Source organism: Nocardiopsis listeri NBRC 13360 (assembly GCF_001570765.1).
GTDB lineage: Bacteria > Actinomycetota > Actinomycetes > Streptosporangiales > Streptosporangiaceae > Nocardiopsis > Nocardiopsis listeri.
On record NZ_BCSH01000047.1, the window covers coordinates 1 to 55,706 of the forward strand.

The 55,706-nt window shown below is 69.8% G+C and carries 53 protein-coding genes and 3 tRNA genes (1 of these 56 running past the window's edge); 22 read left to right on the forward strand and 34 right to left on the reverse strand.

Features of this window, described 5'->3' with window-relative positions:
- Window positions 1-147: 147 nt before the first annotated feature.
- A complete protein-coding gene (locus NLI01S_RS15390) occupies window positions 148-1,092 on the reverse strand; it encodes an alpha/beta hydrolase (protein WP_067604979.1) in 945 nt (314 codons plus the stop codon).
- A gap of 52 nt (window positions 1,093-1,144) precedes the next feature.
- A complete protein-coding gene (locus NLI01S_RS15395; RefSeq protein WP_067604981.1) occupies window positions 1,145-1,750 on the reverse strand; it encodes a TetR/AcrR family transcriptional regulator in 606 nt (201 codons plus the stop codon).
- Window positions 1,751-1,942: 192 nt separating this feature from the next.
- On the opposite strand from NLI01S_RS15395, the gene NLI01S_RS15400 reads away from it, so the two are divergent.
- Complete coding sequence (locus NLI01S_RS15400) at window positions 1,943-2,701, forward strand: SDR family NAD(P)-dependent oxidoreductase (RefSeq protein WP_067604983.1); 759 nt, start codon at window positions 1,943-1,945, stop codon at window positions 2,699-2,701.
- A 7-nt stretch (window positions 2,702-2,708) separates the two neighbouring features.
- On the opposite strand, the gene NLI01S_RS15405 is transcribed toward NLI01S_RS15400, so the two are convergent.
- Window positions 2,709-5,183, reverse strand: coding sequence for a PEP/pyruvate-binding domain-containing protein (locus tag NLI01S_RS15405; protein WP_067604985.1), 2,475 nt, complete (start codon window positions 5,181-5,183; stop codon window positions 2,709-2,711).
- A gap of 105 nt (window positions 5,184-5,288) precedes the next feature.
- On the reverse strand, window positions 5,289-6,392 hold the full coding sequence (locus NLI01S_RS15410; protein WP_067604987.1) for an NADH:flavin oxidoreductase/NADH oxidase: 1,104 nt from the start codon (window positions 6,390-6,392) through the stop codon (window positions 5,289-5,291).
- Window positions 6,393-6,525: 133 nt separating this feature from the next.
- Here NLI01S_RS15410 and NLI01S_RS15415 point away from each other — a divergent pair, with 133 nt between their 5' ends.
- Window positions 6,526-6,894, forward strand: coding sequence for an ArsR/SmtB family transcription factor (locus NLI01S_RS15415; protein ID WP_067604989.1), 369 nt, complete (start codon window positions 6,526-6,528; stop codon window positions 6,892-6,894).
- Between the two features lie 9 nt (window positions 6,895-6,903).
- Here NLI01S_RS15415 and NLI01S_RS15420 read toward each other — a convergent pair whose 3' ends face one another.
- The 9 genes from NLI01S_RS15420 to NLI01S_RS15460 form a co-directional block, all read right to left on the reverse strand.
- The gene (locus tag NLI01S_RS15420; protein WP_067604991.1) at window positions 6,904-8,709 is read right to left on the reverse strand and encodes an IucA/IucC family protein; all 1,806 of its coding nucleotides are present in this window, start codon (window positions 8,707-8,709) and stop codon (window positions 6,904-6,906) included.
- Window positions 8,706-9,272, reverse strand: coding sequence for a GNAT family N-acetyltransferase (locus tag NLI01S_RS15425; protein WP_067604993.1), 567 nt, complete (start codon window positions 9,270-9,272; stop codon window positions 8,706-8,708). Before NLI01S_RS15425 ends, NLI01S_RS15420 begins: the two co-directional genes overlap by 4 nt.
- Window positions 9,269-10,636, reverse strand: a complete 1,368-nt coding sequence (locus NLI01S_RS15430; RefSeq protein ID WP_067604995.1) for a lysine N(6)-hydroxylase/L-ornithine N(5)-oxygenase family protein — start codon at window positions 10,634-10,636, stop codon at window positions 9,269-9,271. The genes NLI01S_RS15425 and NLI01S_RS15430 overlap by 4 nt, the downstream gene beginning before the upstream one ends.
- A complete protein-coding gene (locus NLI01S_RS15435; RefSeq protein WP_067604997.1) occupies window positions 10,633-12,147 on the reverse strand; it encodes a pyridoxal phosphate-dependent decarboxylase family protein in 1,515 nt (504 codons plus the stop codon). Before NLI01S_RS15435 ends, NLI01S_RS15430 begins: the two co-directional genes overlap by 4 nt.
- Before the next feature lie 290 nt (window positions 12,148-12,437).
- On the reverse strand, window positions 12,438-13,352 hold the full coding sequence (locus tag NLI01S_RS15440) for a universal stress protein (RefSeq protein WP_067604999.1): 915 nt from the start codon (window positions 13,350-13,352) through the stop codon (window positions 12,438-12,440).
- A gap of 348 nt (window positions 13,353-13,700) precedes the next feature.
- On the reverse strand, window positions 13,701-13,970 hold the full coding sequence (locus NLI01S_RS15445) for a type II toxin-antitoxin system RelE family toxin (RefSeq protein WP_223809259.1): 270 nt from the start codon (window positions 13,968-13,970) through the stop codon (window positions 13,701-13,703).
- Window positions 13,967-14,176, reverse strand: coding sequence for a hypothetical protein (locus NLI01S_RS25315; RefSeq protein WP_084392627.1), 210 nt, complete (start codon window positions 14,174-14,176; stop codon window positions 13,967-13,969). The genes NLI01S_RS15445 and NLI01S_RS25315 overlap by 4 nt, the downstream gene beginning before the upstream one ends.
- A gap of 218 nt (window positions 14,177-14,394) precedes the next feature.
- Window positions 14,395-14,850, reverse strand: a complete 456-nt coding sequence (locus NLI01S_RS15455; RefSeq protein WP_223809260.1) for a hypothetical protein — start codon at window positions 14,848-14,850, stop codon at window positions 14,395-14,397.
- Window positions 14,851-14,980: 130 nt separating this feature from the next.
- Window positions 14,981-15,547: an ATP-binding protein gene (locus NLI01S_RS15460; protein ID WP_067605006.1), complete on the reverse strand. Its 567-nt coding sequence runs from the start codon at window positions 15,545-15,547 to the stop codon at window positions 14,981-14,983.
- A 236-nt stretch (window positions 15,548-15,783) separates the two neighbouring features.
- Between NLI01S_RS15460 and NLI01S_RS15465 the strand changes: the two genes are divergently transcribed.
- Both NLI01S_RS15465 and NLI01S_RS15470 read left to right on the forward strand, forming a co-directional pair.
- On the forward strand, window positions 15,784-16,635 hold the full coding sequence (locus NLI01S_RS15465) for a helix-turn-helix domain-containing protein (protein ID WP_067605008.1): 852 nt from the start codon (window positions 15,784-15,786) through the stop codon (window positions 16,633-16,635).
- Between the two features lie 17 nt (window positions 16,636-16,652).
- A complete protein-coding gene (locus NLI01S_RS15470) occupies window positions 16,653-16,946 on the forward strand; it encodes a DUF397 domain-containing protein (RefSeq protein WP_084392632.1) in 294 nt (97 codons plus the stop codon).
- 51 nt (window positions 16,947-16,997) lie between these two features.
- Here the strand turns inward: NLI01S_RS15470 and dnaE are convergent, their stop codons facing one another.
- Window positions 16,998-20,171, reverse strand: coding sequence for a DNA polymerase III subunit alpha (gene dnaE / locus NLI01S_RS15475; RefSeq protein ID WP_067605010.1), 3,174 nt, complete (start codon window positions 20,169-20,171; stop codon window positions 16,998-17,000).
- Window positions 20,172-20,224: 53 nt separating this feature from the next.
- Between dnaE and NLI01S_RS15480 the strand changes: the two genes are divergently transcribed.
- Window positions 20,225-20,476, forward strand: a complete 252-nt coding sequence (locus tag NLI01S_RS15480) for a hypothetical protein (RefSeq protein WP_067605011.1) — start codon at window positions 20,225-20,227, stop codon at window positions 20,474-20,476.
- Window positions 20,477-20,582: 106 nt separating this feature from the next.
- Here NLI01S_RS15480 and NLI01S_RS15485 read toward each other — a convergent pair whose 3' ends face one another.
- Window positions 20,583-21,530 carry an MBL fold metallo-hydrolase gene (locus tag NLI01S_RS15485; RefSeq protein WP_084392629.1) on the reverse strand — a complete coding sequence of 316 codons (948 nt, stop codon included), beginning with the start codon at window positions 21,528-21,530 and terminating at the stop codon, window positions 20,583-20,585.
- Between the two features lie 236 nt (window positions 21,531-21,766).
- On the opposite strand from NLI01S_RS15485, the gene NLI01S_RS25760 reads away from it, so the two are divergent.
- Window positions 21,767-22,066 (forward strand): hypothetical protein, encoded by a 300-nt coding sequence (locus NLI01S_RS25760; protein WP_157091042.1) that lies wholly within the window; start codon window positions 21,767-21,769, stop codon window positions 22,064-22,066.
- A gap of 58 nt (window positions 22,067-22,124) precedes the next feature.
- Here NLI01S_RS25760 and NLI01S_RS15495 read toward each other — a convergent pair whose 3' ends face one another.
- Together NLI01S_RS15495 and NLI01S_RS26605 are read right to left on the reverse strand one after the other, a co-directional pair.
- Window positions 22,125-23,372, reverse strand: coding sequence for a PucR family transcriptional regulator (locus NLI01S_RS15495; RefSeq protein ID WP_067605015.1), 1,248 nt, complete (start codon window positions 23,370-23,372; stop codon window positions 22,125-22,127).
- 269 nt (window positions 23,373-23,641) lie between these two features.
- Window positions 23,642-23,776 (reverse strand): hypothetical protein, encoded by a 135-nt coding sequence (locus NLI01S_RS26605; RefSeq protein WP_263363327.1) that lies wholly within the window; start codon window positions 23,774-23,776, stop codon window positions 23,642-23,644.
- A gap of 135 nt (window positions 23,777-23,911) precedes the next feature.
- Between NLI01S_RS26605 and NLI01S_RS15500 the strand changes: the two genes are divergently transcribed.
- Window positions 23,912-24,850, forward strand: coding sequence for a 1,4-dihydroxy-2-naphthoyl-CoA synthase (locus tag NLI01S_RS15500; protein ID WP_067605017.1), 939 nt, complete (start codon window positions 23,912-23,914; stop codon window positions 24,848-24,850).
- A 494-nt stretch (window positions 24,851-25,344) separates the two neighbouring features.
- On the opposite strand, the gene NLI01S_RS15510 is transcribed toward NLI01S_RS15500, so the two are convergent.
- The 3 genes from NLI01S_RS15510 to NLI01S_RS15520 form a co-directional block, all read right to left on the reverse strand.
- Complete coding sequence (locus NLI01S_RS15510; RefSeq protein ID WP_067605021.1) at window positions 25,345-25,881, reverse strand: DUF488 domain-containing protein; 537 nt, start codon at window positions 25,879-25,881, stop codon at window positions 25,345-25,347.
- Window positions 25,874-26,089, reverse strand: a complete 216-nt coding sequence (locus NLI01S_RS15515; RefSeq protein WP_067605023.1) for a hypervirulence associated TUDOR domain-containing protein — start codon at window positions 26,087-26,089, stop codon at window positions 25,874-25,876. The genes NLI01S_RS15510 and NLI01S_RS15515 overlap by 8 nt, the downstream gene beginning before the upstream one ends.
- Before the next feature lie 141 nt (window positions 26,090-26,230).
- On the reverse strand, window positions 26,231-27,022 hold the full coding sequence (locus NLI01S_RS15520) for an SAM-dependent methyltransferase (RefSeq protein WP_067605025.1): 792 nt from the start codon (window positions 27,020-27,022) through the stop codon (window positions 26,231-26,233).
- A 572-nt stretch (window positions 27,023-27,594) separates the two neighbouring features.
- Here NLI01S_RS15520 and NLI01S_RS15525 point away from each other — a divergent pair.
- Window positions 27,595-28,362 carry a hypothetical protein gene (locus tag NLI01S_RS15525; protein WP_067605026.1) on the forward strand — a complete coding sequence of 256 codons (768 nt, stop codon included), beginning with the start codon at window positions 27,595-27,597 and terminating at the stop codon, window positions 28,360-28,362.
- Between the two features lie 310 nt (window positions 28,363-28,672).
- Here NLI01S_RS15525 and NLI01S_RS15530 read toward each other — a convergent pair.
- From NLI01S_RS15530 to NLI01S_RS15540, 3 genes are all read right to left on the reverse strand, one after another.
- Window positions 28,673-28,746, reverse strand: a tRNA-Val gene (locus NLI01S_RS15530).
- 14 nt (window positions 28,747-28,760) lie between these two features.
- Window positions 28,761-28,831 (reverse strand) — tRNA-Cys (locus NLI01S_RS15535).
- 42 nt (window positions 28,832-28,873) lie between these two features.
- A tRNA-Gly gene (locus tag NLI01S_RS15540) sits at window positions 28,874-28,946 on the reverse strand.
- A gap of 182 nt (window positions 28,947-29,128) precedes the next feature.
- Here NLI01S_RS15540 and NLI01S_RS15545 point away from each other — a divergent pair.
- Complete coding sequence (locus tag NLI01S_RS15545; RefSeq protein ID WP_223809261.1) at window positions 29,129-30,337, forward strand: molybdopterin molybdotransferase MoeA; 1,209 nt, start codon at window positions 29,129-29,131, stop codon at window positions 30,335-30,337.
- A 120-nt stretch (window positions 30,338-30,457) separates the two neighbouring features.
- Here the strand turns inward: NLI01S_RS15545 and NLI01S_RS15550 are convergent, their stop codons facing one another.
- Complete coding sequence (locus NLI01S_RS15550; RefSeq protein ID WP_067605096.1) at window positions 30,458-32,164, reverse strand: MFS transporter; 1,707 nt, start codon at window positions 32,162-32,164, stop codon at window positions 30,458-30,460.
- A 189-nt stretch (window positions 32,165-32,353) separates the two neighbouring features.
- On the opposite strand from NLI01S_RS15550, the gene NLI01S_RS15555 reads away from it, so the two are divergent.
- The 3 genes from NLI01S_RS15555 (at window position 32,354) to NLI01S_RS15565 (ending at window position 34,979) form a co-directional block, all read left to right on the forward strand.
- Window positions 32,354-32,905, forward strand: coding sequence for a TetR/AcrR family transcriptional regulator (locus NLI01S_RS15555; protein ID WP_067605028.1), 552 nt, complete (start codon window positions 32,354-32,356; stop codon window positions 32,903-32,905).
- 420 nt (window positions 32,906-33,325) lie between these two features.
- Window positions 33,326-34,510, forward strand: coding sequence for a mannose-6-phosphate isomerase, class I (gene manA / locus NLI01S_RS15560; protein WP_067605030.1), 1,185 nt, complete (start codon window positions 33,326-33,328; stop codon window positions 34,508-34,510).
- Window positions 34,511-34,604: 94 nt separating this feature from the next.
- Window positions 34,605-34,979 (forward strand): FKBP-type peptidyl-prolyl cis-trans isomerase, encoded by a 375-nt coding sequence (locus NLI01S_RS15565; protein ID WP_067605032.1) that lies wholly within the window; start codon window positions 34,605-34,607, stop codon window positions 34,977-34,979.
- Window positions 34,980-35,065: 86 nt separating this feature from the next.
- Here NLI01S_RS15565 and NLI01S_RS15570 read toward each other — a convergent pair whose 3' ends face one another.
- Window positions 35,066-36,241: an acyl-CoA dehydrogenase family protein gene (locus tag NLI01S_RS15570; protein WP_067605034.1), complete on the reverse strand. Its 1,176-nt coding sequence runs from the start codon at window positions 36,239-36,241 to the stop codon at window positions 35,066-35,068.
- 193 nt (window positions 36,242-36,434) lie between these two features.
- On the opposite strand from NLI01S_RS15570, the gene NLI01S_RS15575 reads away from it, so the two are divergent.
- The gene (locus NLI01S_RS15575; protein WP_067605035.1) at window positions 36,435-37,088 is read left to right on the forward strand and encodes a TetR/AcrR family transcriptional regulator; all 654 of its coding nucleotides are present in this window, start codon (window positions 36,435-36,437) and stop codon (window positions 37,086-37,088) included.
- 25 nt (window positions 37,089-37,113) lie between these two features.
- Here NLI01S_RS15575 and NLI01S_RS15580 read toward each other — a convergent pair whose 3' ends face one another.
- Complete coding sequence (locus NLI01S_RS15580) at window positions 37,114-38,772, reverse strand: hypothetical protein (RefSeq protein WP_067605037.1); 1,659 nt, start codon at window positions 38,770-38,772, stop codon at window positions 37,114-37,116.
- Window positions 38,757-39,548, reverse strand: coding sequence for an ABC transporter ATP-binding protein (locus tag NLI01S_RS15585; RefSeq protein ID WP_067605039.1), 792 nt, complete (start codon window positions 39,546-39,548; stop codon window positions 38,757-38,759). Before NLI01S_RS15585 ends, NLI01S_RS15580 begins: the two co-directional genes overlap by 16 nt.
- 185 nt (window positions 39,549-39,733) lie before the next feature.
- Between NLI01S_RS15585 and NLI01S_RS26420 the strand changes: the two genes are divergently transcribed.
- Both NLI01S_RS26420 and NLI01S_RS15595 read left to right on the forward strand, forming a co-directional pair.
- Entirely contained in the window at window positions 39,734-40,387 is a 654-nt protein-coding gene (locus NLI01S_RS26420) for a helix-turn-helix transcriptional regulator (protein WP_067605041.1), read from the forward strand.
- A 123-nt stretch (window positions 40,388-40,510) separates the two neighbouring features.
- Complete coding sequence (locus tag NLI01S_RS15595; RefSeq protein ID WP_067605043.1) at window positions 40,511-40,957, forward strand: carboxymuconolactone decarboxylase family protein; 447 nt, start codon at window positions 40,511-40,513, stop codon at window positions 40,955-40,957.
- A 33-nt stretch (window positions 40,958-40,990) separates the two neighbouring features.
- On the opposite strand, the gene NLI01S_RS15600 is transcribed toward NLI01S_RS15595, so the two are convergent.
- Together NLI01S_RS15600 and NLI01S_RS15605 are read right to left on the reverse strand one after the other, a co-directional pair.
- The gene (locus NLI01S_RS15600; protein WP_067605045.1) at window positions 40,991-42,106 is read right to left on the reverse strand and encodes a hypothetical protein; all 1,116 of its coding nucleotides are present in this window, start codon (window positions 42,104-42,106) and stop codon (window positions 40,991-40,993) included.
- A 184-nt stretch (window positions 42,107-42,290) separates the two neighbouring features.
- Window positions 42,291-42,788, reverse strand: a complete 498-nt coding sequence (locus NLI01S_RS15605; RefSeq protein WP_067605047.1) for a DUF7144 family membrane protein — start codon at window positions 42,786-42,788, stop codon at window positions 42,291-42,293.
- A gap of 224 nt (window positions 42,789-43,012) precedes the next feature.
- Here NLI01S_RS15605 and NLI01S_RS15610 point away from each other — a divergent pair, with 224 nt between their 5' ends.
- The 6 genes from NLI01S_RS15610 to NLI01S_RS15635 all read left to right on the forward strand — a co-directional run bounded on the left by NLI01S_RS15610 (window position 43,013) and on the right by NLI01S_RS15635 (window position 48,634).
- Window positions 43,013-43,528, forward strand: a complete 516-nt coding sequence (locus NLI01S_RS15610) for an ArsR/SmtB family transcription factor (RefSeq protein ID WP_067605049.1) — start codon at window positions 43,013-43,015, stop codon at window positions 43,526-43,528.
- A 461-nt stretch (window positions 43,529-43,989) separates the two neighbouring features.
- Complete coding sequence (locus NLI01S_RS15615) at window positions 43,990-45,873, forward strand: sensor histidine kinase (RefSeq protein ID WP_067605051.1); 1,884 nt, start codon at window positions 43,990-43,992, stop codon at window positions 45,871-45,873.
- Window positions 45,874-45,974: 101 nt separating this feature from the next.
- Window positions 45,975-46,394 (forward strand): roadblock/LC7 domain-containing protein, encoded by a 420-nt coding sequence (locus NLI01S_RS15620; RefSeq protein WP_067605053.1) that lies wholly within the window; start codon window positions 45,975-45,977, stop codon window positions 46,392-46,394.
- Complete coding sequence (locus tag NLI01S_RS15625; protein WP_067605055.1) at window positions 46,391-46,753, forward strand: DUF742 domain-containing protein; 363 nt, start codon at window positions 46,391-46,393, stop codon at window positions 46,751-46,753. Before NLI01S_RS15620 ends, NLI01S_RS15625 begins: the two co-directional genes overlap by 4 nt.
- Window positions 46,734-47,360, forward strand: a complete 627-nt coding sequence (locus NLI01S_RS15630; protein ID WP_067605057.1) for a GTP-binding protein — start codon at window positions 46,734-46,736, stop codon at window positions 47,358-47,360. Before NLI01S_RS15625 ends, NLI01S_RS15630 begins: the two co-directional genes overlap by 20 nt.
- Entirely contained in the window at window positions 47,357-48,634 is a 1,278-nt protein-coding gene (locus NLI01S_RS15635) for a cytochrome P450 (RefSeq protein ID WP_067605058.1), read from the forward strand. Before NLI01S_RS15630 ends, NLI01S_RS15635 begins: the two co-directional genes overlap by 4 nt.
- Window positions 48,635-48,680: 46 nt before the next feature.
- Here NLI01S_RS15635 and NLI01S_RS15640 read toward each other — a convergent pair whose 3' ends face one another.
- On the reverse strand, window positions 48,681-49,922 hold the full coding sequence (locus NLI01S_RS15640) for a cytochrome P450 (protein ID WP_067605060.1): 1,242 nt from the start codon (window positions 49,920-49,922) through the stop codon (window positions 48,681-48,683).
- Window positions 49,923-50,093: 171 nt separating this feature from the next.
- Window positions 50,094-50,501 carry a nuclear transport factor 2 family protein gene (locus NLI01S_RS15645; RefSeq protein ID WP_067605062.1) on the reverse strand — a complete coding sequence of 136 codons (408 nt, stop codon included), beginning with the start codon at window positions 50,499-50,501 and terminating at the stop codon, window positions 50,094-50,096.
- Between the two features lie 132 nt (window positions 50,502-50,633).
- Here NLI01S_RS15645 and NLI01S_RS15650 point away from each other — a divergent pair, with 132 nt between their 5' ends.
- Window positions 50,634-51,398 carry an enoyl-CoA hydratase/isomerase family protein gene (locus tag NLI01S_RS15650; RefSeq protein WP_067605064.1) on the forward strand — a complete coding sequence of 255 codons (765 nt, stop codon included), beginning with the start codon at window positions 50,634-50,636 and terminating at the stop codon, window positions 51,396-51,398.
- Window positions 51,399-51,407: 9 nt separating this feature from the next.
- On the opposite strand, the gene NLI01S_RS15655 is transcribed toward NLI01S_RS15650, so the two are convergent.
- From NLI01S_RS15655 to NLI01S_RS15665, 3 genes are all read right to left on the reverse strand, one after another.
- Window positions 51,408-52,832 carry an acyl-CoA synthetase gene (locus NLI01S_RS15655; protein WP_067605066.1) on the reverse strand — a complete coding sequence of 475 codons (1,425 nt, stop codon included), beginning with the start codon at window positions 52,830-52,832 and terminating at the stop codon, window positions 51,408-51,410.
- A 121-nt stretch (window positions 52,833-52,953) separates the two neighbouring features.
- Window positions 52,954-54,897: an ABC transporter permease/substrate-binding protein gene (locus tag NLI01S_RS15660; RefSeq protein WP_067605068.1), complete on the reverse strand. Its 1,944-nt coding sequence runs from the start codon at window positions 54,895-54,897 to the stop codon at window positions 52,954-52,956.
- Window positions 54,887-55,706, reverse strand: the 3' portion of a protein-coding gene (locus tag NLI01S_RS15665) for a sugar ABC transporter ATP-binding protein (RefSeq protein ID WP_067605070.1). Its footprint extends 719 nt past the window's final position; only the last 820 of its 1,539 coding nucleotides appear in the window; its start codon lies off the right edge, out of view — the gene reads right to left on this strand; it ends in the stop codon at window positions 54,887-54,889. Before NLI01S_RS15665 ends, NLI01S_RS15660 begins: the two co-directional genes overlap by 11 nt.

Consider the following 55,706-nt stretch of genomic DNA (forward strand, 5'->3'; position numbering starts at 1 on the left):
CGGAAGAGCCCCCACCCGAGGCGCCCCACCCGCACACCCCCCAGTCGCCCAACAACCCCAAGGCTCCCGGCCTCAGTCGCCCCACCACCCACCAGCCCCAGCCCCCGGCCGTCCCCACACCCACACCCACCCCTTGGAATTACTCATCTAGGGGAACCGCTCCGTGAAGGCCGCGCGCAGGGCCTCGGTCTGGGTGCGACGGAACTCGCGCACCACCTCCGCCCGGGAGAAGAGCGCGTCGAACCCGTGGAAGGCGCCCGGAACGATCGTGAGCGCGCAGGGCACCCCGGCCTCGCGCAGCCGCTCGGCGTAGGTCACGTCCTCGTCGTGGAAGAGGTCCAGCGTGCCCACCCCGATCCAGGCCGGGGGCAGCCCGGACAGGTCCTCGCTCCGGGCCGGAGCGGCGTAGGGGGAGACACCCGCGCCGCCCGGGAACCGGTTCAGGTAGGCCCGCCAGGCGAACCGGTTGTCGGCCACCGACCACATACGGGTCTGGAGCGCGTCCAGGTCGGAGCGCAAAGTGGTGCGGTCGTCCAGCATCGGGTAGACGAGCAGCTGGAACAGGGGTTCGGTCGGGCCACCCCGATCGCGACACATCAGTGCCAGGGCCGCGGTGATGCCGCCGCCCGCGCTGGCCCCGCCGATCGCGATCCGGCCGGGGTCCACGCCCATCCGGTCGGCGCCCGACACCAACCAGGACAGGGCGGCGTAGACGTCCTCGACCGGGGCGGGATGTGTGCTCTGAGGCGCCTTGCGGTAGCGCGGAGCGACCACGGTGATCCCGAGGTCGAGCGCGAACCCGATGCTGCGGTTCTCGTCCTGGACGGGGCTGCCGAACAGGTACCCGCCGCCGTGGGACCACAGCAGCGCGGGGGCCGGGCCGGTCAGGAGGCGGGGACGGTAGAGGCGCACGGAGACCGGGGGCGCCCCCTGCGGTCCGGGGACGGTGTGCTCCTCGATCCGGACGTCCTCGGGTGCGCGGGGCGGACGCATGCGTTCGCTGGCCCGCTGGGCCATGCGCGCCGTACGCGTACCGATGGGGAAGGGCGGAAGGAAGCGTGCGTGGGTCAGGTCGGGGTGGAAGGGGGACATCGGGTTCCTTGGATGTCGGGCCGGTCGGGCGGGACTGGCACCGTGTCGGTGGTCAGCGGGTGAACGGTCCCAGCCCGTCTTCGACCACCTCCAGGGCCGCGCGGATCAGGTCCGCCATGTCCTTGTCGTCCTCGTCGCCGGCCTCATGGTCGGCATGGTCGGCGAACCGTTCCGCGGCCACCCGCAGGGCCACGTTGATCATGGCGGCGCCGACCCGGACGGAGAGCGTGTCGGGTGTCAGGCCCGCGCGGTCGGCGATGGCCTCGGCGAAGACCTCCTCCGCGCAGTGGTGCACGTCCAGCCACACCGCCCGGAGACCGGGTTCGGTGCGGGTCATGCGGATGAGGTCGATCATCGACGCCATCGATGGCACTCCGGCGTCCTCGGCCAGGGCGCCAGACCGTTCCAGGTGTTCGGTCAGGGACAGCTCCGGGGGCCAGGTCCGCAGTCGCTCCGTCATGAGGTCGAGGCCGCCGGTGAGCAGCGGGCGCACGCAGCTTTCCTTGCTCGGGAAGTAGCGCCACAGGGTGCGGGTGGAGATACCGAGCTCGTGCGCGATGTCGTCGCCGGTGGTCGCGGAGACGCCCTTGGCGGTGAACAGATCCACGGCCGCGCGGGCGATCTGGGTGCGCATGATGTGTTTGCGCCGGTCGCTCATGGGCGGGCGACCCCGGTTCGACGTTTCCGGGGAGGGTGACTCGGCGCGCGGCAAGGGTCCCTCCTCGGTGTGTTCTCGCGGGCTGCCCACTCTATCGAGACGGATAGCACTCGAAGAATATTTGTCGCTAAGCGACAAAAAGTCGTAGTGTGACAATATCGCAGGCCATTCACACGAAAGAGGTGCACCCCCATGACGGGTCTGGACGGAAAGAACGCCATCGTCACCGGAGGCGGATCCGGTATCGGCCGCGCCACCGCGCTGCAACTGGCCGATGCCGGTGCCCGGGTCCTGGTGGCCGACCTCAACGCCGACGGAACCCGCGAGACCGTGGAGAAGGTCCGCGCCGCCGGTGGAACCGCCGAGAGCGTCGTCGGCGACCTCGGTGACCCGAAGGTGGTGATGGAGGTCGTGACCACCGCCCTGGAACGCCTCGGCGGGATCGACGTCCTGGTCAACAACGCGGGCATCATGGACGACATGTCCGCCACCGCCGACGTTTCCGACCAGGTGTGGGAGCGGGTCATGCGGGTCAACGTCACCGCGCCCTTCCAGCTCACCCGCTCGGTCCTGCCGCACATGACCGAGCGGAAGAAGGGTTCCATCGTCTTCACCGCCTCCGAGGCGTCCCTGCGCGGTGGAGCCTCGGGCACCGCCTACACCGCGTCCAAGCACGCCGTGGTCGGTCTGGTGAAGTCCACCGCGATCATGTACCGGGACCAGGGCGTGCGGGTCAACGCGGTCGCCCCGGGCGGCGTCGCCACCGGGATCAGCGTCCAGGCCGACCCCGAGGCCATGGGCCCGGCCGTGCTGGGACGCTACATGGGCAACATGGGTGCGATCGCCGAGTCCGACCAGCTCGCCTCCGCCATCGTCTTCCTGGCCTCCGACGCGGCGAGCAACGTCAACGGCGTGGTCCTGCCGGTCGACGGCGGCTGGTCCGCCGTCTGACCGGTCTCTATCCGTCGTCCTTGGGGGCGTGCTCCAGGACGGTGACGGTGCCCTCCACGCCGTCGACCCGCAGCAGGTCGCCGGTGCGGATGACGGTGGTGGCGTCCGGGACACAGATCACCGCCGGGATCCCGTACTCCCGGGCCACCGTCGGACCGTGGGCGATCGCCGAACCCGTGTCGCTGACCAGACCGGCGGCGGTCATGAACAGCGGTGTCCAGCCCGGGTCGGTGGTGGGCGCGACCAGGATCTCTCCGGGCTCCACACGGGCGCCCGCCGGATCCAGCACGACCCGGGCCCGCCCCTCGACCCGTCCCGGGGCGGCGGGCACGCCCAGGAACCCGCCCTCCACCATGGGTGGGCGCGGCAGGGTCGTCGTCACGTCGGTCCCGTCGGTCAGAAGGGTCGCCGGAACCGACCGTCTGCGCAGTTCGCGTCGGTGGAAACGGCGTCGTTCGGCCACCGTCTCCCGATGGTCGACGTCCTCGCGCGCGGCCGCCCGGAGTTCGTCCGGCTCCAGGAAGAAGAGGTCCTCGGCCCGATCCAACAGCCCGCGCGAGGCCAGCTCCTCACCGGCCATCGACAGCTGACGTCGCATCTCGGCGAACGGCACCAACCACGCGAACTTGGCGTACTCCCGCATGCCCGACAGCTCGCGTGAGCGTCGCATCAGGAACGCCGCGAGCAGCCCGCGTACCGGGCGGGCCCGCACGGCCCGCCGCTCCAGTTCCGCCAGCATGGACTCCGCGACGGTCGCGGCCCGGGCGTGGCGCCGGTCCGGGGCCTGTTCCCCGCCCGGTGAACGCAGGTGTTCGGCGATGACGCCGAAAACCTGGGTGGGGTCCTCGCGCCAACGTGGCACCCCGATGTCCACCTCGGCCGCCGTGCGGTGCCCGTAACGGTCCAGGAACCGCGCCATCCCCACGTCCGGAAGCTCCCCGTGCAGGTACCGTTCGGCCAGTTCACCCGGTGGGGTGGCGGTGAACAGGTCGTGGTGCGCGCGGGCCCGTTCGGCCATCCGCCACAGCTCCAGGTTCATTCGCATGGTGACGTTGTGCGGTGCTCCACCGAGGACGGTGTCGGTCTCCTGCCTCGACGCGACCCCGCGTAGCAGGGCGGCCGGGGCCATGATGGTCAGCAATCCCGCACCCACCGGACCGATCACCTCCACCAGGTCCGGGCCGAGCATCGCGTCGAAGGCGTCATCCAGGACCCACTCCACCCGTTCGGCGGCGTCGGCCTCGGACCCCGGTCCACGCAGGGAACGCCACCGCTCCACGGCCTCGTACGCCCGGGCCCGTGCGGCGGGCGGGTCGATCAGGGCACGGCCCGACCCGATCATGATCGGGGGCAGCAGGGCGGCGGTCATCGCGAGCACGGTGCCCACGGGGACCGACGGCCCGGGGCGTGGCGCGAACCGGGGGTCGTCGTACAGGTGCTCCACCGCCGCGCGTACCCGGGGCCCGTACACCTCCATGCTCCGCGCCAACCCGGAGCGCGACCATGGGTTGCGCAGCGGCGAGGTGATGTCCACGTAGAGTCGCCGACCGATGTCGACCATGAACGGTGTCGACCCCGCAGTCTCGCCGGGCGCCCCGAACGCCCGCCACCCGTGGGTCCACACGTTTTCGAGCAGGGAGATCCCCATGGGGGTGAAGGGACGCAGCATGCCCTGCATGTTCCCGACCTCCATGTACAGCCGGGGTGGGTCGGGCACGTCCTGTGGCGGCAACGGGAAGAGGGTGGTGACGGGGCGGGACTGCAACAGCCACAGGCCGCCGTCGCGGTCGTGCGCCCACTCCACGTCCTGGGGCGAGCTGAAGAGTCGTTGTAGCCGCCGCCCCGCCGATGCCAGCGCGCGCACCTGTTCCCCGGACAGGCATCCGCCCGAACCCTCGGCGATCCGGTCCTCGTCGAGGACGTAGTGGTCCGGTTCGGCCGTGCCGTCCACGACACCCGTCCCGAGCCCGGGTACGGCGTCCACCACGGTGCGCGACCGCGACCCGGTGACCGGATCGGCGGTGAACATGACCCCGGCGGTCGCGGCGTCCACCATCGACTGCACCACCACCGCGATGCGCGCGTCGGCCTCCTCGACCTCGTTCGCCTCCCGGTAGGCGACGGCGCGCGCGTTGTCCAGGGAGTCCCGGCAGCGGCGGACCGCGTCCACGACCGCGTCGGCGCCGTCGACGTCGAGGTAGGTGTCCTGCTGCCCGGCGAAGCTCGCTTCGGGCAGGTCTTCGGTCGTGGCGCTGGATCGCACCGCCACGGGTCCGCCGCCCAGTCGCCCGTAGGCCTCGGCGATCTCCCGGGCGGGTACGTCACCGCGGGACAGGGCCGTGGTGGTCACGCAGAACCCCGGTGGTACCCGCTCCCCGGCGGCGATCATCTCTCCGAGTCCGGCGGCCTTGCCGCCCACCAGGGCGCCCATGTCCCGCCGCACCTCGTCGAGGCCGATCACGGTCGCGTCCGGTTCCCGCATGATCGCTCCCTCTCGTGCCTCGCCTTCGTGGAGAGTGTTCCCGGAGCAGGACCCCTTGCACCTCCGTCGAGGTCGGGCACGTCTGGGAGCGATGGGGTCGGGGGCTCAGCGGCGACCGACCGCGTAGCCGTACTGCACCGGCCAGTTCGCGCGCGCGTCCAGCTCGTGGGCGGCGCGGTGCGTCCAGTACGGGTCCCGCAGCAGCTCTCGGCCGAGCATGGTGGCGTCGGCGGCGCCGGAGGCGATGATCCGCTCCGCCTGGCGGGGTTCGGTGATGAGCCCGACCGCGGCCGTGGGCAGCCCGGTCTCCTCGCGCACCCGCGTGGCGTAGGGCACCTGGTAGTCGGGGCCGACCGGGATCCGCGCGTCGTGCACCATGCCGCCGGTGGACACGTCCAACAGGTCCACCCCGCGGGCCTGGAGTTCCTTGGCCAGGAGCACGGTGTCGGCCCCGGTCCAGCCGGTACGCGTGTCCTCGGGGTTCTCCTCGATCCAGTCGGTGGCCGAGACCCGGAAGAACACCGGCAGGTCCTCGGGCCACACCGCGCGCACGGCCTCGACCACGCGCAATGGGAAGCGCATGCGCCCGGCGAGGTCGCCGCCGTAGGAGTCGGTGCGTCGGTTGCCCGCCGGGGACAGGAACGAGTTGAGCAGGTACCCGTGGGCGCCGTGGACCTCCACGACCTGGAAACCGGCGGCGAGGGCGCGCTCGGCCGAAGCGGCGAAGTCGGAGACCAACTCGTCGATCTCGGCGACGGTGAGCTCGTGCGGCGTCGGCAGACCCTCGAACGCCCAGGCGCTGGGCGCCACCGGCTCCCAACCGCCCTCGGCCTCGGTCAGACCGCGACCGCCCAGCCAAGCCCGATCGGTGGCGGCCTTGCGTCCGGCGTGCGCGAGCTGGATCGCGGGGACGGCGCCGTGTGAACGGATGGCGGCGGTGACGCGGGCGAAGGCCTCCTGCTGCCGGTCGTTCCACAGTCCCAGGTCCCAGGGGCTGATCCGGCCGTCGGCGCGTACCCCGGTGGCCTCGACCGTCACCAGCCCGGCGCCCCCGGCCGCCCGGGAGGCCAGGTGGGTGAGGTGGAAGTCGGTGGGCGCACCGGTGTCGGGTCCCTCCGCGGCGGCGGAGTACATGCACATCGGGGCCATCCACACACGGTTGGGGATGGTGAGCGAACGCAGGGTCAGTGGGGTGAACAACGAGCTCACGGAAGGTTCCTTCGGGGTCGACTTCGGCCATGGAGATCACGGCGGCCAAAGTACGATAACCATCGTAGTACGACTATTGTCAAACTATGAGGACTCTCGTACTTTGAGGGAGGCAACCACGGGAGGTCGAAGCATGTCCGAGTCCGCAACCGTCACCGTGTCCGGGCGCCGGGTGAAGCACCCCGAGACCGCACGGCTCCGTCTGGAGACCGTGCTCGGTGCCCTCGCCGACCCGGTCCGGCTGAGCATCGTGTGCGCGCTGGCCGACGGGCACGAGGACATGGCCTGCGTCGCCTTCGAGCTGCCGGTGAGCAAGTCGACCTCCACCCACCACTTCCGCGTGCTGCGCGAGGCCGGGATCATCCGCCAGTACTACGTGGGCACCGCCCGAAAGAGCGGTCTGCGCGTCGACGACCTGGAGGAACGCTTCCCCGGTCTGCTCGCCTCGGTCCTGAACGCCGAGCGGGGTCGTCGGGAGGAACACCCCGACGACCCCGCCTGACCCCCGGAACTACCCCGGCACGGTCGCCGGACGGTACGCCGCGATCGGGTTCTCCAGGGTTCCGACCAGCCGCAACGCCCCCGACGGGTCGTCCAGGTCCACCATCTGCCGGTTGTCGCGCAGCTGAAGCCGATTCAGGCACGACAGCGCGAACCGGTCGGTGAACAGGTCGTAGCGCTCGAACCGCTCCGCCAGGTGCGGAACCGAAGCCTGGTAGTCGGCCGCGCACTCGGCCACCGTCCGCCAGAAGTCGTCCTCGGCCAGCACGCCCCGGTCGGCGAGGATCCCGTTGAGGAACCGCAGGAAGCAGTCGAAGACGTCGGTGAACAGGGACAGCGACCGCATGTCCTCGGGCACCTGGGCCCGAATCCGCTCCACCTCGCCGGGTAGCTCGACCTCGGCGTCCAGCACCGCGATCTCCTCGGCGATGTCCTTCATCAGCACCCGCTCCGGCACCCCCTCGCGCAGCACCAGGATGACGTTCTCGCCGTGTGGCATGAACACCAGGTCGTGCGCGTAGAACGAGTGCAGCAGCGGCACCAGGTACGCGTCCAGGTAGCGGCGCAACCACTCCGTGGGCGCCAGCCCGGACTCGACGATGAGCGCCTCCGCGAACGAACCGCCCTCGGCGTCGGTGTGCAGCAACGACGCCATGGTCGCCGGGCGCTCACCCGCGCGCAGCCTGGGCACCGGGCTCTCCCGCCACAGCCCGGCGATCATCTTCCGGTACGGCGACCGCTTCGGCGCGGCCTCGGCGTAGTGCGTGGCGCGGTAGCCCACCGCGGCCCGCTCGCGCAGCACCTCCACCCCGGTGTCGCGAAGCACCGGGTCGCCCTCGACGAGGTCGACCAACCAGTCGTTGATCGCGGGGGTGGCCTCCATGTACTCCGCCGACAGACCGCGAAGGAAGCCCATGTTCAGCACCGACAGCGCCGTCTTGACGTAGTGCCGCTCCGGGTGCGAGGTGTTGAAGAAGGTACGGATGGACTGCTGGGCCCGGTACTCGTCCGGCCCCTGCCCCAGGCACACCAGGTCACGGCGGGCCACGTCGGCGGCGAAGGTGACGGCGAGCCGGTTCCACCACTGCCATGGGTGCACCGGCACGAGGTGGTAGTCGGCCGGGTCCAGTCCCAGGTCGATCAGCTGTGCCCGGAAGGCCTCGAACAGGTCGGGGCCAAGCTCGGAACGTAGGAAGGTGTCGGGGTCGGTGTCCGTGGAGTGGGAGAAAGTGGTGCGCGAACGTCGCGCCGCCACCCACACCAGTCGCACCGGTTCACCGGCCTCGGGGGCGTAGGCCCGGTACTCGGCGGCGTCGAACCCGAGCCGCCCGTTGTTGGCCACGAAGCAGGGGTGCCCCTCGGTCATCCCGGTCTCGATGTCCTGGAAGCCGGAGCGCGCCAGTTCGGCGGCGGTGGGCTGCCCCTTGGTGATCCGGAACGCGCTGCTCGCCAGGGTGCTGGAGATCTCCTCCAGGTAGACCGGCAGGACCTCCTCGCTCAGCCCGAGCGTCTCGCGCAGGTCCATGACCAGGTCCAACGCATCGATCTGGGTGATCTCGCCCTCGGGGGAGCGGCGCACGACGCTGTCGGCGTCGATCCGCCAGTGGTCCAGCGCCATGACGTGGGCGGTGAAGCGGTACTCGGCGCCGTTGTCCGCGAGGACCCTGTAGGCGTTCTCGCCCTCGGGTTCGGGGAAGAGCAGTCGTTCGTGGCTGAACTCGGCCAGGGCCTTGCGCACCAGCAGTCGGTTGGCGCGGGCCCACGGCTCGGGGGCCAGGTGGTCGACGATCGCGCGCGGGTCGTGGTCGATGGTCATCGGGCGACTCCTCTCGTGGCCGTCCGGAAGTCCTGGCGGGTGCAGGTGCTCAGGTGGGCGTCCTTGTCGCTCTCGGCCAGGTGCACGGTGGACTCGATCCGAAAGCCCACCGCCGCGTTGAGCCTGTGCACGGCGTGGTTGCGCACGTCGGGTTCGACGACGACGCGTTCGGTGGCGGGGTCGGCGAAGGCCAGCTCCATCACCGTGGTGATCACGGCGAGGGTGAAACCGCGCACCGGGGCGTCGGTGGGCGCCACCAGGAAGTGCATCCCTACGTCACCCGGGAGCGTGTCGTGGTACGGGGCCACCTCGCCGTGCGCGGGGGAGTAGAGCTCGGCGAGGAAGCACGGCCGACCCTCCCACGCGCCCACGTAGGCGTTCTCGTGCTCGGACTCGTGCACCGACCGGAAGTAGCGTGCGGTGTCCTCCTTCGAGAAGTCGGTCATCAGCCAGAACGCCGACTTGGGATGGGTCAGCCATCCGTGGAGGAGATCGATGTCGGCGTCGGGGTCCACGGGGGCGACCCGGAAGGTCCCCACATCGGTGGAAAAGGTGCGACTCATCGCTCGCTCGCCTCCAACTCGGCCTCGACGGGCGCCCCGAACTCCTGGAAGGCGATGGAGCGCTCCACCGAGTAGGGTTCGCGGCCCAGCAGCGCCCGCAGGATGTAGGAGTTGCGGTAGGCGCCCATGCCCAGGTCCGGGGAGACGAAGCCGTGCGTGTGCAGTTCCGCGTTCTGCACGAACACCGCGCCAGCCGGCGCCGGAACCCCGACGCCCCCGTGGCCGTTGGCGTCGTGCGCGGCCCGGTCGACGCGATAGTCGCGTCGCACCCGGAAACGGTCCTCGCCCTCCCAGGCCAAACGGTCGGAGATCGCCTCCAGGAACGCCGGGGCCCGGTACCGGTAGCCGGTGGCCAGGACCAGCCCCTGGGTGTCCAGGGCGAAGTCGCGTTCCTGGTCGGAGTTGCGCAGCTCCAGGCGGTACCCGGCCGCCGTCTCGTCCCGGGTCACACCGATGACCTCGGTGTTGGTCATCAGCCGCACCGGCAGCGGTCCGCGTCGGCTCTTGGCGTACAACAGGTCGTAGATCGCGTTGATGACGTCGGTGTCGATGCCCTTGTACAGGTTCTTCTGCGAGGCGACCAGGCGGTCCCGGGTCGCACCGGGCAGCGCGAAGAAGTGGTCGGCGTACTCCGGGGAGGTCATCTCCAGGGTGAGCTTGGTGTACTCCAGCGGGAAGAACCTGGGCGAGCGGGTGACCCAGTTCAGTTCGTAGCCGTGGGTGTCCACGTCCTGGAGCAGGTCGTGGAAGATCTCCGCCGCGCTCTGCCCGCTGCCCACCACCGTGACGCCGCGTTTGCCCTGGAGCCCTTCCTTGGCGAACAGGTAGTCCCCGCTGTGCACGGCGTCTCCGGGCAGGTCCCGGCAGGAGTCGGGAACGTAGGGCGGGGTGCCGGTGCCCAGCACCAGGCGCCGGGCCCGGAACAACCCGCTCTCACCGGTGGCCGTGTCGGTGCTGTGCAGCAGGTAGACGCCCTGTTCGTCGTCGTACTCGACCCCGTCCACCCGCTGCCCGAAGCGGACCGTCTCGCCCAGCTTCGCGGCGGCCCACCGGCAGTAGTCGTTGTACTCGGCGCGCAAGGGGTAGAAGCGCTCGCGGATGTAGAACGGATAGAGCCGCCCGGTCTCCTTCAGGTAGTTGAGGAAGGAGTACGGGGAGGTGGGGTCGGCCAGGGTGACCAGGTCCGACATGAACGGTGTCTGGAGTTCGGCGTCCTCCAACAGCATGCCGCTGTGCCAGTCGAACTCCGGCTTCTGGTCCAGGAAGATCCCGTCGAGTTCGGTGATCGGCTCGCTCAGGCAGGCCAGCCCCAGGTTGAACGGACCGACGCCGATGGCGGCGAAGTCGTGGATTCGGCTGCTCAAAGGGTCCCCCCGGTCTGGGCGACGTAGCGTTCGGCGTGCGCGGCGAGCAGGTCCAGGACCTCGGCGATGTCCTGGCGGGTGCTGCGCGGGTTGAGCAGTGTGAGCTTCAGGTACGGGCGCTCGTCCACGGTCGTGCGGGCCACCACGGCCAGGCCCGAGGCCAGCAGGGCCTCACGCGCGTACCGGTTGGCGCCGTCGGCGATCTCGGGGGCGACCCCCGGCAGCGCGCAACGGAACACCAGGGTGCTCAGGGTGGGCCGGGTGACCACGGTGAAGCGCGGATCGGCGTCCAGGAGCGCCCACCCCTCCACGGCCAGGTCCAGCACCTGGTCGAAGAGTTCGCCCACCCCGTCGGCGCCCATGATCCGGAGGGTCATCCAGAGCTTGAGCGCGTCGAAGCGGCGCGTGGTCTGCAGGCTCTTGTCGACCTGGTTGGGGGAGAGCAGCGGGGTGCTGCCATCGGAGCGGGAGTTCAGGTAGTCGGCGTGGTAGGTGACGTGACCCAGTGAACGGGAGTCGCGCACCAGCACGGCGCTGGAGCTGACCGGTTGGAAGTAGGACTTGTGGAAGTCCACGGTGACCGAGTCGGCGTGTTCGATGCCGGTGAGCAGGTGGCGGTGGCGCGAGACCAGCAGCCCGCACCCGTAGGCGGCGTCCACGTGCATCCACAGGCCGTGGCGGGCGCACTGGTCGGAGATCTGCGGGAGCGGGTCGATGCTGCCGAAGTCGGTGGTGCCGGCGGTCGCCACGACCGCGATGGGCAACAGGCCCTCGCTGCGGCAGCGGCGCAGTTCGGCGGCGAGCGCGTCCGGTCGCATGCGACGGCGGTCGTCGCAGGCCACGGAGATGACGGACTCGTAGCCCATACCCAACAGCGCGGCCGACTTCGCGACGCTGAAGTGACCGACCCGTGAGGTCAGCACCCGCATGCGCGGCAGCAGGTCGGCCAGGCGGCCTCCCTCACGGCGGTGGGTCTCGTCGCGGGCCATCGACAACGCCTGAAGGTTGGACTGGCTGCCGCCGCTGGTGAAGACGCCGTCGGCCCGGTCGCCCAGGCCGATGCGGTCGGTGGTCCAGCGGATCAACCGCTGTTCGATGAGGGTGCCGCCGGCGCTCTGGTCCCAGGTGTCCAGGGAGGAGTTGATCGCCGAGAGCACGGATTCGCCGAGCAGGGCGGGCAGGACCACCGGGCAGTTGAGGTGCCCCATGTAGCGGGGGTGATGGAAGTAGACGGCGTCGTCGAGGTAGAGCCTCTCCAACTCGTCGAGGGCGGCGGAGGGATCGCGCAGGGGGCGTTCGAGGTCGACGGACTCGATCCCGGGACGCAGGTCTTCGGCGGTGGCCCCGGTGCAGGGGCGGTCGACGCGGGCGATGCGGTCGGCGACCCGGTCGATGGCGTCAGCGGAGAGGTCGCGGTAGCGGCCGGCGCTTCGGGCGTCGAACAGCTGGTCCCTGTGGTCGGGGGCCAAAGACCCGGGCGGATCCTCAAGGGACCTCGCGGGAGAGCTCATGGATCGTCCTTCTGAAGGCGGGCATGCCGAAGAAGCCCGTGGCACGGACTCGGTACGGGGGATCGGGCAGGTCGGCCTGGGGATAGCCAACTCAGGGGAGGCTAACCTAAGTGGGCAACCGACGCACTGTGATGAGTATTACGAAAAGAGATGTTTCGGCTACCGATAGTCACATATTTCGAGGTGATCCGGCCCTTGGGCATCCCCGCGTCGGTACCCACCGCACGGAAAACGGGCGGGGCGGCCGGCCTCCCATGGAGTACCGACCGCCCGTGGCTCCGCTTCCGGGGTCAGTGCTTGCGGATCGCCCGCGGCAACACCGTGACCGGAACGGTCGCCCGGTGCAGCACGCCCTGGCTCACCGAACCCAGCAACAGCCCTCGCACGCTGCCCCGACCCCGGGAGCCCACCACGATCATGTCCGCCGTCGCACCGGTGTCCACCAGCGCGTCGGCCGGGTCGATGCCCAACCGCACGACCGAGACCCCCACGTGCCGGGTCTCCTCGTCCTGGACCAGGGCGAGCATGTCCGAGACCATCTCCTGCGACCGCTGGTCCAACAGGTCGCTCGGCGGCGACCAACCACTCCGGGACAGTTCCTCGGAGTCGAACGGCAACGGCATCCGCCAGCCGTGCACCACGACCACCGACCCGCCCTCGGCCCGGGCCGCCTCGCGCAGCGCGAAGTCCAGCGCGCCACGGGAGTAGTCGGAACCGTCCACGCCCACCACGATCCGGCGCGGGGCCGTGACCACGGAGGTCTCGCCCTCGGGCACCACGACCACCGGGCACTCGGCGCGCGCGGCCAATCGGACGCTCACCGACGACTCCAGGGCCGAACGCGCGGCGCCCAGACCCCGTGAACCCGTCACCAGCAGATCCTCGGGCCCGGTGCGCCTCAACAGGGCCTTCGCCGGGTCCTCCAAGGCCAGGACGGTCTCCACCGCAAGATCCGGTTCGAGTTCACGCACGTGGGCCTCGGCGCGGCTCAGTACTCGCTGCCCCTGCTCGGTGATCTCCTCGTTCGGCGGGAACCGGGTGGGTCCGGCGTACACCGACATCACCAACGGCATGGCCAGGGCGTGGACCACGTGCAGAGGCCACCCGCGACGCGCGGCCTCGGACGCGGCCCAGCCCAGGGCCCTCTCGGCCGTCGCCGACCCATCGACGCCCACGGCCACCTTCGGCGTTCCGTTCTCGGCCATCCGTGTTCCTCCCCCTCAGCGGCGGTTTCCCTTCGAGAGTGCCTCATGGGGCCCCGTCGCGCCTCTCCAAGGTGGGTGTGGCGCGCGAATCGGGAGGAAGGGCCCAGGTGGGAAGTGCCACGTGTCCCCCGGCGTCGGGCCTTCCGGCTCAGATCAACACCGCTCCCGCTTTCCCTGCCTCTGGTGCATGTGGGCCAGGTGGTGGACCAGCGTGAGCTTTTCACTCCCACCCTTGAGGGCGAATAGGGCCATCGAGACCATCAGCTCTCGGTGGGAGCGGAATTCGCCGAAGCGGACGCAAGGTCTCGGTGCCGGGAAAGGACCATCGAGCGAACGGCGGGCGAGATGTCAAAGGTCGTCATAGAAACCACCACGGGAAGCGACCTTGAGGATCAGGACCACGAGGACCCCGTCATCGATCGTGTAGCGGATGCGGTAACCACCTACACGGATACGCCACATGTCGACGTGCCCCTTGATCGGAACGCTGCCACTCGGCCGAGGATCTTCGGCGAGCGCCTCGATCACCTTACGCACCCGATGGCGGGCGGAACCGTCCAGCTTCTTGATGTCCTTGAGCGCAGTGCCGGTGTACTGGAGTTCGTACCGATGACTCACTCCTGGTCTCCCCATACCTCGTCATGGGTGAAAACCTGCTCGCGACCTGCCCTCACCGCTTCCAAGATCCGTACTGCCTCGGCATCGTCATGTTCTTCGAGGAGTTGTTCGTAGTGTTCGACCCATCTCGCGGGAACCAGCACATACCCGGTCAAATCACGTCCCACGACCGGGCCGTTCTCAGGTTCTGTGGGCATCGCGCTCATGACTTCCCCCGCTGATCTCGGTGGACCGGTCCACACGTGAGTTACTCCTGACCACACCCTAATTCAGGGTGCGAGACGGTGGCCTGCGCAACGGGATGACGGAGGTGCCCCGGGTTGTCCACAGGCCGGGTGGCCCCTGGTGGCGCCACCCGGTCCGGTCGTGGTCTTCTCGATGTATCGGGGGACTTCGGTTCCCGTCGGCCTCGTGCTGTCCTGGCTCAGACCAGCACCGGGTTCAGGTTCGGGTTCGTCGGGTTCAGGTAGGGCCGCAGGAACGGGGTCGGAGGTGTCGGCGCGGGTTCCGGTTCCGGCGCGGGTTCCGGTTCCGGCGCGGGTTCCGGTTCGGGGGTGAGGAGGCGGGTGAGGGTCGCGGCGTCGCGGACCTCGGCCAGGCCGGTGGAGGAGGCCACCCAGAACGATCCGGTCTTCTCCCCGTACCAGACGATCAAGTGTCGGTTGCGGGCCTGGACGGATGCGGCGAAGGCGTGTTCGTCGCGGTACTCGGCCTTGTGCCCGCCCAGAATGGGCAGCTCCTCGGCACGAATCCGGCGGCAGGAGGGGTGGGCGCAGGTGTGGCAGACCGGACCGATGAGTGGACCGCGCCGGGGCAGACCCGGACGGGTGCGGTAGAGCGGGTCGCTGGAGGGGCGGGGTGCGGGGATAGGATGCGTCACTGATCCTGCTTTCTGAACATCTGGAAGTGTCTGGGATTTGGGATCGGGGCCCGGAAGGCGTTGGCGCGCTTTCTGGGCCCGTTTCGCGTCTACGGCGCGATGTGGTGCTGCGCTGGTGTGACTCGTGTGGTTAGAGCAGGCTGTTCCAGCTGCTCCCGGACAGGTCGTAGGCGAGGAAGAACCAGACCTGTCGGGTGCCGGTGAACCCGTTGTCGCCCCAGTTGGTGGACAGGGAGTCGATCATCGCCAGTCCGCGCCCGGATTCGGCGTCGCCGGTCAGGCGTGAGGCGTGGGTGGTCAGGTGCTCGAACCGGTTCGGCTGCTCCTCCTGGCCGGTGTGCTTGCTGCCCTGGTCACGGCAGGTCAGGCGTAGTCCGTTGTCTCGGCGTTCGCACTTGAGGGTGTAGTGGCCGTAGGGCTGCCCGGAACGGGTGTGGGTCAGAGCGTTGTTGGCGAGCTCTGAGCCGAGCAGGGTGAACAGGTAGCGGTAGTCGGTGCCGCGCTCGGCGGCGCAGGTGTTCAGGAATGCGCGGACCAGCGGCATGTACTGGACCGAGCGGCCGAAGGTGAAGCAACGCGACTTGAAGAAGCGGATGTCGTCGGGGCCGGTGAAGTAGTGCCGCTGGAACGGCGGGATGAGTTCACCGAGCGGGAGGGTGACGTCGGGCAGACCGGCCAAAGGTGCGATTACGGGCATGACGAATAGAACTCCTGTCACAAGGGTGAGGGAAATGGACAATTCGGCGCACCCGCTAGGTCAACGACCTTCACGATTTCCCAGGGCAGGGAAAGGGGCACGGCATAGCCTGGTCACATGGACCCTGCGTGAGGGGTCAGTCACTGACTACGCAACATATATTGCCACCGGATTCCGGCGAGGTCAACAAGTTTCCCCGGATTCCGGGGGTATCCTTTTTCCGTTAGGCTCCTTCCATGGCTACTCCCTACAGCCCCAGTATTCGACGACGCCGTCTGTCGGCTGAGCTCAAACGCCTACGAGCCAAAGCCGGTCTGACCCTCGTCGAAGCTGCCAAGCAAGCTGGCATGGGCAAGTCCAGTCTGGGTGCGATCGAGCAAGCAGAGTCGCGGACCGTTCCCGTCAAGACCTTGAACAAGCTCATGGACCTATACGAGGTCGATGCGGATAAGCGGGTCGCCCTTCAGGAGCTGGCCAAGATGGCGAGCAAGAAGGGCTGGTGGTCGCAGTACAAGGACCTCATCCCTCAAATGCTGACTGACTTCGAAGCTGAAGCATGTACATTTCGGACATATGAGTCTCAAGTCATTCCAGGACTACTTCAAACACCTCAGTACGCGGATGCCATCTTCCGGGCTAATCTCGTCCGCGATGATGCTGAAATCGCTCGCAGGGTGGAAGCCCGAATCACCCGGCAAGAACTCTTGAGCAAGTTCAATCCACCGACGTTCATGGCGCTGGTCGATGAGGCTTGCTTGCGTCGCGTGGTCGGATCGCCTGAAGTGATGCACGAGCAGTTGCGCCACCTGACGCACATGGCTTCACGACACAACATCAACATCTACGTACTGCCGTTCTCCTCGGGAGCACATCCCTCCACGGAGGGCAGTTACGTGATCATGGACTTCCTCGACCCTCGGGATGCCAGCATCGCCTACCTGGAAACCCCTGTAACTAGCATGTACCTAGAAGAGGACCACCAAGTCAGGCTGTTCAACGACATGTTCGGTAGCACGCAGAGCTGCGCCATGACTCCAGCACAGTCCCTGACCTTCATCAACCGCCTCCTCCAAGGTCTAGAAGAGTGAGAACAGTGATCGACGAGATGGTGTGGCGTAAGAGCAGCTACAGCGGTGTCAACGGCAACTGCGTGGAGGTCGCCCACTTCCCCAGCTTCCATAAGAGCAGCTACAGCGGCCATGACCAGAACTGTGTGGAGGTCGCGCACATCCCCACCGGCTTCCGGAAGAGCAGTCACAGCGGTGTCAACGGCGACTGCGTGGAGGTCGCCGACCTGCCCTGTGGTGCGGCGCTCCGGGACTCCAAGCACCCCACCGACGGACACATCCCCTTCCCCTCCTCCGAGTGGGACGCCTTCCTCACCACCGCCCGCGCTTGACCCTTCCCCCTGAACGGACCTCCCCGAACGAACCGCACCGACGCCGGCGTCTCACCCCTTCCCGGATGAGGCGCCGGCGTTCTCATCAAGGGACCGGACCCGGGTGGCGGTGAGGGTGGGCAACGATCCTGGAGCCGCCCGCCGAACCCGTCCGTGGACCACCACCAGATCAGAGCCGAACACCGCAGCGGCCGAGTGCCGTTGGGCGTCCTCGAACAGGGCCACGTCGACCAGCCCGGTCCGGTCCTCCACGGTGGTGAAGACGACCCTGCGCCCAGACCGTGTGGGTGGGGTCTGCGTGCAGACCCGCACCCCCGCGACCATGACCCGCGCCCCGTCCGGAACCCGGTGCAGGTCCTGGGCCTGCACGAGGTCGTGGGCGGCGGCCAGTGCGGCCAGGTGTTCGGCGTACCGGTCCAACAGGTGACCGGACAGCTCATAACCCAACACCCGCAGCTCCTCGGCCACGCGTTCGTCGTGCGTCATCGGAGTCCCCGTCCCCACCGGTACCTCCGTGGGGCCGGTGCCCAACGAGAGTTGGTCGGCCGTACTCCCCACGACGCGGTGGCCACCCCCACGGTCCACCCCGTGCGCTCGGATCAGGGTGTGGGCGTGCACGAGGACGTCGCGCCGGTCCGGGACACCGGGTGCACCGGTGACCCCGGCCAGGGAGTCCAGGGCCCCGGCCAACACCAGGTTGTCCACCGACTCGCGGGACAGGGATGCCCGGGCGAGCAGGTCGCGCGGGTCGGTGAACGGTCGCCGCGTCAGCAACCGGTCGAGTTCGGCCCCGGTGAGGGCGCCCACGTCCGACAGGGACGGCCGCAGGCCCCGCCGTCCCTCGGCGTCGGTGTCCACGTGCCAGTGCCGGCCGGAGACGTTCACGTCCAACGCGAGCACCGGAACCCCCAGCCTGCGGGCGTCGTGCAACAGCACCCGACGTGGGTACATGCCGGGATCGTGGGTCATCACCCCCGCGAAGAACGCCGCCGGGAAGTGCCGTTTGAGGTAGGCGGACTGGTGGGTGGGCAGGGCGAACGCGGCGGCGTGCGCCTTGCAGAACCCGAAGTTGCCGAAGGCCGCCACCAGTCGCCAGGTGTCCTCGATCGTCCGCTCGTCGTGCCCGCGCGCGGTCATCAGGACACGAACCCGCCTCTCCACCTCCCGACGCCCCTGGTCGGTGGCCAGCGCGCGCCGCATCGCCTCGGCCTCGTCGGCCCCGCAACCGGTCATGGTGTCCAGGGCGCGCAGGAGCTGTTCGTGGTAGAGCAGCGCGCCACCGGTCTCGGCCAGCACGGGGGCCAGAGACGGATGGGGCAGCCGGGGCGGCTCCGTGCCCTCCCGCGCCCCCAGGTAGGCGCCGACCATGTCGGTGCCCATGGGACCCGGCCGGAACAGGGAGATGTCGGCGATCAGGTCGGCGACCCCGCGCGGGCGCAGCCTGGACACCAGTTCGCGCTGGCCCGGGCTCTCGATCTGGAAACAGCCCAGGGTGTGGGAGGCACCGACCATGTGGGCGGTGGCCGGGTCGCTGTCCGGTAGGGACTCCAGGTCCGGGCGCGTCCCCTCGGTCCGGCCGATCTCCTCGACGGTGTGCGCCAGTGACGACTGCATTCGCACCCCCAACACGTCCAGCTTGAGCAGGCCCAGGTGCTCCACGTCCTCCTTGTCGGCCTGCACCATCGGGTAACCGGCGCCCGAGGGCTGGGCGGGGACCCGGTCGCCCAGGGCGTGGTCGGACAGCACCAGACCACAGGGATGCATCGCCACGTGGCGGGGCAGCCCGGACAGCCGCTCGGCCAGCGCGAACAGCTTCTTCACGTGCGCGGTGTCCAGACCGTCCAGGTTCCGTAGTTCGGGGAGTTCGCGCGCGGTCTCGGTGATCCGGGAGGCGCGCACCCGGGGGAAGATCGAGGCGATCCGGTCGACCTCCACCGCGGGCAGGGACAGGGCGGTCCCGGCGTCGCGCAGGGCGCTGCGGGCCCGGTAGGTCTCCATCATCGCCACGGCCGCGCTCGCACCAGGGTGGGCGGCGATCACCGCGTCGTAGGCCTCCAACCTGCGCGCCGACTCCACGTCCAGGTCCACGTCGGGCAGGCCGGGCCGACTCGGGGTGCAGAAGCGTTCGAACGACAGTCCGTGTTCCAAGGGGTCGATCGCGGAGATCCCGAGCAGGTGCACGACGAGGCTGCCCACGGCCGACCCGCGCGCGAAGCAGCGGATGTCCTTGTCCCGGATGGCCCGGGCGGCGTCCGCCACGGTGAGGAAGTAGCTCGCCAGTCCCATCCGGTCGATGACCTCCAGTTCGTGCCGGGCGCGTTCCTCGGCGGCCCGCCCCATACGAATGGCTCCGTCGCCGACCAGGGCGCGCAGTTCGGCGGTGGCCTCGTGCCGTTCGGGCAGGTGGAGACGGCCCCAGCCCAGGTCGGCGACGGGGTCCAGGGCGCAGGAGGTGGCCAGGGCCAGGGTGTGGGCGACCAGGCGCCGGGCACGGGCGGTGTCGCCGCCGCACACCCCGGTCGCGATGAGGCGCATCTCCTCGCCTGTGGCCAGGTGCGCGCGGTCGGTGCGGGGTTCGGGTCGGTACCCGCCGGGGGCGTGCCCGCGGATCCGGTCCAGGGCCCGCGCCACCCCGGCGTGTTCGCCGGTCGGGTAGCGGGCCGCGTTGGTGAGCACCGCCAGCACGTGTTCGTCGTCGGCCAGACGGATCAGGTCTCGGGCGGTGCGGCGTTGCCCGGCGGCGCCGTGGTCGTGCGGGGCCAGGGCGAGCTCCACACCCAGGTTCCGCCATGCGTGCAGCAGGCCGCGGGCGCGCACGGGCAGGTCCTGGGCCATGGCGCGGCCCACGTCGGAGTCGTTGCCGAGCAGCACCACCAGTCCTTCAGGGTGTTCGGCGATCTGCTCGGGGGTGGCGGCCACCGGGCCGGGGGAGTGGTGGACGGAGGTGACCAGCCGGCACAGGTTCGCCCAGCCTCGGGCGCCGCGGGCCAGCAGGACCACCCGGCCGCCCTCGGGCGAGGCCAGGGCCAGGTCGACCCCGAGGGCGGGGCGCACCCCGCTTTCCGCGCAGGCACGAAGGTGTTCGGCGACCCCGAAGAGCCCGTCCCTGTCGGTGAGGGCCAGCACCGGCTGCCGATCGAGCGCGGCCCGTTCGACCAGGGTCGCGGGCGGCACGGTGCCGTGCCGGAAGGAGAACGACGACGTCGAACGCAGATGCGCGAACACCGGTGACACCCCTTCCGTGACCGGCAGAAGGGGAAGACGCCGTTATCGAACCTATGTTCGAAATGGTAGCGCAGGACGTTCACCTCCGCATCCTGACCAGTGCGAACGGTCGCTTCGCCACCGCGATCTCCACCGCGCGCGAACTCGGCCCGGACTTCGAACGGACGCGCAAGGCCGCCGGGTGGGGCGCGCTCGGTATCGTCGCCGCCGCCTGGGCGGCCGAGTCCACCCCCGAGGGAATGGCGTGGGGGATCCTCGCCGTGGTCGCGGTCGTGTTGCACGTGGTGCGAACCTGGCGGTCCTGACCCGCCGCCATGGGACACGGCCCGCTGCCACACTTCTGTGGCGGCGGGCCGCTGGTGGTTCCGGCCGACGCCCGGGCGGGTCGGCGCGGGCCCGTCGGCGGGTGGTTCAGGTCCTGAACGGATCGGTGCGCCGACCCAGGACCGGCAGGGCCAGGTCCACGCCCCCGTCCCGGGCCCGCCCGGACAGGAAGTCCAGGGACGAGCCGAGGTCGTCGACCAACCGGGGCAACGGCCGTAGCGGGTGCTCCAGGGAAACGGTGAAGTCGTCCCAGTGGATCGGGACCACTCGTCGCGCGCCGGTGCGCTCCACCACGTGGTGCCAGTAGTCGGACCGGAACCGCTCGCCCTGTTCACCGAGTGCGCCCACCCCCAGGTAGACCGTGTCCGCACGGTGGCCGTCGAGGGCGCCCGGCAGCCAGTTGGCGCTGGCGTGGACCAGCAGCTCCCCGTCGGGATGGGCCACGTGCAGCGAGTAGCAGTCGCCCGTCTTGAAGTCGCCGACGCGCCCGGTCCGCAACGGACGGCCGATCACGCCGGGGGCGATGTCACCGGGGCTGTGTTCCGCCGCCAACGCGGTGAGCGTGAGCGAACCGAACCGCATCGGTTCGCCCAGGACCACCGGGTCGCACCGGTCGTGGTCCAGTCCCTGGCCGACGGCGATGTTGTGGGTGGACCCCGAACCGATGAGCCGTGCACCGGTCAGTTCGGCCACCAGGGGAGCATCGAGCGCGTGGTCGAAGTGGGAGTGCGCCACGAACACCGCGTCCAGACGGGAGAGGCCGAAGCGCGCGAGCGCGGCCTCCACCCGGGCCCGGTTCGGGGCGAGCCGCTTGAACGCCAGGTCGAACTTGCTCGGGCGGCTGAAGAAACCGTCGGTCAGCACAGCGGTCTCGCCGTCGGTGAGCAGGATCGTGGATACCCCCAGGAACACCGCGCGCAACCGCCCCGGGGCGTCGGCCGCCGCGGGTTCGCGCAGGTCGACCCAGGGGGACAGGGACGGGCGGAACAGACCGACCCGTGATCGGCGGGTGGATGGGCGGGGGTGAGCGGTCATCGCGTGCCTCGTTCTGCGGGGTGGACGTCCAGTCTGCCGAACGTCCCCGTGCTCGGGGCGTTCGGGACCGTTCACACGGATCGGTGTGAACGCGAGTCCGTGACCATGGGCCCTTGAGGGGCACGACCCTCTCCGATCCCGCAGCCGAGGGGATCGCACCGGGGTGGAGTGAGACCCTTCGCGGCGCACACAGCACGATGCGTGGTGGAGTATGTCGTTTCCGCGACAAGGTCGACGTGTCGCGTCCCACGCGCGATTCGCACAGTAGGTCCGGAGCAGGTCGTGGAACACCCACCCCGCACACCCGGCTCGAGAAGAACTGTCGCGGTGGCCTGTATTACTCCCCGGGCCACGACGTGGTCCCGACCGGACAGGGTGAGGAGCTCCGCGACGCCTGCCGTGCCGGCGGGGCCTGGGTGGAGTGGCGACGGACCTTCTCCGGACCGCACCTGATGAGCTTCTTCCTGGACACCGAGCGTGCCCAGGACCGGCTCGGCGGAGGGTTGACCGATGAACCGGCCCCCGGCACCTGCTGAGACCGGTGACACGGACGGAGTGACACGGTCGCCGGGAACCTCGCCCCGGTGGCCGTTCTCACGTGTGCGGGGCAAGTTTCGCCGGCTCGGACCCGGGATCGGCGGAGCGGGCCAACCGCTCCACCCGCAGCGCCATCTCCAGCTCGAAACGCAGGTCCGGGTCGTCCAACCGATCGCCGAACAGGTTCGTCAACAGGCGAAGGCGGTATCGCACGGTCTGCGGGTGGAGGTGCTGTACCTGGGCCACCCGTTTGGCGTTGTACCCGTGCTGCAACCAGAGCAGGAGGGTCTCGGACAGGCGCTCGCGCTGACCGTCGGACAGCTTCCGAAGTGGGGCCAACCTGGAGGTGATCATCTCCCGCATCAGCTTCCGGTCCCGCAACAGCAGGAGTGGTGTGAGGTGTTCGCTCCACAGGGCGATCCCGTCCGCCGGCACAACGCTCACCTGGACCAGTTCGAGGGTCTCGCGCGCGTGGGCCAGGGAGACGGCCGTCTCGGTGATGTCCACCGGTGGTCCCGCCGCCGCGTTCCGGCCGCGCAACAGACGCTCCAGGGCCCGCAATCTGCCGGGGCCCTCGGGGTCGGGCAGGACGAGGCAGGGGGCGGCCCGGTGGAAGTCGTGCAGTACGTCCGAGGGCAGCGCGGGCGGGGCCGTCTCCTCCCCGTATCCCTGGAGGACGATCACCGCCACCTTGTCGGGGACACGCCACCGGGCCGACGAGGCCAGTTCGGCGATGACCCTGGGGGAGGGGTCGGGTTCGGACAGGAGCAGGTCGACCAGGCGGCCCCGGCGCCGTTGTAGTTCGCCCGACGCCTGGGCCCGCGCCTCGTTGTATCCCTCCGAGGCCGCGGAGGCCATCTCCTCCAGGAACAGGAACGCGGCCTCGGCGACCACGCCGACGTGGTGCTGGGGCAGGAGGTCGGGGTGCTGTTCCTGGACCTTCAGGAGTTCGCGCCACATGATCACGAGGGCGGTGCGCATCGCACTCTGGAGGCTGTCGAGGTTGCGGCCCTCGTGGACCTCCGCCTCACCGAGCATGCGGAACCGTTCCCGTAGCCGGTGGGCGGGCGGATCGGTCCTCCCCACGCGGTCCAGGAACACGGTCAACGCCTCACGGACCGCGGTGCGGGTGGAGGCGGCGTACACCTCGTTCCCGGGACGGAGGTACTCGGGCACGCTCTCGTGGATCCGGGTCACCACCACCTCGGTCAGGGGTTCGACGTGGGAACGGAAGTGGTCGGCGAACTCCACAGGGACGTCGGCCAGGGGGTTGGCTCCCTCCCGGGCCCGACCCTTCGTGGACATCGGAGTCACCTCCACCAGTCGAGTCCCCTCCGTTGCCGGGGCACAAGGTTACCGACGAGTAAAGGAGAGGCTACGGGAGTCGCCCACCGTTGTGAATCCCCGCACGGCCGGTTTCCGCGGGCACCCGGAACGTGTGAAGACCTCGTTCGCCGGGGCGCCCGGGCGGACACCGGTTCTTCCCTGGGCACTTCCAGCCGAAGGCCCGGAAACGACGACGGCACCCGCCGTGTGGTGGATGCCGTCGAGGTGCCCCTGGGGCGAGACGCCGGTCAGTCGACGTAGCGCAGGCCCGCCGTGGCCGACTCCTCGCGCGTCTTGTACATGGCCGGCCCCGGTTCGCCGTCGCGGAACCGGGTGCGCTCGGACTCCTCGTTCTCCTCACACAGGCGAGAGGCCTCCGCCACCCGAGCACCTGCCGGCGGGCTCGACGCCACCTGGGATGATCTTGGCTGTAGCCACAGCGCGGGCGCTCCTCGCCGAAGGGCGGGGGGAGCGCGCGCCGTAGAACCCCATTGGTGTCACGGAAAAGAGGCAAAGGGATGGAAACGTCGGCGAGCGAGCAGCCGTTCAGAGAGTCTGAATGGAAGAAGGTCGAGGGCTTCGACTTCACCGACATCACCTATCACCGTTACGTGGGTCCCGCGCGTAGTGGCGCGGGCAAGGACATCGGTGCGGTGCGTATCGCCTTCGACCGCCCGGAGGTGCGCAACGCCTTCCGGCCGCACACGGTCGACGAGCTCTACACGGCGATGGAGCACGCGCGCTCCTGGACGGCGATCGGTACCGTCCTGCTCACCGGGAACGGGCCGTCCGCGAAGGACGGCGGTTGGGCCTTCTGCTCCGGCGGGGACCAGAGGGTGCGCGGTCGGGACGGCTACCTCTACGAGGACGACGGTTCCGACGGTGAACAAAGAAAGGCCGACCAGGGCCGTCTGCACATCCTGGAGGTCCAGCGGTTGATCCGCTCCATGCCCAAGGTCGTCATCGCCGTGGTCAACGGCTGGGCGGCCGGCGGCGGACATTCGCTCCACGTGGTGTGCGACCTGACCATCGCCTCTCGACAGCACGGGTTCTTCAAGCAGACGGACGCCACCGTCGGCTCCTTCGACGGGGGCTACGGTTCGGCGCTGTTGGCCCGTCAGGTCGGCCAGAAACGGGCGAGGGAGATCTTCTTCCTGGCCCGGCCCTACTCCGCCACCGAAATGCAGGAGATGGGCGCGGTCAACACCGTGGCCGACCACGGTGAGCTGGAGGACACCGCGGTGCGGATGGCCACCGACATCGCCGACCAGTCCCCGCAGGCGATCCGGATGCTCAAGTACGCCTTCAACCTCCCCGACGACGGGATGCTCGGGCAGCAACTGTTCGCGGGAGAGGCGACCCGGCTCGCCTACATGACCGAGGAGGCGGTGGAGGGCAAGACGGCCTTCCTGGAGAAACGCAGCCCCGACTGGTCGGGCTTCCCTCGCTACTACTAGCCGGGTGCGGCCGGGATCGCGTCGCGCGGTCCCGGCCTCGACCTCGACGATTCCCGGACCGTATAGTGGGCCCAAGACCCGTGTCGGATCGTGAGAGGGACCTCCAAGAGATCGAAGGCAGACTGCTCGGCTCGATGAGCCACCCACACCACTTGGGCGAGGGACCTGGCCGATGCTGCCCGAAATCTGGAACCACCCCCACCACAGGTCGGCCCGTGGCAGTTACTCGAATACCTCTTGGCCATCGCGCTCGGGCTGTCCACCTGCGTCTTCATGATCGGCCTGGCCCTCCTCGCCCTCCGGTTCATCCATCAGCGGATGGATGTTCGAGGGAACAGGGGGAGCCCTCCGCCCACGAACGTCGCCGGATGTGGAAGTACGCACAACGTGGTCGGTGACGTCCACGACTCGGGCCTGGTCATACAGGCCGATCGCATCGAAGTCCACGTCACGTCGCCGCCCGGCCGTGATGGCAACCCCTGAGACGCGATCCGCTATTCGGTGGCCGGATAGGTGACGTCGCCGTGGGAATCGATGACGGCGCCGGGACTGGGCCGCGCCGCGTCGATGCGGTCGACGCCGAGGACGTGTCGCACGTCCTCGGCGTGGGCGAGGAGGTGGTCGGCGATGATCCTCCGGTGGCACCGCCACCACACCGCCTCGGAACACATCACGGCCGCGCGCCGGGTGCGTCCCCACTCCCGCAGCTCGGCGAGGGCGCTTCGGAACTCGCCGGAGAGCGCGTGATCGGCGTAGTTGTGGAAGCTCCGATTCTGCCACCAGGCGTTGACCTCGAACGGCACGTCCTTGCTCACCGGACGACGTCCGGTCAGCCCCTCGGCGCGCCGATACCGGATCCCCACCTCATCGAGGACGCCTGAGAGCGTGTCCTGGTCGAATCGCGGATACCGGGTAGAGCCCGCAAGCCTGCGGACGTCGACGACCAGCGCGATGTGGGACTCCTGAAGCAGCCCGATGAACTCGCCGAGCGTTCGGTTGGAGTGGCCGATCGTGAAGAACGGCTCACTCATCTACCAGCCGCAAGGCGCTGCCCTTGTGGGCGGCGACGTGGTCGGTCTTGTCGCTCTTGATCTCGTACTGCGGATCGTCCTTCGACGCCCGGCGGGTGTGGCCCTTGTACTCGAAGTCCTTCGTGTGCACCTTCGTCACCGTGCCCGAGACGTGCCCCGCCTCCGAGTTCCAGGTCACGCGATCACCGACGTTGAACCGGTTGGACATGTCGACTCCCTCCGTGATCGACCCATTGAAACACCCGGCCCCAGGAAACATCGGAACGGACACAGCCGAACCCGATATCCGGTCGAAGCGCGGACCACGCCGCCGGGGCCGTGCGCCGGAGGCGGGGGCGTCTACACGAGCTCAGGGCTTACGGGCGACGCCGCCGTACTGGGCGACCTCTCGGATAGCGCCCACCCGGCTCTCCTCGGGCCGCCAGAACGGGACGGAGACCACACCGGGTTCCAACAGCTCCAACCCTTCGAAGAAGGCGCCGATCTGCTCCGGTGTGCGCAGGTGGATGGGTTGGGCCGCGTTCTCGTTCCAGGCCTTGGCCGCCTCCACGATCTGCGGACTGGTGTCGGTGCTGTCGCACAGGGCCAGGAAGCTCCCCGAGGGCAGGGCGTCCACGTAGGCGCGTGCCACCGCGTAGGTCCGCTCATCGGCGGGGAAGTGGCCGAGCGTACCCATGATGACCAATCCGATCGGTCGGGTGAAGTCCAGGTGCTCACGGGCCTGGGCCAGCAGCGTCTGCGGGTCGAGCAGGTCGGCGTCGATGTAGTCGGTGGTGCCCTCCTCGGAACTGGTCAACAGAGCCCGGGCGTGCGTGAGCACCAAGGGGTCGTTGTCGACGTAGACGATCCTGGATTCGGGGGCGACCGACTGGGCGACCTCGTGGGTGTTGTTCGCGGTGGGCAGGCCGGTCCCGATGTCCAGGAACTGCCGGATGCCCTCTTCCCGGGCCAGATGGGCGACCGAGCGGAGGAGGAACCGACGATCGGCGCGCATGACCTCGACGATCTCGGGGAAGGCGGACTCGACCTGCTCGCCCAAGGCGCGGTCGACCGGGTAGTGGTCCTTGCCCCCCAACCAGAAGTTCATCACCCGTGCGGAGTGGGGGACGGTCGTGTCCAAGGGGATACGTGGGGTGTTCATGGGGGCCTTCCTGGGCGGCGGACGATCCGGGGGATCAGCGGTCATTCTCCTCTCGCGCGGACCCTCTTCGCAAACGAGAAACCCCTGTGCACAAGGGTTTTCGCGAACATCGACGCCGAAGGCCTTCCCGTGTCGGTCCCCGGCCGCCGTGCGCCCACCACCGACCTCGTTCTCTAGGACGTCGACGCGCCCGACCGCGAAGCGAAGGTCCGTTGCGAGTCGGTGTACATCGTCCGGTCGGATATAGCCCGTGAGGACGCCATAACAGCCTGACCAGGCAGATTCCTCCAGGAGGCCTGCGTCTCGGTCGGGTCTTCGAAAAATATCCTCGCCCAACGGAACTCAAGTGTCCCGACCGCCATCGGAACACACAGAAAGCAACCACACTGACACAGAACCTGACACGGAAACCGACACAGACACATGTGGGGCGACCGGTCGTCGATCCGGACCGGGTCACCTCGACAGTGGAACCCGTTCGGTGTACCGGCTCCCGAAAACACTTCCACAGGCTTGATCGCAGCCACCCGTCCGCAATTTTGTACGTCCTTCCTCGGGAAGAAAGGAACATCATGAAGCTCGATGTCCGTTCCAGCGCCCTGGCCCTCGCGACCGCTGGTCTGGTGGTCGTCGGTTCCACGGCCTGCTCGGCCCAGGGAATGATCGACGCGGTGTCATCGGTCGACCCCGCGCATACGGGCGAGAACTCCCAGGTCGACGAAGGCGCGGAGACCCTGGCGGGCGAGCTGGAATTCCTGGCCCCGGGCGAGTTCATCATCGACGGACAGGCCTTCTACATCGCCGAGGACACACGGATCCTGGGCGGCCACCACGTCTGCCCCGCTGAAGACGGTGTCGACGAGACCGGTTTCGGAATCGTGGAGTGCGACCTGGAGACCCTCGAAGCCACCGTCCAGGGGGACACGGCCGTCTTCGCCGAGGTCGAGGTGAACGAGGAGGGCAACGCCGAGTCGGTCACCGAGTACGACAACGACGGCCACTACGACTCCGTTGAACCCGACGGCCAGGACGGGGCCCCCGAGGAAGGCACCGAGGCCCCGGAGGAGTCCGGTGGGTTCACCGGGACCGCCACGGGAGAGCTGGAGTACATCGCCCCGGGCGAATACCGCGTCGATGGCACGGCGTTCTACGTGGCCGAGGACACCACGATCATCGCGGGGATCTATGCCTGCGCCGAAGGTGTTCAGGACCCCGACACCGGCGAGGTGAGGTGCGACTTCGACGAGTTCGACGCCACTCTCGCGAACGGGACCGTCATCCTGGCCTCGGTCGAGATGGTCGACGGGATCGCCGAGTCGATCACCGAATACGAGGCCTGAGGCGCTGAGGCCCTCCCGGGGAACGGGACGCGGCCGCGACCGTCATCATGATGACCGCACTCCGAGTCGGGGGTGTTGGGAGACACGAACGTTTCCCGACACCCCCGCATCGTTTCATCGATCACTGACCCGGCGAACGGGACCGGTTGTTCGGTAGGGCGCCGATGCTCGAAGAGCACTACCGTGGAAACAGCGAAAGCGGGCTCCCGAAGGAACCCGCTTCGAAGTTGATCTCCCGGATATCTTCCAAGGCGGGACGATCATCTTCACCGCCACAGTCAGATGACTCTCTGACCTGCGGTGCTACTTGTGGGCGATACAGGACTCGAACCTGTGACCCCTACCGTGTCGAGGTAGTGCTCTAGCCAACTGAGCTAATCGCCCTGGGTGAAACTGGGAGGTGGAGACGGGATTTGAACCCGTGTAGACGGCTTTGCAGGCCGCTGCCTCGCCTCTCGGCCACTCCACCGAGTACACGTGGGCGGGGTGAACCGCACCAGCGTCTCCTCCGAGCGGACGACGGGATTCGAACCCGCGACCCTCACCTTGGCAAGGTGATGCTCTACCAGCTGAGCCACGTCCGCTTGCATTCGGGCCCGGCCTCTCGGTCCTGCCGGGGCCTTGCCTTGCTGCTGGTTAAGACTTTAGCGGAGATTCGACGGACGGCAAAATCGATGTTGGGCGCGGTTGGGTGCGGCGGTGGTCGACGTACCGGAGGGACCCGGTAGCGTCCGCGACACGGGGCCCGGTAGGGACGGGGCGCACCTTGCCGGAGAAGGAGGATCTGACCGTGGCGGAGGAGTGCGGGAGACACCAGGGGGAGACGTCCTGGTCAAGGGCGCGCGAGCTGGCCCGAGGGCTGGGGGAGACGCGGGGCTGCCCCGTGGCGGACCTTCCGTTGGCGGAGACCCTGGGCGGCAGGCTGGCCGAGGACCTGAAGGCGTTGGTGGGACTGCCCGCGTTCGACGCCTCGGCGATGGACGGGTACGCGGTGGCCGGTCCATCCCCCTGGAGGCGGGCCGGGACCCAGTTGGCGGGCACGCCGCTGGCCGGACTGTCGTTGACCGCGGGTGAGGCGGTGGAGATCGCCACGGGTGCGCGGGTTCCCAAGGGCACCGAGTCGGTGCTGCCCTACGAGCACGCCGAGGTCGTGGACGGTTGGGTGAGCGGAGAGGCGCAGCCCGGCCGGCACGTGCGCTGGAGCGGGGAGGAGACCGCCCCCGGCGAGACCGTGCTGGAGGCGGGCACCGAGGTCACCCCCGCCGTGCTGGGGCTGTCCGCCTCGCTGGGGCACGACGCGCTGCCGGTGCGTCTGCCCGCGGTGGAGGTACTGGTCACCGGGGACGAGATCACCGCGGAGGGGTTGCCGGGGGAGGGAACGGTGCGTGACGCCATCGGTCCGCTGATGCCCGGGGTGGTGTCCTGGGCGGGCGGCCGACTGCTGCGTACGCGCCATCTGGGTGACGGCCATGACGACCTGCACGAGGCACTGATCGGGGGCGGGGCCGACGTGGTGGTGGCGTGCGGATCCTCTTCCAAGGGCCCGGCCGACCATCTGCGCGCGGTCCTGAACGGACTCGGAGCGAACGTGGTGGTGGACGGGGTGGCCTGTAGGCCGGGGCATCCACAGCTGTTGGCGCACACCGAGGAGACCGTCTTCGTGGGTCTGCCCGGCAACCCGAACGCCGCGCTGGTCGCCTCCCTCACGCTGCTGGTTCCACTACTGGCCGGGATGGTCGGCCGAGACGAAGCGACCCTGGGCCTGGGGCGGGCACCGTTGGCCGGTGAGGTCCGGGGACGAAGCGGGGGAGGGACCCGACTGATGGCGGTGCGAGTGGTGGACGGGCGTGCCGAACCGGTGGGCCACGACCGCCCGGGGAGTCTGCGAGGAGCCGCGCTGGCCCAGGCCTACGCGGTGGTTCCGCCGGAGGGCCCGGGGGCGGACGTGGAACTACTCCGGTTGCCGGGAGCGTAGGTCTCCCGCCGGCTCCGTCCTTCGGCGTGGCATCGGGGACCTCGGTCACCGATCGGATGTGCCATGGACCACAGGGGGCGGCCCCAGGGAGGACACGCTCCCCGGGGCCGCCCCCTGTCTTCACCGAACCCGGGCTCGTGCGCCCTCGTCGGTCGATGCCGCCCCGGTCACCGACCCGGTCGACGCCTCCGTGGCGCCCGCGCCGTCTTCGGGCTCGGGCACCTGTGCCACGTCTGTCGCGGCCGGGGCCGGGGCCTCCACCGCCGGGTTGCCCCGTCCGAGCAGCAGGAACCAGGCCTGAACGGCCGCGACCAACACGATCACCACGGCGATCGTCGAGGTCAGGTGCATGCCGTCGGTGAACGCGGCCCGCGCGCCGTCCATGAGGGCCGCGCCCGGGCCACCGCCCACCTGGTTCGCGGCGGTGGCGGCGCCGCCCAACGTCTCCCGGGCGGCCTCGGTGGCCGCGGCCGGAACCCCGTCCACCTCGGTCAGGTTGGTCCGGTAGAACGCGGTCAGCACACTGCCCAGCACGGCCACACCGAGCGCTCCGCCCATCTCGTAGGCGGTCTCGGAGATCGCCGAGGCGGCGCCGGCCCGCTTGGGCGGGGCCGCGGACATGATGGCACCGTTGGTCAGGGTTTCGGCGAAACCGCTGCCCAGGGCGATCAGCGCGAAGGCCGTGGAGACCAGGACCACACCACGGGTGACGTCGTCGGCGGGCGTGAACAGCAGGGTGGCGAACCCGCCCGCGGTGACGGTCAGGGACACCCCGAGCACGGTGGACAGGCTCAGGTGGCGGGCCACCCGGGCGGCGACCAGGCCGGCGACGACCGAGATCACCAGGCCCGGCACCAGCACGATGCCGGCGCGCATGGGCGAGACGCCGAGGACCAGCTGTAGGTACTGGGTGAGGAAGAACAACGACCCCACCATCGAGAACACGATCATCAGGTTGGTGGCCACGGCGACGCTGAACACCCGTGAGCGGAACAGGTCGATGTCGATGAGCGGGTCCGTGAGCCCCCGCTGGCGTCGGACGAACAGGTAGCCCAGGGCCAGTCCGAGCACGAGGGAGACGATCGGCGCCACCGTCAGGCCCCCGGAGGCCAGCTTCTTGATCCCGTACACGATGGGCAGCATGGCGCCCAGCGATAGCACCACGCTGACCAGGTCGATCCGGCCGGAGTCGGTGTTGCGCGATTCGCGCACCAGCAACGGCACCAGGATCAGGATGAGCGCCATCACCGGCAGGTTGATCAGGAACACCGAGCCCCAGAAGAAGTGCTCCAACAACCAGCCGCCCAGGATCGGGCCGAGGGCGGCACCACCGGAGAACCCGGACGCCCAGATCGCGATGGCGAGCAGGCGCTGGCGCGGATCCAGGAAGATGTTGCGCAGCAACGACAGGGTCGAGGGCATCAGCGAGGCGCCGGCGATTCCCAGCAGGGCGCGGGCGACGATCAGGGTCTCGGCGTTGGGCGCGAAGGCCGCGATCAGGGAGGCCACGCCGAAGGCGGCCGATCCCATCATCAGCAGGCGTCGTCGCCCGATCCGGTCACCGAGCGAACCCATGGTGATCAACAGGCCGGCCAGGATGAAGCCGTAGATGTCGACGATCCACAGCAGCTGACCGGAGGTGGGGCGAAGCGCCTCGCTCAGCGCCGGCACGGCGAACCCCAACACGGTCATGTCGACCGAGATCAGGAGCACGGGCAGTACCAGGACCGCGAGCGCGGCCCATTCACGCGGGCCCGCGAGCGCGGGCGGGGCACCGTCGCCTCCGTGCGCGCGTACAGGGTCGTTTCCGGTCTTGGCGGAGCTCATCATTCCCTCGTTCGTCGAATCGCAGGATGTCGCGCGGCTCGTGCGAGGGCGCGGAGGTGGCCCGCGACGAAGGGTGTCGTCGTGGCCGGACGGGAAGTCTGGTCGACCGGTCGCGCCGCGGAACGCGTAGACCGGGACTCTTCAACCGTCCAGCCGGTACAGTACCGTCCGGCCGGTACAGTGTCAATCGTGAGTACTTCGAATACACGTGACCGCATCCTCGACTCGCTCCAGGGCATCCTCGTCAGCGTGGGTTACTCCGCGGTGACCCTGGATGCGGTGGCGCGCGAAGCCCAGGTGTCCAAGGGAGGTCTGCTGTACCACTTCCCTTCCAAGGCCGCCCTGATGAACGGGCTGGTCCAACGGCTGGTCGAGTTGGCCGAGGCCGAGTTCGAGGAGGCGCGTGAGGGCGACGAGGGCGTGGTCAGGGTCTTCCTGCGCACGTCGCTGCCGCAGAGCCCCGAGGAGCGGGAACTGTACTGGGCGCTCATCGCCGCCCTGCGCAGCCACGAGGAGTTGGAGGAAGAGGCGGTACAGCACGTGCAGTACCTGTTCGCGCACTGGCGCGAGCTGCTGCACGAGGAGCTCACCGACCCCGTCCTCGCCGAGATCATCCTGCGGGCCGGCGACGGCCTGTACATGGCGGCGATCGCCGGTCTGTCCCAGCCCGACCCCGAACTCACCCAGAAGATGATCGATCGCCTGGTCGAGGAGTCCGACCTGGTCCGCCGCCCTCGTTGAGGTCCCCGCCCCTATGCCCGGTCCTCGAAGACCCGCGCCTCGGCGCGGCCGCGTGGGGTCTCTCCCGTGCTCGTGGGGGCGTGTGCGAGGGGTCTGGTGTGGGACGGGCGGGTCGAGGGCATGATGCCGGCTCCGGTTCCCTTGCCGCCGGCCGTTTCCGTGAGCCCGGGGCCGGGACCGGAAGGTGACCGTGTGGTGCTGTTCACGTGCCCTGGAACGTGGTTTACTTCCGAGTAACTTCGTTGCCGTGGTCGGGTTTCGTGCCGGTCACGGGCCTGCTTACCTGGTGAGGTGAAGTGTGCACTACCTCGATGAGTGGGGTGTGCCGGGTCGACCCGGGGGCCGCTCTTCGCGAGACTGTTCCCACCTCGCCGGGGTGTCCACGGGGTGAGAACACGCAGACGGGAAAGTGGGGGGCGGATGCACAGGCTCACCAACCAGGTACGACCGTATGCCTGGGGCGCGAGGGCCGCCATCCCAGGGCTGTTGGGCGTCGAACCCGACGGCACGCCCCAGGCGGAACTGTGGCTGGGGGCCCACCACGGCGCGCCCAGCACCGCGCACTGCCGGAACGGCTCAAGACCCCTGCCCGAACTGATCACCCAGGACCCCGAGCGCGTGCTCGGTCCGGCCACCGCCGAACGCTTCGGCGCCCGCCTGCCCTACCTCCTCAAGTACCTGGCGGCCGAGGCGCCCCTGTCCCTACAGGTCCATCCCGACGCCGCCCGTGCCCGCTCCGGATACCAGGCCGAGGAGCGCGCCGGGATCCCCGTCGACGCCCCGCACCGCAACTACCGGGACCCCCACCACAAACCCGAGCTGTTGCTCGCCCTGGAACCGTTCGACGCCCTATGCGGTTTCCGGGAACCCGCCGCGACCCACGCCGACCTGGTCGGCCTCGACTCCGACCTGGCCGTGCGGCTGCGCGAGGACCTGTCGCGCTCCGACATCCACGCCGCGCTGCGCGCCGCCCTGACCCGCCTGCTCAGTCTTCCGTGCGCCGACCGTGGCCGGATGATCGACGAGTTCGTCGCCGAGTGGATCGCACGCGACCGCGTCTGCGCGCACGCGGAGATCGTCGCCGACCTGGCCGACCGCTACCCGGGCGATCCCGGGGCGATCGCCGCGCTGCTGCTGAACCGGCTCACCCTGTGGCCGGGCCAGGCCCTCTTCCTGCCCGCGGGCAACCTGCACGCCTACCTCCAGGGCACCGCCGTGGAGGTGATGGCCAGCTCCGACAACGTGCTCCGTGCCGGCTTGACCGGCAAACACGTCGACGCTCCCGAGCTGCTCGACGTGGTGGACTTCTCCGTCCTGCCCATCCCCTACGCCCGACCCGAATTCCTCGACGGGCGCCGCGAGTTCCGTCCACCCGCCCCCGAGTTCGCGCTGCACGAGATCGGCCCCGGTCGAGTCACTGCGCACCTGCCCGGGGCGGGGCCCACCGTGATCCTGGTCCTGCACGGCGAGGTGGAACTGGTCGCCGAGGTCGGGGAGGGCCTCACCCTGAGCCGTGGTGAGTCGGTGTTCGTGCAGGCCGACAGCGGGCCCATCAAGGTCGAGGGGCAGGGCCACGTGATCGCCACGACCGTCGGCGCGCACTGAGCGGAGCCGCGGCGCATCGCCTTGCGGAACGAGGACACCGACAACACCGATAACGTGGGCCCCTGCAGTTCACAGTAGCGAGAGGGGACCCGTTATGGCGCTCGAGCGTCCGGAGATCGACTTCATCGAGGGCCCGCCGCCCGCGGACCTGGAGATCACCGACATCCAGGTCGGCGAGGGCGAGCAGGCCGGCCACGGCAGCACCGTCAGCGTCCAGTACGTCGGGGTCGCCCACTCTACGGGCGAGGAGTTCGACGCCAGCTGGAACCGCGGCGAGCCGCTCAACTTCCGTCTGGGTTCGGGCCAGGTCATCTCGGGCTGGGACCAGGGCGTCATGGGCATGCGCGTGGGCGGCCGTCGTCAGCTGGTCATCCCGCCGCACCTGGCCTACGGCGACCGTGGCGCCGGCGGCGTCATCAAGCCGGGGGAGACCCTGGTCTTCGTGGTGGACCTGGTCGGCGTCAACTGACCCGGTTCGGTCCCGTCGGGGGCTGACGCGGCAGGGGCTCGCGGCGCGTCCGGACGCGCCGCGAGCCCCTGCCCTTCCCGCTCGTCCTACCCCAGGGTTGCGCCCACCTTCACGTGGCCCTTGAGCAGGTCGCGGGCGATGGTGCGGCGCTGGATCTCGTCGGTGCCCTCGAAGATGCGCAGCAGCCGGACGTCCCGGTAGAAGCGTTCGATGGGCAGCTCGCGGGTGTAGCCCATGCCGCCGTGGATCTGCATGACACGGTCGACGATCTCGTTGGCCTTGACCCCGCCGAACAGCTTGGCGATGGACTGCGCGTGCCGGGAGTCCTTGCCTTGGGAGACCTGCCAGGCGGCGTGCAGCACCAGCAGACGCAGCGCCTCGATCTCGGTCTGGGAGTCGGCGATCATCCACTGGATGGCCTGCCGGTCGGCGATCGGCGCGCCGAAGGTCTCGCGGGTCTTGGAGTACTCGATGGCCATGTCGAGCAGTCGTTCGCAGCCGCCCAGGGCACGCGCCGGCAACAGGTAGCGGCCCTTGCCGATCCACTTCATGGCCAGCGCGAAGCCCTGGCCCTCCTCGCCGAGGACGTTGGCGTGCGGGACGCGCACGTCCTGGAAGATGAGCGATGCGGGGCGACGCTCGCCCATGGTGTCGATGGGCTCGGAGGTCCAGCCCATGTCGCGGTCGACGAGGAAGCAGGTCACACCGCCGTTGGCGCCCTTATCCGGGTCGGTGACGGCGAAGACCATGGTGAAGTCGGCCTCGTTGCCACCGGTGATGAAGGTCTTCTCGCCGTTGATGATCCACTCGTCGCCCTCGCGGACGGCCTTGGCGCGGATGGCCTTGGCGTCGGAACCGGCGCCGGGCTCGGTGATGGCGAAGCAGGACTTGCGCTCACCGGCGATGGTGGGCAGCAGGTAGCGCCGCTTCTGCTCCTCGTTCGCGTAGTAGAGGATGTTGTCGGCCTCGCCACCGAACTTGAAGGTCAGGAAGGTCCGACCGAGTTCGATCTCGATGAGGGCCTCGCTGACCGCGTCCAGACCCATGCCGCCGTACTCCTCCGGCGTGGCCACGCCCCAGAAGTCGGACTTACGGGCCAACGCGCGCAGCCGGTCGCGCTCCTCGGCGGTCAACCCGGGAGGGTGGCCTTCACGTTCGCGCCGCAGAACCTCGTTCTCCAGCGGCATCAGCTCCCGCTCGACGAAGGTCCGCACCCAGCTCTGGATGGCGCGCTGCTCCTCGCTCAGTGAGAAATCGATCACGGCTGCTCCCCAATAACCTAACGCTGTTCGGTTCTTTGAGGGTACGATGCGCCTCGCCCTCCCCGCAAGGGTGTGACCGAACAGTGTCGGTTCGAATCGTCGCCGGCCCACCTCACCGCGCCGTCGTGCGATGATCGGCGGACGCCGAACCGGACGGGCCGGTGGCGGCGCAGCGTAGAAGGAGAGCCTTGCCGTGGCCCGACCCAAGACTCCGCTTCTGAGCAAGCCGGCCATCCGGCAGGTCGCGCTCACGCTCATCGACCGGGACGGCCTGGAGAAACTCTCCATGCGCAGGATCGCCCAGGAGCTGGACGTCCAGGCCGCCTCGCTGTACAGCCACTACCGCACCAAGGAGGAGCTGCTCAGCGACGTCGCCAACGAGGTCATGGCGCACGTGGACGTCAGCGAGTTCGAGGGCGGGGACTGGCGCGCCGGGTTGATCGCCTGGGCCCGTTCCTATCGCGCGGCACTGGCCGAGCACCCGAACCTGCTGCCGGTGATCGCCTCCGGCCCCGGACGTCGGGAGGAGGCGCTGCGCCGAGCCGACGCGGTCCACGGGGGACTGGTGGGCGCCGGATGGCCGCCGCGCTTCGCCACGATGATCGGAGCCTCCACCAAGTACCTGGTCGTGGGCGCCGCCACCAACTCCTTCGCACGCGGTTTCGACGACGACGTGCGTGTCTACCAGGACCGTTATCCGAACCTCTCCCAGGCCCACCGGCTGGCCGAGGTCGCCGCGGAGATCGACGAGGACAGTTTCGAGCTGGCGCTGACCGCGTTCCTGGACGGACTGACCCCGGTCTTCGAGAGGGTTCGGGCGGAGGCGGCCGAGACGACGCAGGGCTGAGTTCTCGGCCGCGCACCGGGACCGGTCAGGAACCGGTCGGCTTGATCTCCTCGTTGGTGGCCAACGCGCCGCGTTCCAGCCGGTCGAGCAGACCGCCCCCGGCCGTGGAGAGCGACCGCCGCGCGATCTCCTTGCCGTAACGGATCCGGGTGAGGGTCTCCGGCAGCCGGCTCTCCAGCCTTCGGTGGGCGACCCGTCCCAGCAGCCACGCGGCCGGCACCCCGTTGAACAGGGCCACCGGCACCGCGATCCAGGGGATCCCCTGGATCGCCCCCCACACCAGGACCGCCAGGGTCGGCGACGACAACAGCGGGACGGCGAGCAGCATGATCCACACCTGCACCTGGACGTCACCGGTGTCGTTGGCGTCCACGCGCTTGTGGGGATCCACGCCAGGGGTCACGGTCACCACAGACAGCAGGGACGCCAGCCCGTTGCTCACCCCGGTGAACACCAGTAGACAGGCGAGCACGTGGGGGACCGCCCAGTACTGGCCGGAGGCGACGATGGCCGCCGCGCTCAGCAGGGTCGCCGGCGGGGCGATGAGCACGGCGATGGCGATCTGTCTGCCGCGCACGTCGGCGCGGATGGTGTCGCGGTCCTGGCCGACCACGGTCAGCCACAGGGCCGTTCCGTCGTGCCCGTACATGTTCGACCCGCCCATGCCCATGATGAGCGCGGCGAACACACCGGCGAACGGCATGACCTGGGGGAAGTCGGCGACCAGCCCCAACAGGCCGATGAACAGGCCCGCGTACAGGGCCGACCTCAGTTCCAGTCCGCGCCAGGGGTCCCGCCACCAGGAGCGCAGTTCCTTGCCGACCACCGCGCCCAGCGGGGTGTCGGGCAGCAACGACCGCCGGTCCTCCAACACTCGGGATCCCAGCGGCCGCGAACGTCGGCCTACCCCGCGAGTGGACACGCTCGGCGCCAGCAGACGCCCGGTGACCAGCACCGTAACCACGGTCAACAGCGCGAACGCGCCCAGCCACGCGAAGGCGGCGCTCCACGAACCCGCGGTCGCCGCGTCCACGGCCAGCACCGGCCAGGAGGTGGGCAGTACGGCCAGGACCGACGCGGCCGTGCCTTCGAAGCCCCTCTCGGTGAGGTTCCCCGACGCGACGAACGCCGGCTGGACCGCCACCCAACCGAAGAACAGCCCGGCGACGATCAGCCCCCACTGGAGCGAGGCGATCTCCATGCCGAGCCGGGAGTGCATCGCCGCGCCCAACCCCCGGAACACCAACCGTCCCAGCGAAACCGAGAACACCACCAGCGTCAGCACGCCCAGTAGACCCAGGAAGAGGGTCGCCGGATCCGAGACGTAGGCGTGCCAGGCCAGGGCCGCGGCGGACACCAGCGTCATCACCGGGCCGAACCCGACGAACATGGTCACCAGCAGGCCCAGACCCACCCGGTTCCGGTCCAAGGGCAGGAGCGTGAAGTACTGCGAGCGCAGGACGCCCACCCCGTTGGTGACGGTCGGGCCCAGGATCCACGATCCCGCCCACACCGCCAGGGCGAGCATCAGCAGACTCGACCGCACGGCGTCCGAGGCGGCGGCCACGGCCAAGAACCAGGTGAACGCGGTGCCGCCCACGAGCAGGAGCACCGTCAGCCACCGGGTGCCGCTCCTGGTGTGCCGGCCCAGGGTGAACTTGAGCCGGATCAGGAGTTCAACCACGCCAGGTCCCCCTCTCCGACCTCGCGCGCGCCGACCAACCGCACGAAGGTGTCCTCCAAGGTCGCGTCCGTCCCCCGCACCTCGGAGAGCGTGCCGTCGGCCAGGACCCGGCCGTCGGCGATGATCGACACCCGATCGGTGAGCTGCTCGACCAGCGCCATCACGTGGCTGGAGATGACGACCGTCCCACCACCGTCGGTGAACCGGCGCAGGATGGCGGTCAGCACCCGAGCCGACACCGGATCCACGGCCTCGTACGGCTCGTCCAGGACCAGGACCTCCGGCGCGTGCAGCAACGCGGTGGCAAGCCCGATCTTCTTGCGCATGCCGGTGGAGTACTCGGCGACCAGGACCCCGTCCCGTTCGGCCCGATCCAGCTCCAGAACCTGGAGCAGCTCCCGGGCCCGGGTACGGGTGAGCCCGCGTTCGAGACCGCGCAGCCGCCCCCAGTGGTCGAGGAGTTCACCGGCGGTGAGCCGTTCCGGTAGTGAGAGGCCGTCAGGCAGCACACCCAGGTTCCGTTTGGCACCGACCGGATCGGTCCACACGTCCACGCCCAGCACCCGAGCGGCCCCCGAGTCCGGGCGCAGCAGTCCCACCGCCATCGACAGCGAGGTGGTCTTGCCCGCGCCGTTGGGACCGACCAACCCGAGCATCGTGCCACGGGGGACGGCCAGGGATACCCCGTCCGCGGCCCGGGTCTCGTTGAAGGTCTTGGTCAACGCGTCCAGCTCCAGGGCCGCAACGTCGCTCGTGGACGGTTCTGCGCTCTCCATGCCTTCCATGCTGGTCGCGGACACGGACCGCGCGCATCGGCCGTACGGACATCCACGGCCGGCCGGGTGGACAGGCGTGCCCGCCGGACCGCCGGTTTCGGTGGCCACACGATCGAGGCCCGGCGGCGGGTGACCGTTCTAACCTGGGGTGGACGGCCCGAGTACATCGCGAGGAGAGGGAAGGCGTGGAACCCGACCACCGAAGTCGCCGTAGCCGCCGCGACGTGGTCGTGGACTCCCTGCTGACCGTGTTCGCCGCGCTCTACGGCCTGGCCGGTTTCGCCTCCTACGGCGGTGACCTGTACCCCGTCGACCGTGTGCCCGACTGGCTGCTGTGGCTGGACCTGGCCTTCCTTCCGGCCTGTTGTGCCGCCCTGTGGTGGCGGCGCTCCCACCCGCTCACGGTGGCCCTGGGCATGGCTCTGGTCTCGGTGTTCTCGGTGACGGCGGTGGGCGCGCTGGTCGTCGCCCTGATCTCTCTCGCGGCCTACCGGCCCTTCCCCCGTGCCGCCGCGGTCACCCTGCTGACCGTGGTGCTGTCGCTGCCCTGGGTCGTGCTGGTCCCGCAGGGCCCCGGAGGCTCGATCGTCACGATGGTGATGATCGTCGTGGTGCTCAGCGCCTGCCTGGCCCGAGCACGACTGGAGCTGCTCAGCGTACGGGAACGGGAGGTCGCCGAGGCGGTGACGGCGGGGTTGTCCAACGCCGAGATCGCCGACCGGCTGTACATGTCGATGGGGACGGTCAAGGCACACGTGTCCAGCGCCCTGACCAAGCTGGACGTGGGCGGACGGATCCAGTTGGCGTTGCTCGCCCACGACGCCCAGAACCCCGACTGAGCCGGAGGGGACACCTCGTGTCGCAGTGCGAAGAGGCGATTGCGCGTGGGGCGAGCGGTTCGGGAGGCGCCCCCGGACGTAGCATCGCCCTCGACGAGACGTTCGACCGAGGAGGTAGTGCCCGTGGCCGAGAACCGTGTGGTCTGGGGGAAGAAGGTCCCACAGGTCTACAAGAAGCTCGACGAGGTCGACCAGATCCTGGCCGAACACCTCGACACCACCGTGCTCGAACTGATCAAGCTGCGTTCCTCGGTGCTCAACGGCTGTGCCTACTGCGTGGACCTGCACACCCGGCGGGCACTGACGGAGGGTGAGTCGCAGCAGCGCCTCTTCCTGGTGCCCACCTGGTACGAGGCAGGTGAGGTCTTCACCCCGCGTGAGCGGGCCGCCTTCGCCCTCACCGACGAGATGACCGAGATGGGCGAACACGGGGTGTCCGACGCCACCTACGACGCCGCGGCCGGGCACTTCGACGAGACCGAACTCGCCGCCCTGATGTCCGCCATCGCGATGATCAACCTCTACAACCGACTGGCGGTGACCGGACGTCTGCACGTCAAGAAACGCTGACGGGCGGGGCGCGAGGGTGGTCGGAGCCCGTGGTCAGAGTTCCTCGCCGGGGACCCGGCAGTATCCGGCCCCGTACTCCAGAGCGGACAGGGTCATCTCCACCACCCGGGCGCGGTGTTCGGCGAGCCGGTCGACGTCGACGAAGGTGCGCAGCGCGCCCGGAACCAGGGTGGCCAGGGCGCCCTCCACCAGGGGGTCGGCCAGTCGGGTGCGCAGCGCTGCCACGGTTCCGGGCCATCGGGCCTCCAAGATCGCGCCGTCGGCCACCGCGGTGTGCCAGACCGAGGTCAGGTAGGGCTCCGGAACCACTCCGGACAGGCCACCGTGGTGTGCCTTCAACGCCGTGGCCAGGTCCTCTTCGGACACACCCCAACCCGTCAGCACCGCGGCCAGTGGTCGGTGCGCCTCGGGGACGTCGTGGTCCAGGTCGACCAGCACCGGTGTGCCGAGGTTCCAGCGCAGGAACGGCAGGGCCCTGGGTGGTTCCAGGACACCGTCATGGTGGCGCACCGGCCCGGGGGCGAAGCAGACCGACCTTCGGAGTCCTTGCCCGTCGTTGCCGACCAGGCTCGGATGGTCCTCGTGTTCCACCGGGTTGGGCACCGCCACCAACGGGGTGAGGCCGCGCTCGCGTATGAAGCGCAGCACCGCGCGATCCCCGGGCACCCCGGCGAGTTCGGTGTCCTCCAAAAAGCGCGCCAGCTCCACGGAGAGCTCCCGTGGCAGGACCAACGCCACCATGGGCGCGTACGGGTTGACCACCGGGACCGCGCCGACCCCGGTGAACACCGCCCAGCGGGCCAGGACGGCGGTGCGCGAGCCCCATTCGACGAACAGGGACACCGGTGACCCGGGGTGGGCGGCCAGGATGCCTTCCAGGATGCCGGCGAACCCGTCGGCGAGACGGGCGTCGTCCTGCAACACCAGGTGGTGATCGGTGTGGTGGAGCGCGGCGGCCCCGAACGCCACCCGGGCAGCGCGCAGGGCGGTGGGCGGCCCGCCTGGGTCCGGGTCGGTGACCACCCCGGCCCGTGGCAGGCCGGTCCGCTCCGCGATCAGGGCGGCCTGTTCGGCACGGTCGGGGTGGGTCATCACCACGGTGGACACGGAAGGAGGAGGCGCCGAGACGCCGTTTCGGGGGGAGGCCATGCCCTGATCCTAGTTTTCCCGGACCCCTTCCGCAGGGTTGTCCACAGGTTGGTTCCGTCGGATCCGCCACGGACGCGCACCCCGGTGCGGTCATCGTATTCCACGGCGCGGTGGCCGGTGAGGGGCCCGGGCACCGAACCGCCCCGTTCCGGAACAGGCGGAACGGGGCGGAGACCGGGTGCGGTCAGCCCGAGGACCGGTGGCGTGGGCTGTCCTGTTCCGGAGAGGGGGTGGGTCGCGGCGTGGTGGTGGGTCTCTCGTGCGCCGCCCGGTACCCGGCCCGGTAGACGGCCGTGGCGCCGCTCTCACGGGTGGCGGACGGCCAGCCGGCGGTGAGGACGAAGACGATCAGGATGTCGATGGCGATCACGATCGCCGACCACAACGGCATGGCGATGAGGAAGACCAGTTGGGCGAGCGCGTTCATCGAGGCCAGGAAGGTACCGAGGACCCGCGCCCAGGTGCGCCCGGTGAGCACCGCCGCACCGGCGACGACCATCAGCACGCCCCAGACACCGAACAGCAGGCCCCAACCCTCGTACCCCAGCACCAACAGCCGTGACTCGGGGGCCAAGAAGAAGTCGGGAGTGAGGAGAGCGGTGAGCCCCTGGATGACGTTGACGGCACCGATGACCATGAGCAGGACGCAGACGAAGTATCGCCAACCGTTGGCTGCGCGCATGTGGTGCTCCTTACCGGTCGTCCGACGAGCCGCGGACGGGCCCGGTGGGGACGAAACCTCGGGTGTACAAGGGGCGAGCGGCTGCCTGGACCGCCCCTTCATCATGGGATACGCGGCGTCACGGGGACGGAACCGGTTGCTCTGGATCGGGCAAAGCCCGGCGGATTCCTCCGAGGCGATAGTTCGTTCTTACGTAATGCCGTAGCCTTCGGTAGGCTGGGCGCGTGAGCGAGAGATCCACCGAGCAACGCCTCGCCGACCTGGAAGCCCGGGTCTTCGAACTGGAACAGCGTCCCGAGGACGCCACCGACCCGCGGGACGATCCCCCGGTCGCCCAGGCCCTCCGGGTGCTGGAGACCCTCAAGGAACATGGTCCCCAAGGCGGATCGGTGTTCTACGCGGGTCACCTCGAAACCAAGGAGGGCCCCGTCGAATGGCGGTACGGCCTCGGCGTCGACGAAATCGCCGAGCTCGACTGGGCTTCCCTCGCCTCCAACCTGGACTCCTTGGGCAACCCCGTCCGGCTCAACATCCTGCGGGCCGTGTGGTCGGGGATCTCCACCGTCGCCGCACTCAAGGAGCAGGAAGGGTTCGGCACCACCGGCCAGATCTACCACCACGTCAACCAACTGGCCTCGGCCGGTTGGCTCACCACCCGCCGTCGCGGCCACTACGTCGTTCCCGGTGATCGACTGGTGCCGCTCCTGGTGATCCTCGTCGCCGCCAAAGGCGTCCTCTGAACCCGATGGCGGCCGGTGACCGATGACCGACGACCGACGGCCGAGTGCGGGAGCGTGCCCGGCCTGACCGCCATCGCCCCGGACGGGCCGCCCCTGGCCGGGGAGGCCGTGCGTCTGTCGGTGGCGGCGGTGACGGCCCGTCGCGGAGCTTCCACCGATGGCCCCTCGTTCCGTGGCGAATTCAGGGGAGAGAAACCTTCCCATGCCCTCTTTTCTGGAATGCCGGAAAAGGGGGATGTTTGTCCCTTTCGAGGATTGAATCCGGTCTGGAATGACACCGTGAACGCAGGTGGTCGGGTGGTGTTGCGAGAAACTCCACGCGCCGTCTCCAGGTGGTCTACCGTGAAATCGGACCGGCCCGGAGAATTCCCTTTCCGGGTCGCAGGGATGTGTCCCGTGCCCTCTTTCGGGTGAGGGCCACGACTCCTCCACCCCGGACCCACGCCGCGAGGAACCCATTCATGGCAGCACACCTGTCCGACCGGAAACGCACTCATCCGCGCCCCGGCCAACAGGCTCTCGTCGCACTCCTGCTCGCCGCCGCGATCATCGCGCCGACCTGGTCGTGGGCGGTGATCGAGAGTCCGGTGGGGATCCGGACCACCGTCGGGCTCGCCGGGGGCCTGGTCGCGGCCCTCCTGTGCGCCGCGGTGGCAATGGCCGCCCATCAGGCGGCCGTGGCGCGCAACACCCGCGCCCACGCCACCCGGATCGGCGCCGGCGCCCGCACGCTGGAGGAGGAGACCGCGTGGGTGGTGGACGTGCTCCTGCCCGCACTCGCCCACGCCGTCCGTGAGGACCGCTCACCCCAGGACGTGCTGTCCGAACACCCCCGGCCCTCCCACCCCGCCGTCGATCGGCTCGCGCACGCCGTCACCGCGCGGATCGCCTCGGCCGAGAGCAGGTCGGCACAGGAACGCGGGGCCCGCACCGAGATCGAGGACCAGATCGCCGCCCTGGCCGACACCGGCATCCCGCTCATGCGACTGCGCATCGACGAGGACCTGCCCACGGCGGAGGAGACCCTCCTACAGGAGCTCCCCGCCGTCCACCCGGCCGTCGCCCACCTGCGCGGACGTGTGCTCCAACGGATGTTGGCCGGTGACCGGCGCGCCGAGCGGGCGATGATCACGACCTCCGAGTGCGGGGCGCGCATCCAGGCCCACCTGACCACGCTGCTCGCCCAGCTGCGAGAACTCCAGGAACGCTATGGGGACCGCGGCGACATCTTCGCGGACCTGCTGGAGGTCGACCACAACGTCTCCCGCACCGGACGCCTGGCCGATCGGGTGGTCACCCTCGCCAAGGGTCGATCCGGACGCCGATGGACCCGCCCCATCGTCATGGAGAGCATCCTGCGCGGGGCCATGGGCCGAGTCACCGCCTACCGCCGGGTCCGCCTCCACTACACCAGCAGCAGCATCGCCGTGGTCGGCTACGCGGCCGAGGGCGTGATGCAGGCGCTGGCCGAGCTCATGGACAACGCCGCGAACTTCTCCGCCTTGGGCACCGAGGTGCACGTCTACGCGGAGGAGGGCGACAACGGCGTCACCATCACGGTCGAGGACAGCGGCATGGGCCTGCGCCACCGTGAGAGGGCGGTGGCCGAGAGCCTGCTGACCGAACCCCGCGACCTGTCCACCGTGCCCTCGGGGCGCGTGGGGCTGGCAGTCGTCGGACGCCTGGCCGACCGGTACGGGCTGCGGGTGAGTCTGCGCCCCTCCGCCCGCGGCGGTATCGGCGTCGTCGTTCTCATCCCGCCGAACCTGCTGACCGAGTCGCGGCGCTCTCGGCCCGTACCGCGCCTGAGCGAGACCGGGCCCGGGACCTCGATGCCCGCTCCGAACCGGCCGGCTCCGGCCCAGGCGCCCCCGGCCCGGCCGGTGACCGTCCGACCCGAGCCGGTCCGGTCCGCTCCCACGCGGCCCGCTCCCGTACCGCCGGAGCCCACCCACCCGGCTACCACCGGGCCCGTCCCGACCCACTCCGCGGCCGGCCCCCAACCCGGTACGGAACCGCCGCCCGTCCGTTCCACCCCCGAGGACTCCCGTCCGCCCCTGCCCCGACGCGACGGCGCCCGCGCCTCCCAGACCCCGACCGGGAAGCGGTCCGGTCACAAGGACAAGGACGTCCCGAAAACCGAGAAGACCGACGAGCAGCACTTCGAACTGCCACAAAGGCACCGCGGACTCACCCTGGCCGAAGCGGTCCGGGAGAACCCCGAACAGCTCTACCCCGACCGGAACCGGAGCGGGAACCTCCCACGCGGCGGCCTGCCCACCCGCTTCTCCGCCTTTCGGGACGCCGGCACCGACGACGAACACCACCCCGATGACGGAGCCTGACCACGGCTCCCACCGCACACCACCGGCAGACAAGCGACCGAACAGGAACGGAGGGAGGGGCGCCGGGGCGCACGTCGTCCCGGGGCCGCCCCGACAACCCGATGACCACGACCGACTCCAGTCTCGACTGGATGCTGGAGAACCTGCGCAGCGGGACCACCGGCGTCCGCCACGTCCTGGTGCTCTCCCGGGACGGACTCAAGATGTGCCACACCCGAGAACTCGACGTGGACCGGGCCGACCAACTCGCTGCGATCTCCGCAGGCATCCAGAGCCTGTCCCTGAGCGCCTCCGCCGAGTTCGGCGACGCCACCGGCGCTGGACAGGCCATGCTCGAGTACGGCGGCGGACTCCTGCTGATCGTCGGGGCCGGTGAGGGCGCCCACCTGGCCGTGGTCACCGGAACCGAGGCCGACGTCGGCGTGGTCGCTCGCCGGATGAACGAACTCGTCGACCAGATCGGCCACCACGTCGCCGTGCCCGCTCGTCGGAGGCCCTACGAGACGGGCCCGAGGCGATGAGCCCCGAACCCGCGGGCGAGGAGTCGCCGGACCGGCTGTACACGGTCACCGGTGGTCGCGGCGGCACCGACGAATCCTCCCTCGACTCCGTCGCGCTCATTGTCGCCGAGTCCGAACCCGCAGCCGACATGCAGTCCGAACACGCCGACATCCTGCGGTTGTGCCTGCGTCCGATCGCGGTGGTGGAGCTGTCCGCCGAGCTCGGGCTCCCCGTCAGCGTCGTCCGGATCCTCCTGGTCGACCTGCTCGACACTGGGGCGGTGACCGTCCGGCACCACGTCCCCTCCACCCCTCAGGAAGGGCCGAGGCACGACCCCGACACACTGAAGCAGGTGCTCCTTGCCCTCCAACGCCTCTGAACGGAACACACCCGCACCAGGCCGGACCCCCCTGGCCGCCACGATCGGCAACGCCCTCAAGATCGTGATCGTCGGGGGTTTCGGCGTGGGCAAGACGACCATGGTCGGAGCGGTCAGCGAAATGCGTCCGCTGAGCACCGAGGAGGTCATGACACAGGCCGGCGCCGAGATCGACGACCTGCGCGGGGTCCGCGACAAACGCACCACGACCGCCGCCTTCGACTTCGGTCGCATCACCGTCGACGCCACCCGGGTCCTCTACCTGTTCGGCGCGCCCGGACAGAAGCGCTTCTGGTTCCTATGGGAGCAGTTGTTCATCGGCAGCCTCGGCGCGGTCGTCCTCGTCGACACCACGCGGGTGGAGGACTCCTGGTACGCGATCGACCGGCTCGAACACCACGGCACGCCGTTCATCGTCGCGGTCAACCGCTTCGGCCCCGGCCCCGACCTGGAACGGGTGCGCGGCGCCCTGGACCTGTCCAACGACGTGCCCTTGCTGGAATGCGACGCCCGCCGCCGTGAGTCCGGCCGCGACGTCCTCATCACCCTCGTCCACCACCTGGCCTCGATGGAGCGGGCCCGGTCCGTCCTGAAGGAGACGCCGTGAACGACAGCGCGGGGATCCGGACCAACGTCACCACGGCGACGGGTTCCGTGCCCCATTCACCCGACCACGCCCACGCCATGCGCTTCTACGGGCCCGACATCGCCCGTGACCCGGTCTCGCTCTACGAGGAGATGCGGCGTCGCTTCGGACCCGTCGCGCCCATCCTGCTGGACGGGGACGTGCCCGCGTGGTTCGTCCTGGGTTACCGGGAACTGCACCACGTGACCGGCCATCCTGAGTGGTTCGCCCGGGACTGTCGTCGCTGGAACCAGTGGGACCGCGTCGGCGACGACTGGCCCTTGCTGCCCTACGTGATGTGGACCCCGTCGGTGATGTTCGCCGAGGGCGCCGATCACCGACGGCGCGCGGGGGCCATCGGCGACGCGTTGGACGCCGTGGACCGGGCCGACCTGCACACCCTGTGCAACCAGGTCGCCGATGGGCTCATCGACCGCTTCGCCGGAGACGGCGAGGCCGACCTGGTCAGCCAGTACGCCCACCAGATTCCGGCCGGGGTGATCGCCCGCCTGTACGGCATCCCCGCGCGGGAGGTGCCCGACATGGTGCGGGACAACCTGATCTCCCTGGACGTCACCGCGGACGCGGCCGGGGCGCACCAGCGACTCCAGGAACGGATGCGGCGGCTCGTCACCCAGCGGCGCGCGCATCCGCGCAAGGACGTCCCGTCCCGGTTGCTGACCCACCCGGCGGGGCTCACCGACGACGAGGTCTTCATGGACCTGCTCGTGATCATGTCGGCCGCGCAGGCGCCCACCGGCAACTGGATCGGCAACACGCTGCGGCTGATGCTCCTGGACGACGACTTCTCCCTGACCTTGCAGGGCGGGCGCAGCAGCGCCGACGAGGCGCTCAACGAGGTGCTGTGGAAGAACACCCCCACGCAGAACTTCATCGGCCGTTGGGCGGTACAGGCCTGTGACCTGGGTGGCCGTCGGATCCAGCGGGGCGATCTGTTGGTGATGGGGATGGCCGCCGCCAACGCCGACCCCCGGCTCAACACCGGGGACCTGAGCATCCACGTCTCCAACCGGGCTCAGATGTCGTTCGGGCACGGCGAACACGGCTGCCCGTTCCCCGCGCCCAGGGTCGCGGAGGTCATCGCCCGCACCGCGGTGGAGGCCCTCCTGGACCGGCTGCCGGACGTGCGCATGGCGGTGCCGCCCGAACAGCTGCGCTGGCGGCCCTCGGTGTGGATGCGCGGCCTGTACGACCTGCCGGCCCGGTTCAGTCCCATCATCGGGTCCGGCCGCTGATCCGGCCGGCCCGGGACGGGGAGCGTCCCCCGCCCCGGGTACGCGGTCAGCCGCCCTGACGTGGCGAGGGCACCCCCACCGGGGTGAACTCCAACGGCAGGTCTCGCAGGCCGCGGGTGAACAGCCCTTCTTCCGCCGGTTCGGCGCCCGGGGCCAGGTGAACGTCGGGCATCGCGTCCAGCAGGTCGTTCACCCCGACCCGCACCTCCGCCTCGGCCAACAGCGCCCCGACGCAGAAGTGTCGGCCCAGGGCGAAGGACAGGTGTTCGGCCGCCGCCGAGAAGGACGTGGCGTCGGCGAGCTCGGCGCGGAACACGTCGAAGGTGTCGGGGTCGGCGAACCGGTCCGGGTCGCGGTTGGCCGCACCGATCAGGCAGGTGACCGTGGACCCGGCGGGCACGGTGGCGCCGCCGATCTCCACGTCCTCGGCGGGTTGGCGCATGATCATCTGCACCGGTGGGGTGTAGCGCAGGGACTCGGCGAAGGCCCTCGGGATCAACGACCGGTCCTGGCGCACCGCGGCGAGCTGTTCGGGGTGCTCCAGCAGGTTCGCGAAGAGGCTCGCCAGCGCCTTGTCGGTGGTCTCGCCGCCGGCGGCCAGCAGCAGACTGCAGAACGCCTTGATCTCCTCGTCGGTCATCCGGGTGCCGTCCACCTCGGCCCGGCACAGTCGCGACAGCAGGTCGTCGCCGGGTTCCTCGCGCCTGCGTTGGATGATCGGGATGAGGTGGTCGGCGAGTTCGTCGTGCGTGCGCAGCCCGGCCGCGGTCACCTCCGGGTCCTGGCTCAGGTTGCCGAGGAAGGCGATGATCGCGGTGTACCAGTCGTGGAAGCGGTCGTGGTCGTCCGGGTCCAGGCCGAGCATGTCCACGATGACGTTGATCGGGAACCGGGTCGCGTACTCCGACACCAGGTCCACCCGGCCGCGGTGGCGGAACCGGTCGATCAGCCTTCGGCTGTTGTGCTCGATCACCGGGAGGAAGCGTTCGCGCAGGTCCTTGCCGCGGAAGGCGGGGGCCACCAGGGCACGACGCACGGCGTGTTCACGGCCGTCCAGTTGCAAGATGGTGCGCCCGTGCACGGGTTCCAGCTGCCAGGCGTAGTTCTCGGTGGAGAAGACATCGTTCTTGAACGCCCGCCGCACGTCCTCGTACCGGGAGACGACGTAGCTCCCGGTGGCCTCGTGCCACAGCAACGGCGCGTCCTCACGCATCGTCCGATAGGCCGCGTAGGGGTCGGCGGCGAACTCGGGGGAGAGCAGGTCCGGGACCTTGCGGGTTGTGGTCACAACGATCACGCTCCTGGAGGTGGGCCGAGCGACCACAGTAGGTAGGAGCGTCGCGGTAGACCAGAGCCCAGCGCTATATCCAGGCGAAATGCGTAATACGTCCGCCTTTGGAATGTCCGGAATGCGGGTGGACGTGCGGGATTCGGTTGGCCGAGAGGGTGACGCGTGGGATCAGGCCTGCCCGGTCGCCTCCTCGGCGGCCTCCTGGGCGATCCTTTCGAACTGGGCTCCCATGGCCTCGGCCAGGGCGGTGGCCGCGGACAATGGGCGGACCATGACGACGAGGTCGTCGATGAGGCCGTCCTCGTTCATGTGCAGGAAGTCGCAGCCGTTGATGTGGCGGTCGCCGACCTTGGCCTCGAACACCAGGGCGTGGTCCCGGCCGTCGGCGCCGCTGATCTCACGGACGTAGTGGAAGTCGCCGAAGACACGGTCGACCCCGCGCAGGATCGCGGCGGTGATGGAACGACCGGGATAGGGCTTGAAGGCGACGGGGCTGGTGAAGACCACGTCCTCGGCGAGCAGGGCGCGGATGGCTTCGTGATCGCCGGCCTCGACGGCCTTCCTGAAGGGATGCATGGTGCTCCGATGGTCGAACGGACAGGTGCGTGGGAGGTTATCAACCGGGCCGGCGGCGGCCCGGTCGCGACCGCCCGGTAACCTCGTCGCCGTTCGCCCCCGACCGTCCCTGTCCAAGAGAAAGGCACTCCCATGAGCGAGGAGCTGTCCGCGCGCGTCGACGGTCACGTCGGAGTACTGGAGATCCACCGACCCCCGCACAACCACTTCTCCCTGGACGTGCTCACCGAGCTCGCCGACACCGCCGAGGAACTGGCGGCCGACGGGTGCCGGGCGTTGGTGCTGTGCTCCGAGGGCAAGAACTTCTGCGCGGGGGTGGACTTCGCCGCGGGTGGTGTCGGGGACGACCCGGTGACCACCCTCAGCGCGATCTACGGTCAGGGTCTGCGACTGTACTCGCTGCCCATCCCGATGATCGCCGCCGTCCAGGGCGCCGCGGTCGGTGGTGGGCTCGGGCTGGCCTGTTCGGCGGACTTCCGGGTGGCCTCACCCGGCACCCGATTCCACGCCAACTTCGGTCGGCTGGGCCTGCACCAGGGTTTCGGGCTGACCGTGTCGCTGCCGCGCATCGTGGGCGCACAGAAGGCCGCCGACATGTTCTACACCGCCCGTCGGATCCCGGGGGAGGAAGCGCACGCCATCGGCCTGGCCGACCACCTGGTCCAGGACGGAAAGGTCCGCGCGGGAGCCCTGGAGCAGGCCCACCGGATCGCCGCCTCGGCGCCGTTGGCGGTGCGCTCGATGAAGACCACCATGCGCGCGGACCTGCTGGCCGCCCTGCCCTTCGCGCTGGAGCGCGAGATCGTCGAGCAGACCCGTCTGATGTCCACGAAGGACAACGAGGTGGGTGTCACCGCGTCCCTGAACCGCACCGACCCCGTCTTCACGGGGCACTGACCCGGTGGTTCAGGAGCCCAGGGCGCGTTTGAGGATCTTGCCCATGTCGTTGCGGGGCAGCGCGTCCAGCACGTGGAGGCGTCGCGGGCGCTTGTGCGGGGCCAGCTGAGCGGCGACCAGGTCGGCCAGCTCCGCCAGGGTGGGCGCCTGCGCGCCTCGGGATACGATCCACGCGACGACCCGCTCGCCCAGGTCGGGGTCGGGTTCGCCGGTGACGGCGGCCTCGGCCACCCCGGGGTGCGCCAGCAGCACGTTCTCGATCTCCCCGGCACCGATCTTGTAGCCACCGCTCTTGATCAGGTCGGTGCTCTTGCGACCCACCAACCGCACCAGACCCTCGGCGTCGACGGTGGCCATGTCCCCCGTCCGGAACCAACCGTCGTCGGTCATCGCCTCGGCGGTGGCCTCGGGACGGTTCAGGTACCCGCTGAACAGGTTGGCGCCGCGCACCTGCACCTCGCCGACCTCATCACCCTCGGGGAGCGGCTCCCCGTCGTCGCCGACCAGACGCAGATCCACTCCGTCCAGCGGGGTGCCGACCGCGCCCGGACACGGCGGGTGGTCGAGGCGGACACTGGTGTTCATCAGGGTCTCGGTCATGCCGTAGCGCTCGACGACCCGGTGTCCGGTGGCGGCGGTGAGGCGCTCGTGGTCGGGCAACGGGAGCGCCGCCGAACCCGACACCAGCAGGCGGGCCCCGGCCAACGCCCGCGCCAGGGCGGGATCGTCGTCCACCGCCTGGGCCAGGCGGTGGTACATGGTCGGCACCCCGAACAGGAGCGTGCCCTCGTCCTCCAGACCCCGACGGACCGCTTCGGGTTCGAATCGTCCCAAGTGGTGCAGGGAACCGCCCAGGTACAGGGGCCCGAACACGCCCAGGACGAGGCCGTGCACGTGGAACAGCGGAAGCCCGTGCACGAGCACGTCCCGTTCCGTCCACGCCCAGGCGCGGGCGAGCGCGTCGAGGCCGGCCCGGATCGCGCGCCGAGAGATCAGTGCCCCCTTGGGCGGGCCGGTGGTGCCGGAGGTGTAGACGACCAACGCGATGGACTCGGGATCCACCTCGCGCACGAGCGGAGGAGTGACCGGGTCGGCGGAGGCGTCGACCTCGCGCACGGGAAGATCGGCCAGGGCCTGGGGAATCGCGGCGCCGGGCGGAGCGAGCAGGAGTTCGGGTCGGCTGTCGTCGATGACGTGCCGCAGCTCCCGTTCCCCGGATCGCGGGTTGAGCGGGACGACCGGGACCCCGGCCAGGACCGCCGCGGTCACGGCCACGCAAGTGTGCGGTGACGGGGTGGCCCACACCGCGACCCGGCCCTCGGGCAGGTCGGCCGCGAGCCGGGAGGCGGCCCCGGCCAGTTCCCGATAGGTGAGGCGGTGGTCGCCGAACCGAAGGGCGGATCGGTCGACGGGAGCTGTGACGAGGGGGAACACGGGCTGGTCCCTTCATGGTGAACGGTGCGCAGGAACCATCCCTATCCCATCGGCGCGGTGTTCGACTCCTGGAAGCCGGACATCGCGCCGATGGGTTCGTTCCTCGGATGGAACGGCCGATTCACCCGAACTCGTCGACGTTCTCCTCGGTGACGACCTCCACGGGGACCATCACGGTCTCCTCCAGGCTCTCGCCCTCCACGACGGCGATCGCGTTGCGCAGCGCGACCCGACCCAGTTCGGCGGGCCGCTGGGCCACGGACGCGTACAAGGTGCCCTCGGCGACCGCTTCGAGACCCTCGGGGGTGCCGTCGAAACCGATCACGACGGCCTCCTCGCCACGGGAGGACAACGCCGCGGCGGCGCCGAGCGCCATCTCGTCGTTCTCCGCGAACACGGCGTCGATGTCGCCGTTGCCCTGGAGCATGTTCGTCATCACGTCCAGCCCCTTGGACCGGTCGAAGTCGGCGGGCTGCCGGGCCACCACCTCGATGTCGGGGAACTCGGCGATGCCCTCCTCGAAACCGGAACCGCGCTCACGGCTGGCGGAGGTTCCCGGGGTGCCCTGCAACACCACGATCCGGCCCTCCTCACCGATCGCATCGGCCAACTCCTGGGCCGCCAACCGGCCGCCCTCGACGTTGTCGGAGGCCACCAGGGTCTCCACGTGGGCCTCGTTGACGCCACGGTCGGCCGCGACCACGGGGATGTCGGCGTTGTTGGCGCCGCCCACCGGAGGACCGGCGGCGTCGGAGTCCACCGGGTTGATCACCATGGCGGCCACACCGGTGCTGACGAAGTTCTGGATCTGGTCGGCCTGCTGCGAGGCGTCGTCCTGGGCGTCGGTGACGACCAGTTCCACACCGGCCTCGTCCGCCTCCGCCTGCGCCCCGTCCCGCATCTGCAAGAAGAACGGGTTGTTCAGGGTGGACAGGGACATCCCGATCCGGGTCGTTTCGGTGCCGGAGTTCGGTGTCAGGAACGACAGGGCACCGACCACGAGGGCGGTCGCGGCCGCCGCGACCGCGAGCCGGATCCCCCGTTTACGACGGCTTCCGTTCGTACCGGAATCGGCCCCGGAACCCGCGCCCCCACCGCCACCGGAGCGACGGCGCAGCGTGTCGAACAGGACGGCGATCGCGATGACCACACCGATGACGACCTGTTGCCAGAACGCCGACACCGACAACAGGTTCAAGCCGTTGCGCAGCACCGCCAGGATCAGCGCACCGACCAGGGTGCCGAACGCCGACCCCACACCACCGGCGAGGCTGGCGCCACCGATGACGACCGCGGCGATCGCGTCCAGCTCGTAGCCCTGGGCGGCCTGTGGCTGGGCCGAGGCCAGACGGGAGGCCAGGATGATGCCGGCCACGGCCGCGAACAGACCCGACAGCGCGTAGATACCGAGCTGGTGCCGCTTGACGCGGATCCCGGACAGACGCGCGGCCTCCTCGTTGCCGCCGATCGCGTACATCGCGCGTCCGGCGAAGGTCCGGCGCAGGATCACCGCGGTGACCAGCACCATCACCAGCATGATGATCACTGGGACGGGCAGCCACCCGCCCAGCGAACGGCCCAGGACGGCCACGGAGTCCGGCAGTGAGATCGGGCTGCCCTCGGACAGCACCAGGGACAGGCCGCGTCCGATCGACAACATCGCCAGGGTGGCGATGAACGAGGGCAGCCTGCCGTAGGCGATCAGCACACCGTTGACCAGACCGCACGCCACACCGGTGGCGGCGGCGAGGGGAAGCGCCGACCAGATCGGGACACCCTGCACCGTGGCCAGGAAGCCCAGCACCGTCGCGGACAGCGCCGCCACCGAACCCACCGACAGGTCGATCCCACCGGAGATGATGACGAAGGTGACACCGAAGGCCAGGATCGCGATGACGGCGGCCTGCACACCCACGTTGAGGAGGTTCTGCGCCGTCAGGAAGTCGTCGGAGAGCAACGACATGACCACGACCAGGATGGCCAGGGCGGTCAGCGCGCCGTTCTCCAGCAGGAATCTTCGTAGGGCGGACCAAGTGCCGCCACTCTTGCCCGTATCAGTGGCCATCGTGGCCCTCCACTTCGTGCTCTTCAGTGCTCGACCGGGGGCCGGCGGCGACCGCGAGGGACATCACGGCGTCCTGCGTGGCCTCCTGCGCGCTGAGCTCCCCGGTGATGCGGCCCTGGGCCATGACGAGGATCCGGTCACTCATCCCCAGCACCTCGGGCAGGTCGCTGGAGATCATCAGCACCGCGTGACCGGAGGCGGTGAGTTCGTTGACGAGTCGGTAGATCTCGACCTTGGCGCCGGCGTCGACGCCGCGGGTCGGCTCGTCCAGGATCAGCACCCGAGAGTCGGCCAGCAGCCACTTGCCGATGACGACCTTCTGCTGGTTGCCGCCCGACAGGGTGCGCACGTGCTGGGAGATGCTCGACATGCGCACGCCCAGGTCGCCGGCGATCCGCCGGGCGGAGGCGCGCTGCCCCGCCAGGTTCACGAACCCGGCCTTGCTGGTGGGGCCCAGGGTGACCAGCCCCAGGTTCTCCTCGACGGAGGCGTCCAGGACCAGGCCCTGACCCTTGCGGTCCTCGGGGACCAGCCCCAGACCGGCGGTCATGGCCGCGTTGACGTCACCGCCGGGCAGCGGGCGGTCCAGGACCTCGACGGTGCCGGAGTCGTAGGGGTCCGCGCCGAAGACGGAGCGGGCGACCTCGGTGCGTCCGGCACCGACCAGCCCGGCCAGCCCCACGACCTCGCCCGCGCGGACCTCCAGGTCGACGTCCTCGAAGTGACCGGCCCGGGTCAGCCCCCGCACCCGCAGCAGCGACTCGCCCGTCTCGGGGCGTTCGCGCGGGTACTGTTCGTCGATGCTGCGC

What these genes read in the sequence shown, in the direction of transcription:
- NLI01S_RS15390 (WP_067604979.1), bottom strand. Translation starts at nt 1,092, where the DNA reads ATGTCCCCCTTCCACCCCGACCTGACCCACGCACGCTTCCTTCCGCCC.
- NLI01S_RS15395 (WP_067604981.1), bottom strand. Translation starts at nt 1,750, where the DNA reads ATGAGCGACCGGCGCAAACACATCATGCGCACCCAGATCGCCCGCGCG.
- NLI01S_RS15400 (WP_067604983.1), top strand. Translation starts at nt 1,943, where the DNA reads ATGACGGGTCTGGACGGAAAGAACGCCATCGTCACCGGAGGCGGATCC.
- NLI01S_RS15405 (WP_067604985.1), bottom strand. Translation starts at nt 5,183, where the DNA reads ATGCGGGAACCGGACGCGACCGTGATCGGCCTCGACGAGGTGCGGCGG.
- NLI01S_RS15415 (WP_067604989.1), top strand. Translation starts at nt 6,526, where the DNA reads ATGTCCGAGTCCGCAACCGTCACCGTGTCCGGGCGCCGGGTGAAGCAC.
- NLI01S_RS15420 (WP_067604991.1), bottom strand. Translation starts at nt 8,709, where the DNA reads ATGACCATCGACCACGACCCGCGCGCGATCGTCGACCACCTGGCCCCC.
- NLI01S_RS15425 (WP_067604993.1), bottom strand. Translation starts at nt 9,272, where the DNA reads ATGAGTCGCACCTTTTCCACCGATGTGGGGACCTTCCGGGTCGCCCCC.
- NLI01S_RS15435 (WP_067604997.1), bottom strand. Translation starts at nt 12,147, where the DNA reads ATGAGCTCTCCCGCGAGGTCCCTTGAGGATCCGCCCGGGTCTTTGGCC.
- NLI01S_RS15440 (WP_067604999.1), bottom strand. Translation starts at nt 13,352, where the DNA reads ATGGCCGAGAACGGAACGCCGAAGGTGGCCGTGGGCGTCGATGGGTCG.
- NLI01S_RS25315 (WP_084392627.1), bottom strand. Translation starts at nt 14,176, where the DNA reads ATGAGCGCGATGCCCACAGAACCTGAGAACGGCCCGGTCGTGGGACGT.
- NLI01S_RS15460 (WP_067605006.1), bottom strand. Translation starts at nt 15,547, where the DNA reads ATGCCCGTAATCGCACCTTTGGCCGGTCTGCCCGACGTCACCCTCCCG.
- NLI01S_RS15465 (WP_067605008.1), top strand. Translation starts at nt 15,784, where the DNA reads ATGGCTACTCCCTACAGCCCCAGTATTCGACGACGCCGTCTGTCGGCT.
- NLI01S_RS15470 (WP_084392632.1), top strand. Translation starts at nt 16,653, where the DNA reads ATGGTGTGGCGTAAGAGCAGCTACAGCGGTGTCAACGGCAACTGCGTG.
- NLI01S_RS15480 (WP_067605011.1), top strand. Translation starts at nt 20,225, where the DNA reads ATGTTCGAAATGGTAGCGCAGGACGTTCACCTCCGCATCCTGACCAGT.
- NLI01S_RS15485 (WP_084392629.1), bottom strand. Translation starts at nt 21,530, where the DNA reads ATGACCGCTCACCCCCGCCCATCCACCCGCCGATCACGGGTCGGTCTG.
- NLI01S_RS15495 (WP_067605015.1), bottom strand. Translation starts at nt 23,372, where the DNA reads ATGTCCACGAAGGGTCGGGCCCGGGAGGGAGCCAACCCCCTGGCCGAC.
- NLI01S_RS15500 (WP_067605017.1), top strand. Translation starts at nt 23,912, where the DNA reads ATGGAAACGTCGGCGAGCGAGCAGCCGTTCAGAGAGTCTGAATGGAAG.
- NLI01S_RS15510 (WP_067605021.1), bottom strand. Translation starts at nt 25,881, where the DNA reads ATGAGTGAGCCGTTCTTCACGATCGGCCACTCCAACCGAACGCTCGGC.
- NLI01S_RS15515 (WP_067605023.1), bottom strand. Translation starts at nt 26,089, where the DNA reads ATGTCCAACCGGTTCAACGTCGGTGATCGCGTGACCTGGAACTCGGAG.
- NLI01S_RS15520 (WP_067605025.1), bottom strand. Translation starts at nt 27,022, where the DNA reads ATGAACACCCCACGTATCCCCTTGGACACGACCGTCCCCCACTCCGCA.
- NLI01S_RS15525 (WP_067605026.1), top strand. Translation starts at nt 27,595, where the DNA reads ATGAAGCTCGATGTCCGTTCCAGCGCCCTGGCCCTCGCGACCGCTGGT.
- NLI01S_RS15550 (WP_067605096.1), bottom strand. Translation starts at nt 32,164, where the DNA reads ATGAGCTCCGCCAAGACCGGAAACGACCCTGTACGCGCGCACGGAGGC.
- manA (WP_067605030.1), top strand. Translation starts at nt 33,326, where the DNA reads ATGCACAGGCTCACCAACCAGGTACGACCGTATGCCTGGGGCGCGAGG.
- NLI01S_RS15565 (WP_067605032.1), top strand. Translation starts at nt 34,605, where the DNA reads ATGGCGCTCGAGCGTCCGGAGATCGACTTCATCGAGGGCCCGCCGCCC.
- NLI01S_RS15585 (WP_067605039.1), bottom strand. Translation starts at nt 39,548, where the DNA reads ATGGAGAGCGCAGAACCGTCCACGAGCGACGTTGCGGCCCTGGAGCTG.
- NLI01S_RS15600 (WP_067605045.1), bottom strand. Translation starts at nt 42,106, where the DNA reads ATGGCCTCCCCCCGAAACGGCGTCTCGGCGCCTCCTCCTTCCGTGTCC.
- NLI01S_RS15605 (WP_067605047.1), bottom strand. Translation starts at nt 42,788, where the DNA reads ATGCGCGCAGCCAACGGTTGGCGATACTTCGTCTGCGTCCTGCTCATG.
- NLI01S_RS15615 (WP_067605051.1), top strand. Translation starts at nt 43,990, where the DNA reads ATGGCAGCACACCTGTCCGACCGGAAACGCACTCATCCGCGCCCCGGC.
- NLI01S_RS15620 (WP_067605053.1), top strand. Translation starts at nt 45,975, where the DNA reads ATGACCACGACCGACTCCAGTCTCGACTGGATGCTGGAGAACCTGCGC.
- NLI01S_RS15625 (WP_067605055.1), top strand. Translation starts at nt 46,391, where the DNA reads ATGAGCCCCGAACCCGCGGGCGAGGAGTCGCCGGACCGGCTGTACACG.
- NLI01S_RS15645 (WP_067605062.1), bottom strand. Translation starts at nt 50,501, where the DNA reads ATGCATCCCTTCAGGAAGGCCGTCGAGGCCGGCGATCACGAAGCCATC.
- NLI01S_RS15650 (WP_067605064.1), top strand. Translation starts at nt 50,634, where the DNA reads ATGAGCGAGGAGCTGTCCGCGCGCGTCGACGGTCACGTCGGAGTACTG.
- NLI01S_RS15660 (WP_067605068.1), bottom strand. Translation starts at nt 54,897, where the DNA reads ATGGCCACTGATACGGGCAAGAGTGGCGGCACTTGGTCCGCCCTACGA.